Source organism: Mesorhizobium sp. RIZ17, assembly GCF_051127865.1.
Lineage (GTDB): Bacteria > Pseudomonadota > Alphaproteobacteria > Rhizobiales > Rhizobiaceae > Mesorhizobium > Mesorhizobium humile.
Window position 1 is genome coordinate 3450663 of record NZ_CP147861.1, and the last position, 57671, is coordinate 3508333.

General features: G+C 63.3%; 48 protein-coding genes and 1 tRNA gene (1 of these 49 only partly in view). 17 read left to right on the top strand and 32 right to left on the bottom strand.

Annotated elements, in window-relative coordinates:
• The 7 genes from infA to WDX12_RS16550 form a co-directional block, all read right to left on the bottom strand.
• Window positions 1–129, bottom strand: partial view of a translation initiation factor IF-1 gene (infA, locus tag WDX12_RS16520; protein ID WP_006200926.1) — the 5' portion only. The gene continues 90 nt to the left of window position 1, outside the view; only the first 129 of its 219 coding nucleotides appear in the window; it begins with the start codon at window positions 127–129; its stop codon lies off the left edge, out of view.
• Window positions 130–300: 171 nt separating this feature from the next.
• Window positions 301–711, bottom strand: coding sequence for a low molecular weight phosphatase family protein (locus WDX12_RS16525; protein ID WP_434725647.1), 411 nt, complete (start codon window positions 709–711; stop codon window positions 301–303).
• Between the two features lie 163 nt (window positions 712–874).
• Window positions 875–1360 (bottom strand): UPF0262 family protein, encoded by a 486-nt coding sequence (locus WDX12_RS16530; protein WP_320298769.1) that lies wholly within the window; start codon window positions 1358–1360, stop codon window positions 875–877.
• A 2-nt stretch (window positions 1361–1362) separates the two neighbouring features.
• The gene (gene hisD / locus WDX12_RS16535; RefSeq protein WP_434721241.1) at window positions 1363–2655 is read right to left on the bottom strand and encodes a histidinol dehydrogenase; all 1293 of its coding nucleotides are present in this window, start codon (window positions 2653–2655) and stop codon (window positions 1363–1365) included.
• A 7-nt stretch (window positions 2656–2662) separates the two neighbouring features.
• Complete coding sequence (locus tag WDX12_RS16540; protein ID WP_320298771.1) at window positions 2663–3097, bottom strand: DUF2948 family protein; 435 nt, start codon at window positions 3095–3097, stop codon at window positions 2663–2665.
• Window positions 3098–3438: 341 nt separating this feature from the next.
• Window positions 3439–4731 carry a UDP-N-acetylglucosamine 1-carboxyvinyltransferase gene (gene murA / locus WDX12_RS16545; protein ID WP_320298772.1) on the bottom strand — a complete coding sequence of 431 codons (1293 nt, stop codon included), beginning with the start codon at window positions 4729–4731 and terminating at the stop codon, window positions 3439–3441.
• Between the two features lie 153 nt (window positions 4732–4884).
• Window positions 4885–5133 (bottom strand): hypothetical protein, encoded by a 249-nt coding sequence (locus tag WDX12_RS16550; protein WP_434721242.1) that lies wholly within the window; start codon window positions 5131–5133, stop codon window positions 4885–4887.
• 224 nt (window positions 5134–5357) lie between these two features.
• Between WDX12_RS16550 and WDX12_RS16555 the strand changes: the two genes are divergently transcribed.
• Window positions 5358–5432 (top strand) — tRNA-Thr (locus tag WDX12_RS16555).
• Between the two features lie 37 nt (window positions 5433–5469).
• Here WDX12_RS16555 and WDX12_RS16560 read toward each other — a convergent pair.
• The gene (locus WDX12_RS16560) at window positions 5470–6156 is read right to left on the bottom strand and encodes a GGDEF domain-containing protein (RefSeq protein WP_434725648.1); all 687 of its coding nucleotides are present in this window, start codon (window positions 6154–6156) and stop codon (window positions 5470–5472) included.
• Between the two features lie 328 nt (window positions 6157–6484).
• Entirely contained in the window at window positions 6485–7195 is a 711-nt protein-coding gene (locus WDX12_RS16565) for a thermonuclease family protein (RefSeq protein WP_434721243.1), read from the bottom strand.
• A gap of 202 nt (window positions 7196–7397) precedes the next feature.
• On the opposite strand from WDX12_RS16565, the gene WDX12_RS16570 reads away from it, so the two are divergent.
• Window positions 7398–7934, top strand: coding sequence for a hypothetical protein (locus WDX12_RS16570; protein WP_320298776.1), 537 nt, complete (start codon window positions 7398–7400; stop codon window positions 7932–7934).
• A gap of 40 nt (window positions 7935–7974) precedes the next feature.
• Here the strand turns inward: WDX12_RS16570 and WDX12_RS16575 are convergent, their stop codons facing one another.
• From WDX12_RS16575 to WDX12_RS16625, 11 genes are all read right to left on the bottom strand, one after another.
• Window positions 7975–8535: a hypothetical protein gene (locus WDX12_RS16575; RefSeq protein ID WP_434721244.1), complete on the bottom strand. Its 561-nt coding sequence runs from the start codon at window positions 8533–8535 to the stop codon at window positions 7975–7977.
• Window positions 8532–9050, bottom strand: coding sequence for a L,D-transpeptidase (locus WDX12_RS16580; RefSeq protein ID WP_434725649.1), 519 nt, complete (start codon window positions 9048–9050; stop codon window positions 8532–8534). The genes WDX12_RS16575 and WDX12_RS16580 overlap by 4 nt, the downstream gene beginning before the upstream one ends.
• Window positions 9051–9150: 100 nt before the next feature.
• A complete protein-coding gene (locus tag WDX12_RS16585; RefSeq protein ID WP_434721245.1) occupies window positions 9151–10314 on the bottom strand; it encodes an AAA family ATPase in 1164 nt (387 codons plus the stop codon).
• Window positions 10311–10898 (bottom strand): TadE/TadG family type IV pilus assembly protein, encoded by a 588-nt coding sequence (locus WDX12_RS16590; RefSeq protein ID WP_434721246.1) that lies wholly within the window; start codon window positions 10896–10898, stop codon window positions 10311–10313. Before WDX12_RS16590 ends, WDX12_RS16585 begins: the two co-directional genes overlap by 4 nt.
• Before the next feature lie 41 nt (window positions 10899–10939).
• Window positions 10940–11437: a TadE/TadG family type IV pilus assembly protein gene (locus WDX12_RS16595; protein ID WP_320298780.1), complete on the bottom strand. Its 498-nt coding sequence runs from the start codon at window positions 11435–11437 to the stop codon at window positions 10940–10942.
• 4 nt (window positions 11438–11441) lie between these two features.
• On the bottom strand, window positions 11442–12950 hold the full coding sequence (locus tag WDX12_RS16600; RefSeq protein ID WP_320298781.1) for a TadE/TadG family type IV pilus assembly protein: 1509 nt from the start codon (window positions 12948–12950) through the stop codon (window positions 11442–11444).
• A 59-nt stretch (window positions 12951–13009) separates the two neighbouring features.
• Window positions 13010–13315 (bottom strand): hypothetical protein, encoded by a 306-nt coding sequence (locus WDX12_RS16605; RefSeq protein ID WP_320298782.1) that lies wholly within the window; start codon window positions 13313–13315, stop codon window positions 13010–13012.
• Window positions 13302–14747: a type II and III secretion system protein family protein gene (locus WDX12_RS16610; protein WP_320298783.1), complete on the bottom strand. Its 1446-nt coding sequence runs from the start codon at window positions 14745–14747 to the stop codon at window positions 13302–13304. Before WDX12_RS16610 ends, WDX12_RS16605 begins: the two co-directional genes overlap by 14 nt.
• 51 nt (window positions 14748–14798) lie before the next feature.
• Window positions 14799–15827, bottom strand: coding sequence for a Flp pilus assembly protein CpaB (cpaB, locus tag WDX12_RS16615; protein WP_320298784.1), 1029 nt, complete (start codon window positions 15825–15827; stop codon window positions 14799–14801).
• Between the two features lie 71 nt (window positions 15828–15898).
• On the bottom strand, window positions 15899–16102 hold the full coding sequence (locus WDX12_RS16620) for a Flp family type IVb pilin (RefSeq protein WP_434721247.1): 204 nt from the start codon (window positions 16100–16102) through the stop codon (window positions 15899–15901).
• A 140-nt stretch (window positions 16103–16242) separates the two neighbouring features.
• Window positions 16243–16446 (bottom strand): Flp family type IVb pilin, encoded by a 204-nt coding sequence (locus tag WDX12_RS16625; protein WP_320298786.1) that lies wholly within the window; start codon window positions 16444–16446, stop codon window positions 16243–16245.
• Window positions 16447–16944: 498 nt separating this feature from the next.
• Here WDX12_RS16625 and WDX12_RS16630 point away from each other — a divergent pair, with 498 nt between their 5' ends.
• The 6 genes from WDX12_RS16630 (at window position 16945) to WDX12_RS16655 (ending at window position 22467) form a co-directional block, all read left to right on the top strand.
• Window positions 16945–18330 carry a CpaF family protein gene (locus tag WDX12_RS16630; protein ID WP_320298787.1) on the top strand — a complete coding sequence of 462 codons (1386 nt, stop codon included), beginning with the start codon at window positions 16945–16947 and terminating at the stop codon, window positions 18328–18330.
• Window positions 18330–19301 (top strand): type II secretion system F family protein, encoded by a 972-nt coding sequence (locus WDX12_RS16635; protein WP_320298788.1) that lies wholly within the window; start codon window positions 18330–18332, stop codon window positions 19299–19301. Before WDX12_RS16630 ends, WDX12_RS16635 begins: the two co-directional genes overlap by 1 nt.
• Before the next feature lie 81 nt (window positions 19302–19382).
• Window positions 19383–20267: a type II secretion system F family protein gene (locus WDX12_RS16640; protein ID WP_430699311.1), complete on the top strand. Its 885-nt coding sequence runs from the start codon at window positions 19383–19385 to the stop codon at window positions 20265–20267.
• A gap of 52 nt (window positions 20268–20319) precedes the next feature.
• Entirely contained in the window at window positions 20320–20862 is a 543-nt protein-coding gene (locus tag WDX12_RS16645; RefSeq protein ID WP_434721248.1) for a tetratricopeptide repeat protein, read from the top strand.
• 9 nt (window positions 20863–20871) lie between these two features.
• A complete protein-coding gene (locus WDX12_RS16650; protein ID WP_320298790.1) occupies window positions 20872–21411 on the top strand; it encodes a prepilin peptidase in 540 nt (179 codons plus the stop codon).
• 6 nt (window positions 21412–21417) lie between these two features.
• Window positions 21418–22467: a phosphatase PAP2 family protein gene (locus tag WDX12_RS16655; protein WP_320298791.1), complete on the top strand. Its 1050-nt coding sequence runs from the start codon at window positions 21418–21420 to the stop codon at window positions 22465–22467.
• Between the two features lie 412 nt (window positions 22468–22879).
• On the opposite strand, the gene WDX12_RS16660 is transcribed toward WDX12_RS16655, so the two are convergent.
• From WDX12_RS16660 to WDX12_RS16670, 3 genes are all read right to left on the bottom strand, one after another.
• Entirely contained in the window at window positions 22880–24136 is a 1257-nt protein-coding gene (locus WDX12_RS16660) for a penicillin-binding protein activator (protein ID WP_434725650.1), read from the bottom strand.
• A 108-nt stretch (window positions 24137–24244) separates the two neighbouring features.
• Window positions 24245–24613, bottom strand: coding sequence for a hypothetical protein (locus WDX12_RS16665; protein WP_040989379.1), 369 nt, complete (start codon window positions 24611–24613; stop codon window positions 24245–24247).
• A 109-nt stretch (window positions 24614–24722) separates the two neighbouring features.
• Complete coding sequence (locus tag WDX12_RS16670) at window positions 24723–34058, bottom strand: Ig-like domain-containing protein (RefSeq protein ID WP_434721249.1); 9336 nt, start codon at window positions 34056–34058, stop codon at window positions 24723–24725.
• 323 nt (window positions 34059–34381) lie between these two features.
• Here WDX12_RS16670 and WDX12_RS16675 point away from each other — a divergent pair, with 323 nt between their 5' ends.
• Complete coding sequence (locus tag WDX12_RS16675; protein WP_434721250.1) at window positions 34382–35338, top strand: transglutaminase-like cysteine peptidase; 957 nt, start codon at window positions 34382–34384, stop codon at window positions 35336–35338.
• Between the two features lie 12 nt (window positions 35339–35350).
• Here WDX12_RS16675 and WDX12_RS16680 read toward each other — a convergent pair whose 3' ends face one another.
• The 4 genes from WDX12_RS16680 to WDX12_RS16695 are packed head-to-tail and all read right to left on the bottom strand — an operon-like array spanning window position 35351 to window position 40909.
• On the bottom strand, window positions 35351–35995 hold the full coding sequence (locus tag WDX12_RS16680; protein WP_434721251.1) for a ribbon-helix-helix domain-containing protein: 645 nt from the start codon (window positions 35993–35995) through the stop codon (window positions 35351–35353).
• Window positions 35985–37274 (bottom strand): HlyD family type I secretion periplasmic adaptor subunit, encoded by a 1290-nt coding sequence (locus WDX12_RS16685; protein WP_320298453.1) that lies wholly within the window; start codon window positions 37272–37274, stop codon window positions 35985–35987. Before WDX12_RS16685 ends, WDX12_RS16680 begins: the two co-directional genes overlap by 11 nt.
• Before the next feature lie 15 nt (window positions 37275–37289).
• Complete coding sequence (locus WDX12_RS16690; protein WP_434721252.1) at window positions 37290–39422, bottom strand: type I secretion system permease/ATPase; 2133 nt, start codon at window positions 39420–39422, stop codon at window positions 37290–37292.
• A 38-nt stretch (window positions 39423–39460) separates the two neighbouring features.
• Entirely contained in the window at window positions 39461–40909 is a 1449-nt protein-coding gene (locus WDX12_RS16695) for a TolC family protein (protein ID WP_320298455.1), read from the bottom strand.
• 496 nt (window positions 40910–41405) lie between these two features.
• Between WDX12_RS16695 and WDX12_RS16700 the strand changes: the two genes are divergently transcribed.
• Entirely contained in the window at window positions 41406–42740 is a 1335-nt protein-coding gene (locus WDX12_RS16700) for an NAD(P)H-dependent oxidoreductase (protein WP_434721253.1), read from the top strand.
• Here the strand turns inward: WDX12_RS16700 and proC are convergent.
• Genes proC through WDX12_RS16715 form a run of 3 tightly spaced genes read right to left on the bottom strand, consistent with a single transcriptional unit; the run spans window position 42721 to window position 45891 of the window.
• Window positions 42721–43536 (bottom strand): pyrroline-5-carboxylate reductase, encoded by an 816-nt coding sequence (proC, locus tag WDX12_RS16705; protein WP_434721254.1) that lies wholly within the window; start codon window positions 43534–43536, stop codon window positions 42721–42723. The two genes, WDX12_RS16700 and proC, sit on opposite strands and share 20 nt — an antisense overlap.
• Before the next feature lie 59 nt (window positions 43537–43595).
• Window positions 43596–44924: an O-antigen ligase family protein gene (locus WDX12_RS16710; RefSeq protein WP_434721255.1), complete on the bottom strand. Its 1329-nt coding sequence runs from the start codon at window positions 44922–44924 to the stop codon at window positions 43596–43598.
• Entirely contained in the window at window positions 44893–45891 is a 999-nt protein-coding gene (locus tag WDX12_RS16715; RefSeq protein ID WP_434721256.1) for a glycosyltransferase family 2 protein, read from the bottom strand. The genes WDX12_RS16710 and WDX12_RS16715 overlap by 32 nt, the downstream gene beginning before the upstream one ends.
• Before the next feature lie 171 nt (window positions 45892–46062).
• On the opposite strand from WDX12_RS16715, the gene WDX12_RS16720 reads away from it, so the two are divergent.
• Genes WDX12_RS16720 through WDX12_RS16730 form a run of 3 tightly spaced genes read left to right on the top strand, consistent with a single transcriptional unit; the run spans window position 46063 to window position 48949 of the window.
• The gene (locus WDX12_RS16720; protein ID WP_434721257.1) at window positions 46063–47235 is read left to right on the top strand and encodes a glycosyltransferase; all 1173 of its coding nucleotides are present in this window, start codon (window positions 46063–46065) and stop codon (window positions 47233–47235) included.
• Window positions 47232–48026: a WecB/TagA/CpsF family glycosyltransferase gene (locus tag WDX12_RS16725; protein WP_434721258.1), complete on the top strand. Its 795-nt coding sequence runs from the start codon at window positions 47232–47234 to the stop codon at window positions 48024–48026. The genes WDX12_RS16720 and WDX12_RS16725 overlap by 4 nt, the downstream gene beginning before the upstream one ends.
• Window positions 48023–48949, top strand: a complete 927-nt coding sequence (locus tag WDX12_RS16730; protein WP_434721259.1) for a DUF6492 family protein — start codon at window positions 48023–48025, stop codon at window positions 48947–48949. Before WDX12_RS16725 ends, WDX12_RS16730 begins: the two co-directional genes overlap by 4 nt.
• A gap of 3 nt (window positions 48950–48952) precedes the next feature.
• Here WDX12_RS16730 and WDX12_RS16735 read toward each other — a convergent pair whose 3' ends face one another.
• Window positions 48953–50248 carry a lipopolysaccharide biosynthesis protein gene (locus tag WDX12_RS16735; protein ID WP_434721260.1) on the bottom strand — a complete coding sequence of 432 codons (1296 nt, stop codon included), beginning with the start codon at window positions 50246–50248 and terminating at the stop codon, window positions 48953–48955.
• Between the two features lie 201 nt (window positions 50249–50449).
• Here WDX12_RS16735 and WDX12_RS16740 point away from each other — a divergent pair, with 201 nt between their 5' ends.
• The 4 genes from WDX12_RS16740 (at window position 50450) to WDX12_RS16755 (ending at window position 56874) form a co-directional block, all read left to right on the top strand.
• On the top strand, window positions 50450–52966 hold the full coding sequence (locus tag WDX12_RS16740) for a Wzz/FepE/Etk N-terminal domain-containing protein (RefSeq protein ID WP_434721261.1): 2517 nt from the start codon (window positions 50450–50452) through the stop codon (window positions 52964–52966).
• 219 nt (window positions 52967–53185) lie between these two features.
• On the top strand, window positions 53186–54085 hold the full coding sequence (gene folD / locus WDX12_RS16745) for a bifunctional methylenetetrahydrofolate dehydrogenase/methenyltetrahydrofolate cyclohydrolase FolD (RefSeq protein WP_434721262.1): 900 nt from the start codon (window positions 53186–53188) through the stop codon (window positions 54083–54085).
• A gap of 18 nt (window positions 54086–54103) precedes the next feature.
• The gene (locus WDX12_RS16750; protein WP_434725651.1) at window positions 54104–55102 is read left to right on the top strand and encodes a GlxA family transcriptional regulator; all 999 of its coding nucleotides are present in this window, start codon (window positions 54104–54106) and stop codon (window positions 55100–55102) included.
• A gap of 110 nt (window positions 55103–55212) precedes the next feature.
• Window positions 55213–56874 carry a vWA domain-containing protein gene (locus WDX12_RS16755; RefSeq protein ID WP_434721263.1) on the top strand — a complete coding sequence of 554 codons (1662 nt, stop codon included), beginning with the start codon at window positions 55213–55215 and terminating at the stop codon, window positions 56872–56874.
• Window positions 56875–56972: 98 nt separating this feature from the next.
• Here the strand turns inward: WDX12_RS16755 and WDX12_RS16760 are convergent, their stop codons facing one another.
• Window positions 56973–57254 (bottom strand): helix-turn-helix domain-containing protein, encoded by a 282-nt coding sequence (locus WDX12_RS16760; RefSeq protein WP_434721264.1) that lies wholly within the window; start codon window positions 57252–57254, stop codon window positions 56973–56975.
• Between the last annotated feature and the right edge of the window lie 417 nt (window positions 57255–57671).

Genomic DNA, 57671 nt, shown 5'->3' on the forward strand with positions numbered 1-57671 from the left:
GTTCTTGCGCATGCGGCCGGCCGTGTGGGCGATGATTTCGTGTTCGTTTTCGAGCTTCACCCGGAACATCGCATTGGGCAGCAGTTCGGTGACCACACCTGGAAACTCGAGGACTTCTTCCTTCGGCATTCGATACCTTTGCTTGGATGGGCGTTCCGGCGCCTAGAGCATGATGCCGAAAAGTGTGAAGCGGTTTTCGGACGACATCATGCTCTACTCTTGATCTGGAGTCGGATGATTTCCGACTCCAACCGGAATTTGCGCGGAACCTATATGATAATCGTCCGCTTGTGAACAAGCTTAATCCGGGGCGCTTTCAGCCCCTGGTGCCGCAAAACGTCGGCTTATGCGCGCTTTCAGCCGCTCGCGCACGTCGCGATAGGCGGCCATGATGTGCTCGCGCGTGCCGCCGGTGTCGGTCGGGTCGGGCATCGGCCAATATTCGACCTCGACTGCCAGCGATCGGGTGAACTCGAGCGCCGCGTGGTGCGCTTCAGGCGCCAGCGTGACGATCAGATCGAAATAGTCGTCTTCCAGCTCGTCCAATGTCCTGGGCTGGCGCTCGCCGAGCGACAGGCCCTCTTCGGCCAACACCGCGTCGACGAACGGGTCCCGCTCGCCGGCGCGCACGCCGGCCGAAGCGACGAAGGTGGTGGCGGGAAGCATGCGGCGCGCCAGCTGTTCCGCGATCGGCGAGCGCACGGCGTTCATGCCGCACAGGAACAGGATCGAATGCGGCAGGGCGGCCAGCACTAGAGCATGATCCCGAACCGGAGGTCAGCGCACGCAAAAAGTGGGAACCGGTTTTCGGAGAAGATCATGCTCCAACAAAGAGTTAGATCAGGATGGCGATTCAACGAAACGTCATCCTGATCTAGCCCCGCCAGTGCAGCACGCAGACCAGCGTGAACAGCCGGCGCGCCGTGTCGAAGTCGATCTCGATCTTGCCGGCGAGCCGGTCCATCAGCGTTTGCGAGCCCTCGTTGTGCAGGCCGCGCCGGCCCATGTCGATCGCCTCGATATGGCTGGGCGTCGAGGAGCGGATCGCCTCGTAATAGCTTTCGCAGATCAGGTAATAGTCCTTGACGATGCGCCGCAGCGGCGTCAGCGACAGGATGTGGGTGACCACCTCCGCGTCGTTCTCGCGGCTGACGGCGAAGACCAGGCGCTGCTCGGCCAGCGAAAGCTTCAGCCTGTATGGACCGGCGCCGCCATCATTGACCGGCCGAAAACTGTTCTCCTCGATGAGGTCGAAGATCGCCACGGCCCGCTCGTGCTCGACGTCGGGCGTCGAACGCCCGATCGATTCGTCGAGCTCGACGTCGATCAGCCTGTCACGGGTTTGGTCGTGGCCAGACATCGCTACATGTTCAACCTGATCGCGACGGAGCGGGCATGGGCATCGAGGCCTTCCGCCTTGGCGAGCGCGATCGCGGCCGGCGCCAGCGTCTTGAGCTGATCCGGCCCGAGCTTCAGGATCGAGGTGCGCTTGACGAAATCGAGCACGGACAGACCCGACGAGAAACGCGCCGAGCGTGCCGTCGGCAGGACGTGGTTGGAGCCGCCGACATAGTCGCCGATGACCTCCGGCGTATGGCGACCGATGAACACGGCGCCGGCGTTGCGCATCCTCGAAAGAAAGCCCTCGGCATCGTCGAAAGCGAGCTCGACATGCTCGGCCGCGATCCTGTCGACCAGCGGCAGCGAGGCTTCCAGCGTCGGCACCAGGATAACCGCGCCGAAATCGCGCCAGCTCGCGGCCGCCGTCTCGGCGCGCGGCAGCACCTTGAGCTGGCGTTCGACCGCCTGCTCCACCGCCTTGCCGAATTCGGCGCTGTCGGTGATCAGGATCGACTGCGCCGATATGTCGTGCTCGGCCTGCGCCAGAAGGTCGGCCGCGATCCAGTCCGGATCGTTGTTGGCGTCGGCCACCACCAGAACTTCCGACGGCCCGGCGATCATGTCGATGCCGACGGTGCCGAAAACCTGGCGCTTGGCGGCCGCGACATAGGCATTTCCCGGCCCCACGATCTTGGCGACGGGCCTGATCGTCTCGGTGCCGTAGGCAAGTGCTGCAACCGCCTGCGCGCCGCCGACGCGGTAGATCTCCGAAACGCCGGCAAGGTCGGCGGCCACCAGCACCAGCGGATTGACGCCGCCGCCCGAGGCCGGCACGACAATGGCGATGCGCTCGACGCCGGCGACTTTGGCAGGCACGGCGTTCATCAGCACCGAGCTCGGATAGCTGGCCGTGCCGCCCGGCACGTAAAGGCCGACCGCTTCGATCGCCGTCCAGCGCGAGCCGAGCTCGACCCCGGCGGCATCCGTATAGCGGTCGTCCTTGGGCTTCTGCCGCTCGTGATGCGAATGGATACGCTCACGCGCGAATTTGAGCGCCTCGACGGTCGCCGGATCGGCTGCCTCATAGGCCTTGGCGATGTCGTCCTTCGAGACGGCGATGCCGAGCGCGCTGAGATCGGCCTTGTCGAACTTCAGCGTGTAATCGATAAGCGCCTTGTCACCCTCGGCGCGCACGCGCTCGATGATGCCGCGCACGACGGCCTCGACGTCGGCCGACACCTCGCGCTTGGTGGTGAGGAAGGCCGAAAAACGCTGTTCGAAATCGGCGTCCTGCTGTCGGAGCGTAATCGCCATTGCGCTTTTAGCCTCTGTGCACGGGTCGCGAGGTGGCTTCCCAGGCGCCGCCGACATCGGCAAGCCGTGCCTCGACGCATTCGACGTCGAGCATGATGGTGCCGCCGCCCGAAAACACCAGTTCGACGATGCCTGCCGGTTTGCTGATGGCGATGAAGCTGATCGCCAGCAGCGACAGCACCTCGGCCGGCTTGTCGCGTTGAATGCCGCTGGTCTTGGCGCCGAGCACGCGATCGAAATGCAGAACGCTCTGTCGCCGTTCATTGTGCTGGCGCAACAGGCCGGACTTCGCTTCCCAGACGAAGCGGTTCATCGTCAGCACGAAGCGCTTGGCCGCCGGCAGATATTCCAGGTCGGAGACCTTCATCACGGCGTCCTGGACGTGCGCCGAGACGATGCTCAGATCCTGTTCGTCGAGCGCGATGAGCTTGAGAACTGCCATGCCGAATGCGCACCTGAAGGTTGGTTTCAGCCTCTGTTATGCGGTCTTTCCGGTCCGTGCAACCTCGGCACGGAGCCGGCCAAGGGCAATCACGTCAGGTCCGCGCCGCCCCTCATCGCCCTGCCGGGCACTTCTCCGCGTATGGTGACGGCGAGAAGGAAGGCCTTCGCCGAGGATTTCGCCAATCGCGAACGTTGCAGCAAAGGCGCCAAGGGCGCGGACAGCCCTTCTCCCCGTTTACGGGGAGAAGATGCCGGCAGGCAGATGAGGGGCGGCGCCAGCTTCAAAAAATTGGCCCCAACGCGCGCGCGACTTACTTTGGTGCACCCGCTTCGCGCGTATCAGCCCGAAATCCGCTCGATCACCGCGCCGCAGCCGGAAAGCTTTTCTTCCAGCCGCTCGAAGCCGCGGTCGAGGTGATAGACGCGGTTGACCGTGGTCTCGCCCTCGGCGGCAAGGCCGGCGATCACCAGCGACACCGAGGCGCGCAGGTCGGTCGCCATCACGGGCGCGCCCTTCAGCTTGGAAACCCCGTCGACGATCGCCGTCTGGCCGGAAAGCGTGATGTGGGCGCCGAGGCGTGCGAGCTCCTGCACATGCATGAAGCGGTTCTCGAAAATCGTCTCGGTGATGCGCGACTTGCCCTTGGCCATCGTCATCAGGCCCATGAATTGCGCCTGCAGGTCGGTCGGGAAGGCGGGGAACGGGGCGGTGGCCACGTCGACCGGCGCAATGCCGGCGCCGTTGCGCTTGACGCGGATGCCTTCATTGGTCGGCGTGATCTCGGCGCCGGTCTCGACAAGCACGTCGAGCGCGGTCTGCAACAGATCGGGCCGGGCGCCGTGCAGCATCACGTCGCCGCCCGTCATCGCCACGGCCATGGCATAGGTGCCGGTCTCGATGCGGTCCGGAATGACGCGCACGCGGGCGCCGGACAGCGCCTCGACGCCGTGGATGGTGATGGTCGAGGTGCCGGCGCCGTGTATCTTGGCGCCCATGGCGATCAGGCACTCGGCGAGATTGACGATCTCCGGCTCGCGCGCGGCATTTTCCAGCACGGTCTCGCCCTTGGCGAGCGAGGCCGCCATCATCAGCACATGGGTGGCGCCGACCGAGACTTTCGGAAATACGTAGCGATTGCCGATCAGGCGACCGTTCTTGGTCTTGGCGATCACATAGCCATTGTCGACATCGAGCTCTGCGCCCAGAACCTGCAGGCCCTCGAGGAACAGGTCGACCGGACGCGTGCCGATGGCGCAGCCGCCGGGCAGCGACACCTTGGCTTCGCCCATGCGGGCAAGCAACGGCCCGACTACCCAGAAGGAAGCGCGCATCTTCGAGACCAGCTCATAAGGCGCGGTGGTGTCGACGATGTTGCGGGCGGAAAAATTGATCGTGCGCGAATAGCCTTCCTGCTGCTTTTCGCGCCGGCCGTTGACGGAATAATCGACGCCGTGATTGCCGAGGATGCGGATCAACTGCTCGACATCTGCCAGATGCGGCACGTTTTCGAGCGTCAGCGTGTCGTCGGTGAGAAGCGAGGCGATCATCAGCGGCAATGCCGCGTTCTTGGCGCCCGAAATCGGAATGGTGCCGGCAAGCTCATTGCCGCCGACAATTCTGATGCGATCCATAAGAAAACGTCCCCTCGGCCAGAACAGGCCGGTTTCAATCGGTTGATGCGCCCCGGCTTAGACCATTGGCCGGCTTGGTTCAAGAAATAGGATTTCCCCGACTCCTTACCAACAAGCCCGGCCAACTGTGGCCGGCCAGTATGGCTGTTTTGGTCAGCCTTTGTGCATTTTTCCAGCAGCCGGCAACCCCTCCGGCCTTTCGTCGGCACTGCCGGCGCGTTGCTTGCCAATGTCGCCCGCGCGTTGCTTGTCAACGTCGCCGGCGCGTTGCTTGTCAACGTCGCCAACCCGCCGCGAGCGCGCCTGCGCCTTGCGCTTCTGCAGATTGGCGCGCAACGCCTCGGCCAGCCGGTCCTTACGCTCGCCGTCACTCTTTTTCGGTGGATTTGCCTTGTCGTTCATCGTCCATCCCTGACCGGCGGTCAGCCGGCCGCGATTCCGCAATGGCTAGCATTTTAACGCGGGCTTGTCATGAAAGCCGGCCGTCAGGCGGGTTTCACGCTGTGGATCAGCCGCGCATGCCGCTTTAAACTGCGGAATGGCGGCCAGGAATCATATGCGACGCTTTGGGTTTTTCTTGGCCTTGCGCTTGCCGGTTCGATATGGCAGAAGCGCCGCCATCGCAGGCTGCGGTAGCTCAGTGGTAGAGCACTCCCTTGGTAAGGGAGAGGTCGAGAGTTCAATCCTCTCTCGCAGCACCAGTTTTCCGAAACATCGAAGTGAGCGTGTCGAGCCGGCTCAGTTGGTGACGTGCGATAGCCGCAGGCCGGCTTCGTCCGGGGCCTCGGCCATGCCTTCCTCGGCGAAGCGGAACATGTCCTCGAAATCCAGCTCACGCTCGAAAATGACACCGCCGACACTGATCGCAAGCACGTCCTTGTCGCCTTTCGGCGCGAAATAAATCTCGCCGACCGTGCCGCGAATGCGCTCGCCAACGTCCTTGGCGTCCTCTTCGCTAGCGCCCGGCAGGAAGACGCCGAACATTGAGGTTCCGATCCGGCCGATCAGATCGTCCTTGCGCACTGCGGATCGGATGGCAGATGCGATCAGCCGCAAGGCCTCGTCGCCCCATTCGAGACCAAAACGCAGGTTGATCGAGGCCAGGTGTTCCGGATGGATGACCAGAAAGGCGCCCGAGCGCGGGCCGACCGGTCTCGCCGCCCTCCTGTCGACCATCGAGGTGAACACCTTGCCGTTAAGGCAGCCGGTCAGCTGGTCATAGGTGCCGGATTTGGTGAGTTCCTGCCGGTAGCGGCGGATCTCGATCTGTTGCCAGCCGAGCACGGCAAACAGCGGCAGACCGATGACGATCGGCACGACGATTGCCGTAACGGCCCCCCGGCCGAATGGCGTGAGGCTGTCGCTGAAAAGCATCAGGTAGTTCAGCGCGAGCGAAAGCCCGACGCAGGCGGCGGTGCCAAGCACGGCCAGCAAGATGAGGTGCCTCCACGTCTGAATAGGCGCGGTCGGTGTTTTCGCGGTCAAGGGCCGATCTCCTGTTCGACGCAATGGCTTACAGGAGGTCCGTTGCAATTTCGGTTTCACGATGCGTACAATTTGATGCAAGTCGGCATCTTCTCCATGGCAAGCGCTGGGTCCCACACAAAGGATATCGCGGCCGTTGCTTGCCCGATTTGATGGCCAGCCCGGCCGGTGGGGCCAGTCCAGGTTTTAGAATTGCTGAACAGCGCTGGCCATTCTGCTTTCACGCAGGTCCGGGACGGAACCGGCCACCGACTTTCACGCTATCGCGTTATTGCGGTGGGCCGAAAATGCCCATCCGGGCGTTTCTCGCCGCCATCTCCGCCTTGCCGTAAATGCCGGTGGGAGCGGCCATCGCCCAGCCGTTGGAAACCAGCCAGGCGCCGACATCCTGCTTGCCGAGCGCGCAGGGCGCCGCGATGGCGAAACGGTCGGCATCCGGCGGCAAGAGGCATTTCAGCGCCCGGCCGCGCAGCCAGGCGTTGAAGGCTGCCCGCGCCCGCTGGCCGCAGGGCCAGGCGGTGTTGTCGAACGTGCAGGTCCTGTCCGGGTCTATGTCGACCGTCCCGCTGATGGCGACCGTGCGTCCCATGGCTTCGAAGACCGCCGAGGAGGTCGCGACCGGACGGAAAAGCAGCGTCTCGCGCCAATCCCGCGGCATCGGTGTCTTAGGTCGCGGCGCAAGCCCGAGCTCGCCAAGCGGAGGACGCGGCTCCGTGCGCTCGATCCCGGACGGGTCGAGCGGCGGCGGCGCAATGAGATCCGCGGCGACCTTGCGCGCCGACCGGCCCGGTCGCGCGTCATGCGGAGGGGCATGGGAAGCCGCCTTCAGATGATCGGCGCCCTGAGCCGGTGCTATCGAGGGCGGGTCGGGCGGCAGCCGGCGCCCGCCCTCGGCGATCAGCACCATGCCTGCGAGCAGCCCGAGGCCGCCGAGCGCAGACGCCAGCAGCGGACGTCCAGGCGGATTCGCCTGGCTCACGCGCGGAACCTCGCGGGATAGCGGCGGCTGTCGATGCTGCCGCCCGGGCCCGACCCGTTAGCTCCTGTCGACACGGCGCCACCCCCGTTGAACCGGATCACACATTAGACATGAGCGACATTCCTTGAAAAGCAAGGCGTTGCGTTAAGTGTCGAGCAACCAATGCGGCCTAGAATCGGTCATCGGATGTCGAGGGGATGACATGATGCGCAAGCCGATACTGCTTTTTGCCTTTCCGGCCCTGATGCTGCTGCTGCTGGCGGCGGAGCGGGTGGCGGCGCTGCTGCTCGGATTCTACCCGGCCAGCCCCGCCGTGTGGCACGCCTGGCTCGAGCTGCGCCCGTTCTCGACCATGTTCTGGCAGCAGGCGCACGTCTATCTCGGCGGGTCGATGGCGCTCGATGCGGCCATTATCGTCTTCGCGGCAGGCGCCTGCTGGATGATTTGCCAGGCAAAAAGGTCCGCCGGATTCTTCCTCGCCAATCATGCCGCGCTGCTCTTTGCGGGCAAGATGATGGCGCTCAGCAGCCATGCGGAGACGGCAAGCACGATCGCCGCCTTCACCGTACCGAACGGCTGGCATTTTTCACTTATGCTCGACTTCAGCCTGCAGAACTGCCTAGTGCTGTGTCTCGGTCTCGCCGCCTGCGCCTACTGCCATGTCGCTTTCCTGCGCGAGGCCAGGGCGCGCGCCGAAGCCCGCACGGTGCGCATGCTTTCCCTGCAGCGCGATCTGTAATCCGCCGGTCTCGGCTCAAGCAGCCGGATGCTACGCGGGCTCAGTTGATCTTCTTGTAATAGACCTTGCCGTCGGGCTGTTGGATGCGCTGGTAGGACGGGTTGGGGCCTGGAGGCGCGACCTTGCGCTTGAAGGAGGGCTGTGCGTTTGCGGCATCGCCTCCGCTTGCGTCGGCCGCTGAGGCATCCGCCACCGTTGTGTTGTCGAGCAGGGCCGGCTCGACCGCCCCCGGCGCTGGCTCGCTTGCCGCGACGGGCTGGCCTTGCTCCAGCTTGGCTAGGTTGCCGTTGATCTGGCCGAAATTCGCCTGCAGCTGGCGGTCCAGCGTCTCGAACCGGCTCTGGAAGCCGTTGTTGACGGTATCGATGCGGGCGCCGATGCGTTGCTCGAACTGGCCGAGCTGTTCCAGCCGCGCCTCCATCGTCCTGAGGTCGTTGACGCCTCGATAGAGATAGACGGCGGCCGTCACATTGACGAAGGTCACGAGCACCGCCCCAACCGCGACGACACCGATCATTCTGGCCCGGCTGGGCTTTCCCGGAGCGACTTCCCTGTGACCCAGTTCGATTGCCGGAACGTCCGGCTCGCTGATCATCGTCATTCAACCACCACCTTTGCGCCCACCGCGACGCGCTTGAAGAGATCGATCACATCGGTGTTCGTCAGCCGGAAGCATCCGGACGTGCCGTCGAAACCGACGCCCTTGGGATCGTTGGTGCCATGGATGCGATAGAGCGTGTCGCGCCCGTCGCGCGACAGATAAAGCGCCCTGGCGCCGAGCGGATTGTAGGGTCCGGCCGGCACCATTGCCGGCAGTTCGGGTCGGCGCGCGCGCATTTCCTTGGGCGGGCGCCATTCCGGCCATTCGGTCTTGGAGGCGACCTTGACCGTTCCGGTCCAGCCGAAGCCGTCGCGGCCGACGCTGATCTGATAGCGCAGCGCCTGGCCCTGGCCCGTCACCAGATAGAGCGCCTTCTCGCTTTTACGGATGACGATCGTACCCGGCTGTTCGCCGGTGTGGAAGGCGACCGCCTTGCGCAGGCTGGGGCCCATCGCCGGCAGCGGCGGCAGCCCGGATCCGGCCTCCGCCAAACCGCAGGCCGATATCGACGCCATGCCGATCAGGCAAGCGGCCGCAAAATGCGTGGCGGTGCGACGCACTTGCTTTGCCGCAATTCCGGACGGAAAACCGCTTCGCACTTTTCCTGGAATTGCTCTAGCGCTGGGCATTGTCCAGCCGCTCCTTGAGCATGCGTTTCAAGTCCTTGTTGAAGCGCGCGCGCCCGTCCACCTCGGAGGGCAGGATGGCGCGGTTCAGCGCGTCGGCCAAGAGCGCGTTGTCCAGCGCCAGCGACTTGATGTTCGGCGCCTTGAAGATCTTCTCCAGCTCGCTGCGCGAGAAGTGGTTGCCGAACCATTTGCGCTTGTGCTTGTTGGCGACCAGCGTGATGCTGACCTTGTTGCCGCGCAACTCGCGGATCTTCTTGTGGAGCCGCTTGCCTTGTCTCAGCGAAGCGACGTTGAGCTCGAAGACGATGAAGATCTCGTCGCTCGTGCGCAGCACCGAATCGTGCCACGGCGTCTCGATATTGGGCAGGTCGATGACGATGTCGTCGAAGCGGTAGGCGACGAGATCGAGCAGCCTGAAGACGAAGTCGGAACCGTGCGGCTCGAACGGCAATTGCGGCCGCTCGAAGGAATAGAGCGTGAGGCCGGACGGCCGCGACAGCTTGATGACGTCCATCAGCTCGACGTCGAGCCGGTCCGGCTGGCCGATGATGCCGGAGAGGTCGAACTGGTTGAACTGGTTGAGATAGGCGCCGCAATTGGCGCTCTGGAAGTCGAGGTCGACGAGGCAGGTCGAGGCCGCCCGCTCGGCCGATTTCGAGGCAAGGTGCTCCGCCGCCGAGATCGCCAGCGTGGTGGCGCCGGCGCCGCCGCTGGCGGCGATGAAGGTGATGATACGGCTCTTGGTGCCCTGGCTGCCCGTGTCGTGGAAGGTGACGGCGTTGAGCAGCTCCTTGGCGTCGAGCGGCTTGTGCAGCCAGTCGGACGCGTTCATGCGCACCAGGACGCGCGTCTGCTCGGAGGTGAGCTCGTCGGAGATCGCGATCAGCGGCACCGACGCCCAGGCCGCGCGCGCCTCGACGATCGCCGGATTGCCGAGCAGCTCGCCATTGCCGAGATCGAGGATGATGATGCCCGGCCGGCTGTCGGCCGGCGGCCCCTTCAGGAACTCCGCCGCGTCCGAGATCCTGACGTCATAGATCGCCAGCGCGTCGAGCCGCGTGGTGACATCGCGCTTGAAATTCGCATCGGCGGAAAACAGCGCCACTTGCTTTCGCTTGGTCGGGAGAACTCTGGTGTCGATGGCGTTCATGGGAAAGTGCTCTTCATGTCTTCGCCCGTGACCGTGCTCAGCATGGAGGGCATGGTGATGTTGTTGAACCCGAGCAACCCGGCCAGGAAAAAGAATTTGAATTGATGATTGACGATGCTGACGGTTATGGTTGGGACGGGGCCGTTGGGGCGGGTCCAGTAGCCGAGGCCGGACGCCTGGTACTGGATCTGCACTTCGGATTTGGCCAGCAATGGCAGGAATGTCTGCATTCCAGGTCGGCTACTGTTGCCGTTGAAAATGAAGTCGAAGGCCGCCTGGTTTGCGGTTAGGTCCTGGCATGTAGCCCCCGATCCGCAGGTGCACGAGGCAACTCCTGCAGCGCTGGCTGTGCAGATGTAATTATAGGTATTGGCCGGGACAGGGTTGCCTACGTCCAGCGAGTTGCTGGGCGTTTTTGCCTCCAGCAAAAGCCCACTTGCGACCGGATTGGAAATCTGCGCCAGTCTTGCTCCGACCTGCACCGCCTTGTTGGCGGCATTCCATTGGTAGAAGGCATAGCCGAAATCGACGAAGCCGAGCAGCAGCGTCAGCAGCATCGGCATGGCAATGGCCATCTCGACCATCGTCGACCCTGATTGGCTCGCCCAAAATTTGTGTGGCAGCCTCACCATCCGAAGACGCGCTCCTGATGGGACACGGACAGGCTGATTTGACCAAAACCGAGATAGGACCAGAAGCCGAGATCCGGATAGGGATAGGATGTGCTGACCTCCACGACAACGACGTTGGCGGTGCTGCTGAGGTAAAGTTCAGTACCGGTAGCGGGATCGATCGCTGGAGTGGATGATACCGGGGTGATTGTAACTTGACTTGGCAGCCATCCACTCACCCGAGCGCTGGTGCCGTTGATCGCCCCGTTGGCCGCAAGCGTCTGTGCCAGCCCCTTGCATGTATCCCAATCACTGCTGCAACGCGCCATATAACGAGCCGCATCCTTGACGCCGGCGTCGAGGAGCATGCGCGTGTTCAGGATGTTGCCGAATTCGAACACGCCGCCGGCCAGCAACAACACGAACGGCGTCACGATAGCCACTTCGACCAAGGCGGCTCCGTCGACGTCGCTGTTAAAACGCTGGATGATATGTTTGAGCGCGGCCAGCATGGCTTTACCGGTAAAGCTGCGCTTCGTTGCGCTGTAGTTTTTTCAGGGTGTTCTGGCCGACCGAGGTGCTGATGTCCTCAAATTCGGCATAGATATCGGCGTTGGGCGAGCCTCCCGCTGGCTCGGTGACAAACATGCTGGCGAAGGCCTGGACGGGCAAGGTCTGTCCGCCGCCCTGCACATTGTTGGCACCGCAGTCGATGATCGCGACGTAGAGCAGCCGCCTGTCAGCACTTTGCGTGGTTGTGTTACACGCCGGGGCGGTCTGCTCAAAGCTGGTCCTCAGCGCGGCGTCGGATTGGTGCTGAACCTCATAATTATACACGCAATATCTGCTGGGGTTGTTGCCGCAAACATTCTTTACGATCTGTCCTTTGGATGTGTCTTTCGGATAATTGGTGTCCCAGTATCCTGGACTGGTCGAGGTGCCGTAGAAATTCCAAGTCCCATCTCCAAGGACGCCGGCTTGTGTGCAGCCCCCATTGTAGAAGCAGTTATCCCTAGGCAGCGCCATGTAGTTCTTCGCTTGCCCACTGCTCGGAGTGGAATAGCTGCAATTCTTCCCTGAGCCCGAGGCAACCATGCCTTTGCGAACATTGGGCGCCGGGGGGTTCACGGTCGGATCGGTCTTGTAAGGTCCGCTGTTGTCGAAAAGATCGAAACGGGTGTTGATGCCGGTGTTCACCGGAGGGATGTTGCCTGGGCGAGTTGTCACGCCGTTTTGGCTGTAGCAAGCCGGTGGGTTTGTCACGGCGAACATCTCAGTGAGTGTTGCCGTGGACTTGTCGCCTTCAGGGGAGGATAGGAAGCCATAGTTTCCCGGCCCGTACTGAGCGCTGTTGCCGCCGGTCTGCTCCTTAAGCCAGACCATCGGCTTGCTTGTTCCCGAAACGGCCGTCTGGAGGGCACCGAGGGAGGTGTACGGATTACAGATGAACATCGGCGTGAATTGGCACAGCGCGTTGGTGAAGCCTGCGACGGCTTCCGCGCCGACATTGAAGCTGTTGGCCGAACTGCCCGAGAGGTAAGAAACGGGGAACATGGCGGTGAAGCTCTCCGGTTGAGCCGTCACCTGGATGAACTTGGTTGCAGCCGCCGATGCTGCATAGTTGGCCGAAGTGATTGGAGAGGAATCACTTGCGGGAATGCTCGCAAGGAAGCACCAGGAGATCTGGCCTCTCGACCGGCATGCGGAATAGGTCGGATTGACCGTGGCGCTCCCCGTGCCTGGCAAGGTCACGACGCCTGCATCGGCGAATATGGTATTGTTGGAAACCAGGTTGCCAAGCGCTCTCTCTGCTCGCGTCCAGGCATCCGAATTGCCATCAAGCTCCGCCGCGCCGGCAAGCGCCAGCGCATCGACACCTTTTTGCAGATCGTTGTGCAGGCCGTTCGCGCGGCTCATATCGAGGGCCAGCACGGCGAAGCCGACAAGCACCGGCAGCATGATGGCGACAAGGATCATTGCTACGCCGCGCTGATCGCGCCAGAATTCACGAATGGTCCCCAACATGACCTACTCTCCATTCGTGTCGGGTGTCCTCGCGCGCCCGACGCGCTGCATCCTTCTGTTTAGTTCGTTACGATCGGCGCGCTCGACGGCCCGACATTGACTGTCATGTTCGTCGCTGGTGCTGCCGATCCGCTCGGCGGAAGCTTGTATTTTTGAACGACGCCGACAGACCGGGCGCCGTCGCCTTCGATCTTGGTGTTGTTCGAAGCCGGGTTGTACGGATCGACCGTCTGCAGCAGCTGATTGGCCTTCTGCGAGTCGCCCGATGCCAGCGTCATCGTGTCGTAATTGTTAAGATAGTCGGCCGCGCAGCCCGCAAGGAGGCTGCTGCCGAGAAGGACGAGCAGGAGCTTACTTTTTGACATAGAGCAGCTTGTCCTTCGATTTGACATCCAGCATGTGGCCATAGGGTCCGGTGACGCCTTCGCCATGCTCATACATGCGGATCATGTCCTTGCTGACTTCGAGCTGGCCGAGCAGCATGAGTTCGGGATCGTTGGCGGGCCTTGTCTTGTCGAATGGCGTCGCCAACTGCTCGCCGGGCTTCACCGGCCGCACGAGATGCGGCGTGACGATGACGACCAGCTCGGTTTCTTCCTTCGCCGTGCTCGAATTGTGGAACAGCGCGCCGACGATCGGGACCTGACCGAGCCACGGCACCTGGTTTTGCTGTATGGTGTTTTTACTCGAAAGCAGGCCGCCGACCGCGAAGCTCTGGCCGTCGCGCAGGTCGACCACCGTCGACAGTTTGCGGTTGGTGAAGATCGGGTCGCCCGCGCTGGTGAAGCCGGTCAGGTCGCTGACTTCCGGCGCCAGCTTGATGTGGATCTTGCCGTCGTCCAGCACCACCGGCGTGAAGTTCAAATTGACGCCGAACTGCTTGAAGACAATCTCGACTTCGCCTTGCGCATTGACGCTGCGAACCGGCACTTCGCCGCCGGCGTTGAAGCTGGCCGTTTCGCCGGAGACCGTGGTGAGGTTCGGTTCGGCCAGCGTACGAACGACGCCTTTCGCTTCCAGCGCCTCGATGATGAGGTCGACCTTGATGTTGCTATCGATGATGCGGGTGATGAGCGCTGCGAATGGGTTGGTGTTTGACAATAGCCCGCTGACCAGATCGCCGGTTCCAAGCACGGTACCGTCCTTGTCGACCGTGGCGTCGCCAGTCCCAACAACCGTCGTGCCCCGGCTGTTCTTGCTCCTGAACGACACGCCGAGATCGCGACCCGCATTGCGCTTGGCCTCCAGAATGCGTACCGACAGATTAACCTGCTCGCTGTCGTCGATCGTCACGGCATTGATGATGGCGTCCGGACCATATTGCTGGGTGACTTCCACGATGGATGCCAACGTCGCGGCGTCCTTGACGTGACCGCTCAGGCGAACCTTGCCGTTGATCGAGCCGATCTCGATGCGCGCCTTTGGCGCTACCTGGCGAATGGCGACCGCCATGTCGCTGACATCCTGGCCGACCTCGATCTGGATGGCGCCAAGTGAGCGCTTGTCCTCGGAAAACAGATTGACGGTGGTGGTGCCGACGCTCTTGCCGATGATGTAGAGCGTCTTGTCGGTCATCGGCTGCGCGTCGGCGATCTTCTCGTCGCCGACCACGATATCGCCCAGCGTCGCATTGACTGTGATCGTGGTCGATTGCGAGACCGGCACGAACACGCGGTGCAGCGACGGGTTCGACACATCGATAAACCGGTCAGCCGCCCTGGCCGGATGGCCAAGCATCGCCGGTGCAATCAACAAGGATAGCGCGACCGCCGCTATCCTTACGCAAAACCCGTTCATTCCCCGTCTCCCCGCTTACTGCCAATGGCAGCCCCGCCGCACCGACCCTCGTCAGTCTTGTCGCGGCACTTCGTATGTTTCCAGCTTGATACCACGGAACACACCGACTGTCGCTTGCTTCGGCGGTTCCGGCTGGACGTATTTGATCACTTCCTTCACCTGAGGCTGCGCCTGGGGAGCGGCGGCCACGACCGTAACCGGCTTTGTCTTGCTCATCTGGTCGATCTGGCTGCCGACTCGTTCCACGGCCTTGGCCAGTCCGTCTATCTTCTCGTCGGCCTGCTTGCGCGCCGCTTCCTCGGCTGCCTGCCTGTCAAGTTCAGCCTGGCGCTTGGCGACATCCTCCGGCGTGTCGCCGGTCAGGTCCGCCAGGGTGACCCTTTCATTCGTCTCACCTTTGCTGCCGGCAGCCTGGCGCAAAGCCAGCGACAACTGGCCGGCGCCCGCTGCCAGTGTCAGCTTCTGGGCGTCTTTTGTGCTCACTTCGACCGTGACTGCTTTCACGACTTGCGGGGCGTCTTTGCTCTCGTCGGCAACCTGGTCGACGGCGAGCACTTTCACGCTTTGCAACAGCACGTCGACAAAACTCTTGTCGACGCCGTCGTCGCCGCGAACGTTTCGGGTCAACAAAACATCGACTCGATCGCCTGGAAAGACAAAGCCCGCGACGCCGAGTACGTCGTTGACGCGGATGGAAACCGCTTTCATGCCTTCGCCAAGCACGGCCGACAGCGTCGCCCGCTGCCCCGGCCCGGTAATCTTGGCGGCGAGAATGGGTTCATTGGCGCTGATCGATTGCAGCGCCTGGCGCGCGCCGTTGCCGGCCATCGCTTCTTTGATAGTTCCGAAGGCCCCTGCCGGCACGGCTCCCGCCGGCCACGCAATTTCGCGCAATTTGTCGGCGCTCAGCGCATCGCCGAATTTCAGTGGCACCGCCGCGACCACGACCGAACTGATCTGCACGCCATTGGACTGCGCCAATGCGTTCCGCTGGCCAGCAAGCCAGATATTGACGAGTACAACCGCCAGTACGCCGAATATGCCGGCGAGGACGATCATGATCAATGTATTGGCACGCATGAGCCCCGATGCCCCCGAAAATGGAACAGACGATCCGGGACTGGGCGCTACCTAGCCCCGGAACAGAGTTGCTAGCAGGCGCTGATCACCGTCCCGCTATTAGCTTTCAGCGTCGTGCAGAGCGTCGCGAACTGATGAGTCACGTAGGCGCCGATGCCGACAATGGCGGTGATCGCCGCCACGGCGATAATGCCGATCAGAATGGAATATTCGACCATGGCAGCGCCGTTTTCATCGTCGCGGAACTGCCGGGTCATCGTCATGAGCTTCTTCATGCCAATTTCTCCCTTTGGAAGTTTGAACACGATGAGGCAGCGCCTGGGGCAAACCCCCGTACCCATACCACCCTTCATGTTCATTCCTTGGATATGCGAATGATAGGGGCCGAGCTCTACCCGGCCCCGTATCCAGATTATCAGCAGGTGATCGTTGCACCGTTTGGATGGGCCTTCAGCGTCGTGCAGAGGGTCGCGAACTGATGAGTCACATAGGCGCCGATGCCGACGATGGCGGTGATCGCCGCCACTGCGATAATGCCGATCAGAATAGAATATTCGACCATAGCAGCGCCGTTTTCATCGTCGCGGAACTGCCGGGTCATCGTCATGAGCTTGTTCATGCCAATTTCTCCCTTTGGAGGTTTGAACCCGACGAGACAGAGCCAAGGAATGAACCCCATACCCAAGCATCCCCCGTCACGTTCAATCCTAGGTCGCGCGAAAAAGCAGTGTCAAACGGATTAACGGAAGCTTAACCTTTCAATACTCGATCTGAGGCTTTCTCAATTGCGACAAGGGCTTGATTCGCCTCATTTTTCAAGTGATTTTAACCATTCATTCACAATTATGCCACGGTTGGATCGCGCTGTTGACGTATTAGAAATCCGACATAATTCAGTATATCTAATGCGTTGGCGGACTTAAGTGGCACTGGTCACGGCAAAGGTCTTAGGACCTTGGTCTGGGTGCGAAGGGTAAGTCAAAAATAGTTATGTTGTTTCGCAACTACTTTCTTAACTATGTCACAAGTAATGCGCGCACCTTGGCGTCAGACCGCTTGTGCCCCTTGTGGTTAACGCTTAGTTTCCGGCTTGGGGAAATCAAAAGGGGTAGGCGGCATGTTGGGTCGCTTCATCAAAGGGCCAAGTGAGCAGCGGGCGTTGCAGGCGCCGCCCGTGGTTGCGATCTCGAATGGGGCGGCCTCGGTCATCGCAACGGATGCCGAACCGCAAGATCTCGACTTCCTGACCTTGAAAGTCGAGCTGCATCGCCATCTCATCGATCGTTTCAACCTGTCGGCGCTGGAAACTGCGTCAAAGGAGGAAATCCTGAACGAGATTCGGCCGATCGTGCGCGAGTTCGTGCGAAGCCGGAACGTGCCCTTGAATGCCCGCGAGCTCGATCAACTGACCAGCGACACCGCCGACGAGATGCTCGGCCTCGGGCCGATCGAACCGCTGCTCAAGGACGAATCGATCACCGACATTATGATCAACACCCATGAGCGGGTGTTCATAGAGCGTCGCGGCCTGATCGAACAAACCTCGATTCGCTTTCGCGACGAAGCGCATCTGCTGCGCATCATCAACAAGATCGTCTCGGCCATCGGTCGCCGGGTCGATGAATCCGCGCCGATGGCGGATGCCCGCCTAGCGGACGGCTCGCGCGTCAACATTGCTGTGCGGCCGGTCTCGGTCGACGGCCCATTGGTCTCGATCCGCAAATTCTCGAAGAACCCCTATTCGCTGGAACGCCTGATGGCGTTGAATTCGATCCGCCAGCCCATGATCGATATGCTCAGGATAGCGGTGCAGGCGCGCAAGTCGATCCTGGTTTCCGGCGGCACCGGCAGCGGCAAGACGACGCTGCTCAATGCCCTGTCGAGCTACATTCCGTCAAAGGAACGTCTGGTCACCATCGAGGACGCGGCGGAACTGCAATTGCAGCAGCCGCATGTCGGACGGCTGGAGACGCGCCCGCCCAATGTCGAGGGCAGGGGCGAGATCCGCCAGCGGGAGCTGGTTAAGAACGCCCTGCGCATGCGCCCCGACCGCATCATCGTTGGCGAAGTGCGCGGCGAGGAAGCCTTCGACATGCTGCAGGCCATGAACACCGGCCATGAAGGCTCGATGACCACCATCCATGCGAATACGCCGCGTGACGCCATCTCGCGCCTGGAGCAGATGATCGGAATGGCTGGGTTGCCGATGACGCATGAATCGATCCGTGCGCAGATTGCCTCGGCCATCGACATCATCGTGCAGACGCAGCGCCTTTCTGACGGCGGACGGCGAGTCGTCTCCATTTCGGAGATCACCGGTATGGAAGGTAACGTCGTGCAGTTGCAGGAAATCTATCACTATGTCAGGCGCGATGTTGCCGCCGACGGCACGATTATCGGCGATTTCCGCGCAACCGGCGTCCGCCCGCGCTTTGCGTCCGAGGCCGCTACGCTTGGACTTCATTTTGCCAAAGACGCCTTCAATCCGCAGGTCGCCCTGTGATGCTGACGGGACAGGCGTTACTCTATTTTATCTATGTGGTTGCGGCCGCCTCGGTCATCCTTGCCGGTGAGGCTTTCTATCTCTCTCTGGCAGGCCGGCGTTCGCGTCGGGTCGCGGTCAATCATCGGCTTCGCCGTATCGCCGATGACGCACCGGCGGAACGGGCATTGCAGGGTTTGTTGCGCGAACGCGGACTGACCGATTCCGGCGACTTTATCTCCGGCTTTGTTTGGCTTAATCGGCTGTACACCCAGTCCGGCGTTACCGGAAATCCACTGACCTTCGCAACATCGTTTTTCCTGACCGGCCTGGCGCTGGCACTGCTCCTTTGGTTCTTCGTCGGCCTCGCTGCGCCGGCGGCCTTTATCGTCTTCCTTGTGGTTGGCTTTGCGCTGCCGCTTCTCATCTTGCGGCGGGCCCGCAGGAAAAGGGTGCAGAAGTTTGCAGGCCAATTGCCCGATGCACTGGATATGATCGTGCGTTCATTGCGCGCCGGTCATCCCGCCTCCGTCGCTATTGGTCTTGTCGCCCGCGAAATGCCGGATCCGCTTGGCACGGAATTCGGCATCGTCGCCGACGAAATCACCTTCGGATTGAGCATGGAGCAGGCGGTGCGGAAATTGTCGGAGCGGGTGGGTTTTGAAGGGCTTCACCTGCTTTCGGTGTCGCTGTCGATCCAATCGAAGACGGGCGGCAACCTTACCGAGATACTCTCTAACCTTTCATCCGTGCTGCGCGAGAGACAGAAGCTTAGATTGAAGATCAGGGCGCTCTCGGCTGAGGGCCGCGCATCCGCGTGGATCATCTCGCTCTTCCCGATCGCAATGTTCTTGATACTCCAGATTATTTCGCCGTCATACTACGGAAAAGTCTGGGGAAATCCTGTAATCTTGCCGGTCTTCCTGACATTCGGCTTTTGGGCGCTGCTAGGCGACTACATCATGTATCGCATGGTTGCTTTTGATTTCTAGGAGTGAGCCATAAATCTGCTTTCCAACACCGATGATTTGATTTTCCTGGTCTCAGTCGCCGTGTTCGTGGCGGCGGTTGCCATGTTCCTGTTCGGGGCGTTGGTATTCCTCCCGGCAATGCAAACGCGCAGGCTTGTAACTGACAGTTTGGTTGGCGATGCGCGTATAGACCCGCGCTCGATCCTTGGGCAAGACCAGCGCGCTAAGATCGCGGCGCAGAAGCCTGTCGACGCCTATTTCAAATCGATCGAGAAGGAGCGCAACGAGCCGAACGCTCTCGAAGCCAAGCTCTTTCGCGCCGGCTTTTATCACGCGAGCGCGCCTCTGATTTACACACTTTGCCGGCTAGGCGCCGTCGCCGCTGGCTTTCTGATCATGTATGCCCTGTTGTCGAAAATCATGCCGCCGCGGCTACCTGGCTTCTTCACCGTCGCGGGCGCGAGTTTGATCGGCCTCGGCTGCATCGTCATCCCGAGTATCATGCTCGACCGCTTCGAAAACACGCAGAAGCAGATTTACCGTCGCTCCTTTCCCGATTTCATGGACATGATGATCACCTGCGCCGATGCGGGCATGAGTCTCGAGGCCGCGGTCGAGCGTGTGAGCCAGGAGATGGCGAGCACGCACAAATGGCTGGGCATCCAGCTCTCGATCATGAATCTGCAATTGCGGGCAGGCAAGCCACTGCGCGATGCCTTGCGCGAGCTTGCCGATCGTATCGGACTGGATGAGGCAAAGGCGTTGGCGGTGCTGTTCCGGCAGTCGGAAGAGCTCGGCACCAGCCTCACCGACGCTTTACGTGTCTACAGTGCTGAGATGCGCAGCCAGCGAATCCTGCGGGCCGAAGAGCGCGCCAACGCCTTGCCGGTCAAGATGATGATACCGCTCGGCCTGTGCATTTTCCCGGTCGTCATGATGGTTGTCATGCTGCCAGTGATCATTCGCATGAAAGGCACTTTCTTCTGATCCGCCATATGATTATCTTCTAAAATAGAGTCGGGGACTCGTGGGACACAAAATGACAAAGCGCCTCGCAGTCGCGACCAGCCTGCTGCTGATCTTCTTAGCCGGTTGCCAAACGAACGACTCCACGGGCGGCGTCGTGCGCACCAACGAGCCCGCCAAAGGCGATTATACCGCCTTCGGCGACGCCTTCGACGGGCTGAAGACCGTCAGCGATGTCGACTATTACGCTTCGGACCAGGCGATCACCGAAGCCAAGACCCAGTTCCGTTCCGAAAACTACGGCAACGCCGGCGCCCTTTTCTACAAGGCGACGCGGCTGGCGCCCAATGACGGCGTCGCCTGGCTCGGCCTCGCCGCCTCGTGCGACCGCATCCGCCGCTTCGATCTGGCCGACATGGCCTATGGCCGGGCTTACCGGCTGCTCGGCGCGACGCCGGAATACTACAACAACCTCGGCTATTCCTATCTGCTGCGCGGCAAGTTGCAGGACGCGCGCAGCAACTTCCTCAAGGCCTATGAACTGGCACCAAACGATCCGACGGTCGCCAACAATCTGAAACTGCTGTCGTCCAGCGTGCAGAATATCGAGCGGTAGGGGCGACCCATGTTGGTGACCGCTTCGCTTGTCTTTCAGGGGCTGGCAATCCTGCTGCTCGGGCGCATTGCCTGGATCGATTTTTCCACACAGCGTATACCCAACCGAGACGTGCTGCTGTTGCTTTGCCTTGGCCTCGGAGTTCTGCAATTCCAGTCGCTGCAAACTCACTCATGGTTGGATATGGGCCTGAGCGCATTCGGCGGCCTCGCCCTGTTCCTGGCGCTCTTTCCATTCTGGCTCTTGCGCAAGATCGGCGCCGGCGACGTCAAGCTGATGAGCGTCACCCCATTTCTGATTGGCGGAGGCAATCTCGCCGTTTTTTCCATATTGCTGCTGGCTTTCGCAGTCGCCACAGCGGTTGTGATCAAGAATCCATTCCTGCTGCCGGCGGGGATGTTCCGCCACTATGTGCAGCATATGGACCGCAAAGGGATCGTGCCCTTCGGCGTGCCGATCTCAATGGCCGCGATCTGTGCGCTGGCAATGCAGATGTATCATGCCCTGATAGTGGCAACCAGCTCAGGGATACTGGAGCAGCTCAACTAGTCGGTCATGAACGCTATGGGATTCAATGATAGTTGGAAGAGTTGGCATTCCAACAGGCATTTCCTCTTCGTGGTTTTGCTTTACGCATTGGCTGCAGTTATCGCCTCTGCCCATTGGCATATCCCAGTTGACATCCAGATATACAGCGATGCCTTTTTACTCTTCGGGTTTGGCGTAACAGTTATCCTGTTCGCGGTCATCTCCGTTCGCGTCATGCTCGAACGACCGCCGCGTCTCTATCCCGCCATCCGTGATCGCCTGCTGGTTCACAAGCTGCCTGAGCGGCTAATCATTGGCCTGCCCGTCATGCTGGTCCTTCCGATCTTCTTTTCTTTATTTACCAGCATGAAGGATGGCATCGGTCGTATAGTTCCGTTTTATGCAGATAAATATCTTATAGAATTCGATAGAATTATTCACGGCGGAATTGATGCGTGGAGGATATTAGGCCAATTTTTTGGGACTGCGTTTATCATATTCAGTTTGAATTTTCTATATAACCTTTGGTTTATAATTATGCTTACAATTCTGTTTTGCGTAACTTTTACAATTGAAAATGAGAGAGTCCGTTCCCAATACCTCGTAGCGTTTGTCCTCATTTGGGCCGTTTTGGGTAACGTTGCTGCAGTACTTTTTTCCTCGGTGGGCCCGGCCTTTGTTATGAGCTTTTACAATGATTCCACGTTTCTGTCCTTGATGAATTCTCTCCAGGCGACAAACAAAGTCTATCCTGTTTGGGCCCTTGACGCTCAGCGTTTGCTCCTTGCCAATGCGGGATTGCATGGCCCGCGCCTGGGCAGCGGCATCTCTGCGTTTCCTTCGTTGCATGTTGCCGTGGCTACCCTGAACGCGATCTATCTCTGGCGCTTTGGCGGGTTACTGCGCTGGTTCGGCGTTGCCTTTTTGATCGCAATTCAGCTGGGCTCTGTGCATTTGGCCTGGCACTACGCCGTGGATGGCTACGCTTCGATGCTGGCGACACCGGCCATCTGGGTACTGGCCGGATGGCTGTCCGATTTACCCCGGCGGCCCGTCGCCCTGATAGCCGCAAGCTAGCAAGCCCCCCTAAACCCCGACGTCGATTTCTCCGCCAGCCTTAGCTGACCTTTTCGATCCTGAAGAAGGGCGTCGACCTCTGGCTTGACCTGTCGGCATGTAAACGGAACGGGTCTCTCCAGCCGCCGAAGCCGCTCGTGTTCTCCAGTCGGCGCTTGTCCAAGGCGATATGGCAATGTCTCCGATATCATCCATCCGAATGCGCGCTGGCTCAGAAGCCGCTTAACTAAGTCAGGCGCCATCTGCGTTGCGGTACCGGTTTTTTCTCCGGCGCGTCGCCTGAAGTAGCCGGTTTTGGCGAGTCAAACACCAAGCGTTCGATGAGGGCAACCGCCCCTGCCGCTGTCGCGCAGAGAGCAGCCAAAACGAATAGCTTCCTAAGAAAATCCAACGAGCCCCCCAAGCCTAAGAGCTAAAACCCCGACGTCGATTTCTCCACCAGCTTCAGCTGTCCCTTTTCCACCTTGAAAAACGGCATCGACCTTTGGCTCGAGCCGTCGGCGCGGAAGCGGAACAGGCCGGTCGAGCCGCGGAAGCCGGTCGTGTTCTCCAGTATCTGCTTGTTGAAGCCGTCGGGTCCGGCCGAGCTCGCTATGCCCGCGCTCAGCGCCACCATGTCGTAGGCATAGGCCACGTTGACGTCCGGCTGGTACTTATAGGTCGTCTTGAAGCGGTCGGCGATCGGTCCGGTCTCGCCCTCGTCGAGCGTCGCGATATAGGCGCCCTCATAGAGCGGATCCATCGGGCGCTCGAGCCAGCGGTCGGTGCCGATCAGCGTCACGGCCTTGCCTGGAATGCCCTTCGCCTTCAGCGCGGCGAGCACGGCGATAGGGCTGCCGTCGCCGCAGGCGACGACCACGGCGTCGGGCGCCTCGACCAGCGAGCCCATGTCGGACACCACCTTGGCGCCGCCATCCGTCGCCGAATAGGGCAGCGTCACGGCAAGCGTGGCGCCATAGATGCTGAGCGCATTGGCCACTCGGGATTCAATGGGGCTCGAATCCGCGCCCGCCGGCACCATCAGCACGAATTTCCTGGCGCCCTTGCCGGCGATCGCCGCCGCGCCCGCCGCGGCGCTGTCGGCTTCGCTGAGCCGCACGGAATAGACGCCGGGGCCGCCGGTGAAATTGTCGGCCAGCGCCAGCACCGGCGGCCGCTTGGAGCCGGAGAGCTTGGCGATGTGCTGCGCCGCCGCAAGCTCGGACGGTCCGATGACGACCTTCGCCGTGCCCGACGTGATCGCCTTCACCGCAAGCTCCTTGGCGTTGGCGCTGTCGCCGCGCGTATCCTGGATCGTCAGCGTCAAGAGCTTGTCGCCGAGATCGGCCATCGCCAGCCGCGCGCCGTCATACATCTTTCGGCCGTTCTCGCCCGTGCTTCCGGGGGCCGAAAGCGGCAGCAGCATGGCCACCTTGGTCGGCCCCGTGCCGAACGTCAGATTGGCCTTCGCGGCGGCGGCCGAGGTCGGGCGGTCCGACGTCGCGCTGGCCAATGCCGGCTGGGCGGGCGCCGCGGGAACTCCCGCCTGGCCGGCGGGCGCCGCGATCGCCGATGGATCGAGCACGTCCGATGCGCCGCTCTTGGACTGGCATCCGGACGCCGCCACCGCAACGGCAAAGACCAGGGCCAGGGCTCGCCAACGCTCGCGTCGGAGATCAGTCGCCCGCATCATGCCGGTATGCGCGGCAACCGGCGCCGTGGCCGCGCAGGCGTGCGCCTCCACCCGGGCTTGCATCGTCATCATTGCAGCCGGTCGGCGCAGCGCACGCCCGTCAGCTCAATGCATATACTCGACCATGCGGTCGTGGAAGCACTCGCATTTGTTGAGCGTGTCTTCGTCCTTGTAGTTCGTCTTGAGGTAGCCATAGGCCATGCCGCAGGCGACCTTGGCTTCCGAAGCCCAGACGAAGGCGGGGCGCGACGAGTTGATCCATTCCGGACTGTTGGCGACGGCGACCGACTCGTCCATCAACTTCACCACATGGTCCTTGAGCTCGACCATGTTGTCGGTCAGCACCAGGTCCGAGGTGCCGACGGTGCGGCAATAATTCACCGCCGGCTCACCGATGATATCGGCGGCGAAGCCCGTCGACCCGGCGAGCAGCAGCGCCGCGGCCGAAGCCAGCAATCTTGCGGAATGTCTCATGTAAGCCCCTCTCCAGATTACGAATTCACGTGTTGCTTATGCATAGCATGGGAGTGTGACCAAGCGCTACGTCAACTGAGCCATCACGTTTGTTCTATCGGTGCGTTGATCAAACAGTCACAGTTTCCGTATGCGCTGGCTGGCTGTGGTCGTAAAGGATACTAATCGTAGATCCGACACCAACCCCTGTCAGCGTTGCCACTTCGACCATGTTGCCCCCGGCAGCGGTACCGTTGTCGTCGACCATCACGTGAGCGTCGCCGTTTGAGAAGGTGACGTTGACTGAGTCGCCTACCTGCGGATCAGTAGTCGGCGCGTCGCCTCCAAGGGATTTAAGTAGCTCTGACAGGTCGATAACGTCCTGGCCGGGTGTATAGTCTGCGATGACATCGGCAACGTGGACCGTGAGCTTGGATGCATCGATCACAAACGTATCCGCGCCCGCGCCGCCGGTTAGGTGGTTAAGTCCCGACCCGCCGTAGATGATGTCGTTTCCGTCGTCGCCGTAGAGGGTATCGTCGCCGAGACCGCCAATGAGCAAATCATTTCCACCGGCGCCATGCAGGGTGTCATTTCCATTCATCCCAGCTAGGACATTGTTCGAGCCATTGCCGGTCAAGGAATCTGCAAAATCCGAGCCGATGATATTTATTACTCCTGCTGCAGCGGTCTCGGTCACGCCCGAGCCGGAACTCGAATGGTCGCTCGTTACACTGCCCGAGGAGAGCAAATCGACTGCCAGCGAACTTGTGGAAGTGTCCCCGTCCGCATCCTTCAATAGAAGGTCGAAGTTCAGTTCGACCGATGGGACGTTTGTGACGGTCGTGACAAACGCAAAGGCTCCGATATCAAACGACTCTCCGTTAAGGCTTGAGGTTCCAGGGGCGATGGCATTTTCGATTTCAATCCTGTCATAGCCGCTTCCAGAGGCCGTCACGAGAACGGTGTCGTGGAGATCTAGGCCTGTGATCAAATATCCGCCGTGTCCATCCGTCGTCAACGAAGCAAGGTTCAAACTCACGCCGTTCACTTTGATATCCGTGATCGTGGTGAGCTGAGCGTCGTTCGCAAGGGCTGCTGCATCCGCTGCGGTGTTGGTGTTTGGATCGTCATCGCCTGCGTTATAGATGCGCACCCAGGTTTCGATCGAGTCCGCTGGCGGGCTGCCATTCACCTGTACAATGGCAAACTGGAAGTCGTTGACATTATAGTGAGTCGAGTAGTCATAGGTGTTGTTGTTGCCAGTTGAGACGGTCAGATCGTTGACGAAATCGATCCGTAGATTGTCACCGTCGTTCATGGAGTTATTGCCAACACCAATCCCAGTTGTGCTCGCCGAGACCGCCGATCCTGTTGCCGCATTGCTCGTTCCGTTTGCCTGGGTTACGTAACCGGAAAACAGCAGGTCCTGGGTGGTTCCCGCCACGTCTAGGGCCTTGAATTGCTGCGAGTTCGAGCCGAGCGCCGAGAAATTGTCGATGTGCGTCTGCTCTGTGGCGCCAATCGCGGCGAACACTTCAACCTGGTAATGGTCAGAACTAGACGCCAGGCTTCCGTCTGGCTGCAGCGTGATCTGGAAGATCTCGGTTCCGGTGCCTAGGCCGCCGGTCCACCCCTGCAACTGCATCGGGGTGGCAGGATTGTTGTCATGGTCAACGAGGTACAACAGGATAGGCTGACCTCCTGACGTCAGATTGACTGTGCTTCCATTTATTACGCCGGTGGCCTGCTGGCCGTTCACGACGTTGGCAAAGCTGATGGACCCAAGCTGGTCAGCGCCGACATTGTTGTCGATGTTGGCGTCCCAATCCAGATCGAATGTCGCGATGCTGTTGACCGCGTTGATGAGAACTGCCGTCTCGGGAGACAGCGCCGTAGGCGCATCGTCGTTGAAGGTGATGGTGAGCGTACCGGGCGCCGTCGAGCCGTCGGCGTCGGTGATGGTGTAGCCGAGATTGACGGTGGCGTTGTTCTCGTCGTTCGGGCCCTGTGCCTGCAGCACGTTGTCGAGCAACGTCACCGTATAGGTGCCGGTGGCCGGGTCCGTCACATGGACGGTAAACAGGGCGCCGCGCGGGCCGGTTGCCGTCAGCGTGTCGTTGGCGGCATTCCAGCTGTAGGTGACGCTCTCTTGTCCGACGGTGCCGGAGGTGCCGTTGAGGGCGGCGAACGAGAAGCCGTTGGCGCCCGCGCCGTCGCCGCCGACGCTGCCGCCGAGCGTGCCCGAGAACGTCGCCTCGTTGTTGTCGCCATCGGTGTTGGGCACGGCGATGTCGCCAGTGGTGCTTGCCGGATTGCCGCCGGCAAGCCCGTCGTCGTCGACCGAGGCCGAGGCGGTGCCTGTGCTCGGGTGGTTGGCGTCGGTCACCGCGAAGGCGATGCCGGCCGTTGCCGTGTCGCCGTCGCCGTCGGTCACCGTGTAGGTGGCGCTGACCGCAACCGGACCGGAGCTGTTGTTGACCGATGCATCGGCCGTGAACGAGTAGGAGCCGTCCGCCTTCACCTGGATGGTGCCGGCGCCGATGTCGATCGCCTGCGAGTAGTGGGTGACGGGATCGAAGACCAGCGCGGTGCCGTTGATGTGCGTCACCGTTGCGCCGTCGGCGCCGGCGACGAAGTCCAGCGTGCCAGTCACAGTCGCGCCTTCGGTGACGTTCTGCGAGGCCTCGGCCGAAGCCGTCGGCGCATCGTCGTTGAAGGTGATGGTGAGCGTGCCGGTCGTGGACGAGTTGTCGGCGTCGGTGATGGTGTAGCCGAGATTGACGGTGGCGTTGTTCTCGTCGTTCGGACCCTGCGCCTGCAGCACGTTGTCGAGCAGCGTGACGGTGTAGGCGCCGGTTGCCGGGTCCGTCACATGGACGGTGAACAGGGCGCCGCGCGGGCCGGTTGCCGTCAGCGTGTCGTTGGCGGCATTCCAGCTGTAGGTGACGCTCTCTTGTCCGACGGTGCCGGAGGTGCCGTTGAGGGCGGCGAACGAGAAGCCGTTGGCGCCCGCGCCGTCGCCGCCGACGCTGCCGCCGAGCGTGCCCGAGAACGTCGCCTCGTTGTTGTCGCCATCGGTGTTGGGCACGGCGATGTCGCCAGTGGTGCTTGCCGGATTGCCGCCGGCAAGCCCGTCGTCGTCGACCGAGGCCGAGGCGGTGCCTGTGCTCGGGTGGTTGGCGTCGGTCACCGCGAAGGCGATGCCGGCCGTTGCCGTGTCGCCGTCGCCGTCGGTCACCGTGTAGGTGGCGCTGACCGCAACCGGACCGGAGCTGTTGTTGACCGATGCATCGGCCGTGAACGAGTAGGAGCCGTCCGCCTTCACCTGGATGGTGCCGGCGCCGATGTCGATCGCCTGCGAGTAGTGGGTGACGGGATCGAAGACCAGCGCGGTGCCGTTGATGTGCGTCACCGTTGCGCCGTCGGCGCCGGCGACGAAGTCCAGCGTGCCAGTCACAGTCGCGCCTTCGGTGACGTTCTGCGAGGCCTCGGCCGAAGCCGTCGGCGCATCGTCGTTGAAGGTGATGGTGAGCGTGCCGGTCGTGGACGAGTTGTCGGCGTCGGTGATGGTGTAGCCGAGATTGACGGTGGCGTTGTTCTCGTCGTTCGGACCCTGCGCCTGCAGCACGTTGTCGAGCAGCGTGACGGTGTAGGCGCCGGTTGCCGGGTCCGTCACATGGACGGTGAACAGGGCGCCGCGCGGGCCGGTTGCCGTCAGCGTGTCGTTGGCGGCATTCCAGCTGTAGGTGACGCTCTCTTGTCCGACGGTGCCGGAGGTGCCGTTGAGGGCGGCGAACGAGAAGCCGTTGGCGCCCGCGCCGTCGCCGCCGACGCTGCCGCCGAGCGTGCCCGAGAACGTCGCCTCGTTGTTGTCGCCATCGGTGTTGGGCACGGCGATGTCGCCAGTGGTGCTTGCCGGATTGCCGCCGGCAAGCCCGTCGTCGTCGACCGAGGCCGAGGCGGTGCCTGTGCTCGGGTGGTTGGCGTCGGTCACCGCGAAGGCGATGCCGGCCGTTGCCGTGTCGCCGTCGCCGTCGGTCACCGTGTAGGTGGCGCTGACCGCAACCGGACCGGAGCTGTTGTTGACCGATGCATCGGCCGTGAACGAGTAGGAGCCGTCCGCCTTCACCTGGATGGTGCCGGCGCCGATGTCGATCGCCTGCGAGTAGTGGGTGACGGGATCGAAGACCAGCGCGGTGCCGTTGATGTGCGTCACCGTTGCGCCGTCGGCGCCGGCGACGAAGTCCAGCGTGCCAGTCACAGTCGCGCCTTCGGTGACGTTCTGCGAGGCCTCGGCCGAAGCCGTCGGCGCATCGTCGTTGAAGGTGATGGTGAGCGTGCCGGTCGTGGACGAGTTGTCGGCGTCGGTGATGGTGTAGCCGAGATTGACGGTGGCGTTGTTCTCGTCGTTCGGACCCTGCGCCTGCAGCACGTTGTCGAGCAGCGTGACGGTGTAGGCGCCGGTTGCCGGGTCCGTCACATGGACGGTGAACAGGGCGCCGCGCGGGCCGGTTGCCGTCAGCGTGTCGTTGGCGGCATTCCAGCTGTAGGTGACGCTCTCTTGTCCGACGGTGCCGGAGGTGCCGTTGAGGGCGGCGAACGAGAAGCCGTTGGCGCCCGCGCCGTCGCCGCCGACGCTGCCGCCGAGCGTGCCCGAGAACGTCGCCTCGTTGTTGTCGCCATCGGTGTTGGGCACGGCGATGTCGCCAGTGGTGCTTGCCGGATTGCCGCCGGCAAGCCCGTCGTCGTCGACCGAGGCCGAGGCGGTGCCTGTGCTCGGGTGGTTGGCGTCGGTCACCGCGAAGGCGATGCCGGCCGTTGCCGTGTCGCCGTCGCCGTCGGTCACCGTGTAGGTGGCGCTGACCGCAACCGGACCGGAGCTGTTGTTGACCGATGCATCGGCCGTGAACGAGTAGGAGCCGTCCGCCTTCACCTGGATGGTGCCGGCGCCGATGTCGATCGCCTGCGAGTAGTGGGTGACGGGATCGAAGACCAGCGCGGTGCCGTTGATGTGCGTCACCGTTGCGCCGTCGGCGCCGGCGACGAAGTCCAGCGTGCCAGTCACAGTCGCGCCTTCGGTGACGTTCTGCGAGGCCTCGGCCGAAGCCGTCGGCGCATCGTCGTTGAAGGTGATGGTGAGCGTGCCGGTCGTGGACGAGTTGTCGGCGTCGGTGATGGTGTAGCCGAGATTGACGGTGGCGTTGTTCTCGTCGTTCGGACCCTGCGCCTGCAGCACGTTGTCGAGCAGCGTGACGGTGTAGGCGCCGGTTGCCGGGTCCGTCACATGGACGGTGAACAGGGCGCCGCGCGGGCCGGTTGCCGTCAGCGTGTCGTTGGCGGCATTCCAGCTGTAGGTGACGCTCTCTTGTCCGACGGTGCCGGAGGTGCCGTTGAGGGCGGCGAACGAGAAGCCGTTGGCGCCCGCGCCGTCGCCGCCGACGCTGCCGCCGAGCGTGCCCGAGAACGTCGCCTCGTTGTTGTCGCCATCGGTGTTGGGCACGGCGATGTCGCCAGTGGTGCTTGCCGGATTGCCGCCGGCAAGCCCGTCGTCGTCGACCGAGGCCGAGGCGGTGCCTGTGCTCGGGTGGTTGGCGTCGGTCACCGCGAAGGCGATGCCGGCCGTTGCCGTGTCGCCGTCGCCGTCGGTCACCGTGTAGGTGGCGCTGACCGCAACCGGACCGGAGCTGTTGTTGACCGATGCATCGGCCGTGAACGAGTAGGAGCCGTCCGCCTTCACCTGGATGGTGCCGGCGCCGATGTCGATCGCCTGCGAGTAGTGGGTGACGGGATCGAAGACCAGCGCGGTGCCGTTGATGTGCGTCACCGTTGCGCCGTCGGCGCCGGCGACGAAGTCCAGCGTGCCAGTCACAGTCGCGCCTTCGGTGACGTTCTGCGAGGCCTCGGCCGAAGCCGTCGGCGCATCGTCGTTGAAGGTGATGGTGAGCGTGCCGGTCGTGGACGAGTTGTCGGCGTCGGTGATGGTGTAGCCGAGATTGACGGTGGCGTTGTTCTCGTCGTTCGGACCCTGCGCCTGCAGCACGTTGTCGAGCAGCGTGACGGTGTAGGCGCCGGTTGCCGGGTCCGTCACATGGACGGTGAACAGGGCGCCGCGCGGGCCGGTTGCCGTCAGCGTGTCGTTGGCGGCATTCCAGCTGTAGGTGACGCTCTCTTGTCCGACGGTGCCGGAGGTGCCGTTGAGGGCGGCGAACGAGAAGCCGTTGGCGCCCGCGCCGTCGCCGCCGACGCTGCCGCCGAGCGTGCCCGAGAACGTCGCCTCGTTGTTGTCGCCATCGGTGTTGGGCACGGCGATGTCGCCAGTGGTGCTTGCCGGATTGCCGCCGGCAAGCCCGTCGTCGTCGACCGAGGCCGAGGCGGTGCCTGTGCTCGGGTGGTTGGCGTCGGTCACCGCGAAGGCGATGCCGGCCGTTGCCGTGTCGCCGTCGCCGTCGGTCACCGTGTAGGTGGCGCTGACCGCAACCGGACCGGAGCTGTTGTTGACCGATGCATCGGCCGTGAACGAGTAGGAGCCGTCCGCCTTCACCTGGATGGTGCCGGCGCCGATGTCGATCGCCTGCGAGTAGTGGGTGACGGGATCGAAGACCAGCGCGGTGCCGTTGATGTGCGTCACCGTTGCGCCGTCGGCGCCGGCGACGAAGTCCAGCGTGCCAGTCACAGTCGCGCCTTCGGTGACGTTCTGCGAGGCCTCGGCCGAAGCCGTCGGCGCATCGTCGTTGAAGGTGATGGTGAGCGTGCCGGTCGTGGACGAGTTGTCGGCGTCGGTGATGGTGTAGCCGAGATTGACGGTGGCGTTGTTCTCGTCGTTCGGACCCTGCGCCTGCAGCACGTTGTCGAGCAGCGTGACGGTGTAGGCGCCGGTTGCCGGGTCCGTCACATGGACGGTGAACAGGGCGCCGCGCGGGCCGGTTGCCGTCAGCGTGTCGTTGGCGGCATTCCAGCTGTAGGTGACGCTCTCTTGTCCGACGGTGCCGGAGGTGCCGTTGAGGGCGGCGAACGAGAAGCCGTTGGCGCCCGCGCCGTCGCCGCCGACGCTGCCGCCGAGCGTGCCCGAGAACGTCGCCTCGTTGTTGTCGCCATCGGTGTTGGGCACGGCGATGTCGCCAGTGGTGCTTGCCGGATTGCCGCCGGCAAGCCCGTCGTCGTCGACCGAGGCCGAGGCGGTGCCTGTGCTCGGGTGGTTGGCGTCGGTCACCGCGAAGGCGATGCCGGCCGTTGCCGTGTCGCCGTCGCCGTCGGTCACCGTGTAGGTGGCGCTGACCGCAACCGGACCGGAGCTGTTGTTGACCGATGCATCGGCCGTGAACGAGTAGGAGCCGTCCGCCTTCACCTGGATGGTGCCGGCGCCGATGTCGATCGCCTGCGAGTAGTGGGTGACGGGATCGAAGACCAGCGCGGTGCCGTTGATGTGCGTCACCGTTGCGCCGTCGGCGCCGGCGACGAAGTCCAGCGTGCCAGTCACAGTCGCGCCTTCGGTGACGTTCTGCGAGGCCTCGGCCGAAGCCGTCGGCGCATCGTCGACGATGTTGACGGAGAGCGTGCTGTTGGCACTCTGGCCGTCCATGTCGGTCAGCGTGACGTCGAAATTCTCAAACAGGCTGTTGGTGCCCTGAATCGGGTCGTGCGCCTCGTTGTCGACCAGCGTGTAGGTGTAGCTCACCTCGCCGGTGGCGGCATTGTAGGCCGTCACCGTGAGCGTGTTGCCGAGCGCCGTCGTGAAGGAACCGCCGGTAAACTGGCCATTGGTGATGAAGTCGTGTCCGCCGATGTTCAGCGAGGCGATGCCGTCGGGCGAATGGATGGTGAAGGTGCCGCCCTGGGTGGTGCTTTCCTTCGATGTGTCGGAACCGGCTGATTCGCCGGAGCCTCGGCCGGCCAAGAGGTCGTCCTCATTGACGACGACGTCGCCGCCATTGGCCTCGGGCGTGAGGTCGCTGATCTCCGGCGTCGAATTGCCGATCGAAATCGTCAGCGTGGTGTGCGAAGTGTCGCCGTCGCCGTCCTTGATCGTATAGGTGAAGACATCGTTGACACCGCCGGGCGTGTTGGCGTCGCGCACATAGGTGTAGCTGCCGTCAGCGTGGAGCGTCAGCTTGCCGTAGGCGCCTTGGACCTGCACATCGAGTGTGCTCGTGTCATCCAGATCGGCATTGGTCGTGCCCTTGGCAACGCCAACCACCTTCGCGCCGTCGGCCCCCTGGACGTCGGCGACACCGTCCGTCGTGTTGGTGTCGCCCGCATCGGTGCCGCCAAGCAGCACGTTGCCGGTAGCCGGGCCGAGCTGGCCGGCCGCTACGCTGTCGACGTCGGCGACCGCCGTCGGCACGTCGTCGATGATGGCGACGGCAAATGTGGTGCTGGCCGTGTCGCCGTCGGAATCCGTGACGGTGATGCTGAAATTGTCCGGAACCGTGTCGTTCTGGTCGTACCCGTCCGTATGTATGGGATGCGTGACCGATTCGGTGACGGTATAATTGTATTCGACGACCCCGGTGCTCGTGTTCAGCGAGACGATCGTGATATAGCCGAACTGGCCCTGGATCTGCTGTCCGACGGTAGTGACGGCAACGCCGTTGATAACGATCGATCCGATGCCGTCTGGCGCGTCGATGGTGATCGTTCCATTGCTCGACGTTTCCGCGTTGCTCGGCGCGTCGCTGCCGGGCGACTGTTGCGGCCCGCCGTTCAAGCCGGTTTCGCTGGCCGCCTCGGTCGGGCTGAGCAGCGACATCGCCACGACGGAAACGCCCCTGTCGACGAGCCCCGGGAACAGCTCCCTATTCTCCGGCTGGCCGAACGCCAGGTCCGTGGGCGGCAGCAATGCGCTCAGGCCGAAGCCGTCGCCGATGCCGCCGGCGGGATGTTCGAAATTTCCGCCCGCGCTGCCTGGCGAGCCATTGCCGCCGGCCGAGATCGAGCCGTCGGCGCCGAAGGCGACATCGACATGGCTGGCCTCGAGCGCGGCGATCAGCGCCACGCGCGGCACCTCGACATCGCCGAGGATGAAGGTCGGCACGTTCAGCGCGCCGTCCTTGATGACGATCTCGGAGCCGTCGGGTTGCACCAGCACCAGATTGTGTCCGTCGACCTTGATGTTGTCGATCGAGACATTGGCGGGCAGCTTCACGACATTGCCGGCATCGGCGTGATATTCATGCGGAACGTTCGAAGCCGCGGCGTTTGCGGCCGGCGCGTTTCCTTGGGCGGCATTCGAAGCCGGAGCGTTGGCAGGGGCGTTCGCATCGGCCGCCGGCTGGTTTGCCGCCGGCGCATTGGCCGCGCCCTGCGCCGGCGCGCCGCTGCCGACGTCGACCGGCACCGGTTCGCTTGCCGCCTGGCCGGTGGTCGCCTGCGCGACCTGGACACCCGTCGAGATATGATTTTCACCAGCGCTGGTGTGCTCGTTCCAGGAATTTGAAACGGCGTCGAATTCGATATTGTTCGTCATAGCTAAAGCCCCTCCGGCATTTCCCGGAAAGAGACATGTCAGGCCCGGACTTTGCAACAGACCTTCAATCTATTTCATATATTCGGATATGTAGAGAATCGCATTTTTTACACTTGGTAAATCGTGATGATATATCTGGATATGTATGATCTTAAGGAATGCCGGGTCGGCTGCGCCGCGCGGCATTGGCTTGGTAAATGAAAGTATAAATTTGAATAAAATTTGATGCAAAACAGAATAGCGTGATTCGCGGAAACTTACCCACCTTCCTTTCCGATAATTTGAGACAAGATTGGTAGCGTCCACAGTCAAAGGTGGGCGTTATGAAAATACAAAAAGCTGCCCTGGAGATAACGGGGATCAAGGTTTTCTTGCTGGCGGTCGGCCTTGCCGCGCTGGCGAATCCATCGTGGGCCAGCGCGAGTTCGGGCTCGGATACGGTCCTGCAAACGGTACTTGCGCCGGCGAGCCTCGGCGGCGTTTCGCTGGCCCGGCCGATGCCTTGGCAGCCGGCCGCAGCATATCGGATCGCGAATGTTTCGGCAGGCTACGCGCCGGCAGCTGCTGACGCGGCCGAAGCGCTTTCGAGCGCCAAGGCCGATCCCGGCATCGACCCGATCCAGACCGCCGCGATCATTCCCGGCGTCTTCGGCTCGGTCGCCTTGTCGATGCGCAACTTCCCGGTCGCGGCGCGCTGGGCTCCCGTCTACAAGGCCGTCGTGGACTGCACCGCGGGCAGCGCCTGCGACCGCGAGAGCCCGGCCTTCGCCGAGATCATCAAGATTGCCGCCGACAAGGGCTTTCGCGAGAAGCTGTCCTTCGTCAACTCAAGCATCAACCGCCTGATCGCCTATCGCAAGGACAGCGTCGTCTACGGCAAGCTCGACTATTGGGCGAAGCCTTCGGAAATCCTCGAACATCGCGCCGGCGATTGCGAGGATTTCGCCATACTCAAGATGGCGGCCCTGCTCAGGGCCGGCATCCCGGCACGGAGCATGTCGCTCGTGGTGCTCCAGGACCGCCGCCGCAAGTTCTTCCACGCCGTCCTGTCGGTCAGCACGGGAAGCGGCGCCTTCATCCTCGACAGCCTCGGCAACGCCGTCCTGCGCGACAGCGAGCTGCCCGATTATGTTCCGCTCTATTCCTTCAGTACCGATCGAGCTTGGATCCACGGGTCGAAATCGGGCGCGCAGATCGCCGACATCGCCGGCGGCTTTGCGACGGTGGCGCCTGGCGAAGGTTCGCCGGAACCATCGGTGGCTTCAAATCTCAGGCAGTAGCCTCGGCCGACTCTAACCGTTGAAGACGAAAGCCATCAGCAGTTCCGGCTCGGTGACGGGCGCGCGCACCGCGCTGAGCTGGCCGCGATAGCGGCGATCGCCGGCGCCGATGACGAAGCCGCTGGTGACCGGCGTTTCGCCGTTGGCGTCGAGGCGGGCGAAGATGTCGGGAACGTTGAGGTCGAGCGCCAGCTTCAGGTCCTGGCGCCCATCCTCGCCGGGCGCGCTCGGCAACTGACGCCTGACCAGTTGCTGGAACGGCGTGTTGAAGGCCAGGATCTTCTTCGACGAAGACAGCGCGAAGGCGGGCGAGGGGCAGGCGACCAGGATCGCGTTGATCGTGCGGATCGAAGCGAGCTTGCGCAGTTCCATGCTTTCCTCGGCGAGGCCGCGCATGCAGGCGACGCGGATCGCCGAGGTGAGGTTGCCCTGGTCGGGATGGTGTTCGGCGATCTCCTCGACCAGCATGCCGATCGTGCATTTGCGGCTTTCGGCCAGGTGCTTCAGCGATGCCCAGAAGGCGCGCTCCAGCCGGATGCCGCGACGCACGCCGCCGCGCGCCACGACGCGGAATTCCGGGCCGAAATCCTCGGCCGCGAGCGCCGGCAGCAGCCGCTCGCGCGAGGTCTCCGGGTGGTGGACGGCGCTATCGTTCACTCATCGCCTCCTGACGCGCCTTGTTGATGGGCTTCAAAAGATAATTGAGGATCGTCTTGTGTCCGGTCTTGATGTCGACCGAGCAGATCATGCCGGGAATGATCGAATAGGTCTTGCCGTTCCTTGTCAGCGTCGACTTCTCGGTGGCGACCCGCACCTGGTAGTAGGGCTCGCCCGTCTTCTGGTCGACAAGACTGTCGGCGGTGATGTTGGAGACCTTGCCCTCGATGCCGCCGAAGATCGAGAAATCATAGGCCGTGACCTTGATCAGCGCCTCCTGGTTCGGCTGGATGAAGGCGACGTCGCGCGGCGAAACCCGGGCTTCGACCAAAAGCGTCTCGGAAGTCGGCACGATGCCGGCCACGACCGCGCCCGGCTGGACGAAAGAGCCGAGCGTATTGACGTCGAGCGTGTTGACGATGCCGTCGACCGGCGAGCGGATGTCGGTGCGCGCGACCTTGTCCGTGGCGCCGCGGATGGTTTCGTCGACCACGGAAAGATCGGCCAGCGCCTGCGTCAGGTCGCTCAACGCTTCCTGCTGCAATTGCAGGCCCAATTCGTTCACCTGAAGCTGCGCCTCGGTGATAGCCGACTTGGTCTTCTTGATGGTTTCGCCGGCCAGGGCCAACTGCCCATGAAGGTCGGTCTGTTCCCGCTCGACGCGGAGCTGTTCGGTCTTGGCCATCAGGCCTTTCTTGACCATGGGTTCGACCAGCGCCGCTTCCTGGTCGATGACGGCAAGGCTCTTGGACAGGCGGTCGGCATTGGCGGTGGCCTCGTCCAGCTCCTTCTCGCGCTGGTCGAGGCGCGATTTGAGAACCGACAGCTTGACCTCGAAATTGTCGCGGCGCGCGACGAGCAGCTTTTGCTCGTTGTCGCAGATTTCCGGCGCGACCTTCTGGATGTCCGCAGGGCAGGGGAACGCCCCTTCCACATTGCCGCTCTGCTCGAACTGCAGCCTGGCGATACGCGCCTGCAACGCCCGCGCCTTGGCCTTCTCTTCGCCGAGGCTCGACGTGTTGCCCGAGTTGTCGAGACGGATGATGAGGTCGTTCTTCTTGACGGTCTGGCCGATCTGGACGGCGATCTCCTGCACCACGCCGGCTTCGCTGGCCTGGATGACCTGCGTCTTCGATGCGGGTATCACCTTGCCGTCGCCGCGCGCGATCTCGTCGACCTCGGCGAAGGACGCCCAGGCCGTGAAGCACACGAACAGCGCCCCGACGATGTAGACGGAGGCCGAGGCGAATAGAGGTGGCCGATCTTCCCTTGCAAGCATGTCTATACGTTCCGGTCAGGCATTTGCCTTCTGCAATGCCTGGATGACTTGTTCCTTCGGCCCGTCGGCGACGACGCGGCCCTGGTCGATGACGATGAGGCGGTCGGCAAGTTCCAGCATGCTGTAGCGATGGGTCGATACGATCAGCGTCGTGCTGCGGTCGAACGCCACCTTGAGCTGCTTGATCAACTGCCGTTCGGAAGCGAGATCCATCGAACCCGACGGCTCGTCCAGGAAGACGATCTTCGGCTTGGTCAAAAGCAGCCGTGCGATCGCCACGGCTTGCCTTTGTCCGCCCGAAAGATTGGTGCCCCGCTCGCCGACATTCATGTCGTAGCCGCGCGGATGCCGCGAGACGAAGTCGTCGACGCCGGCGGCCTTCGCCGCATCGATGATCTCCTCGTCGGTCGCTTCCGGCGCCGCCATCAGGAGGTTCTCCTTGATGGTTCCCGAAAACAGGTCGCCGGCCTGCGCGACGATGCCGACCGCGGCGCGGACCTCCGAGGGATGGTATTGCCGGATGTCGATGCCGTCGAGCAGCAGCTCCCCCGACGTCGGCAGGAACAGCCGGCCGATCAGCCGGCCCATCGTGGTCTTGCCGGAGCCGATGCGGCCGATGATGCCGACCCGCTCGCCGGGCCTGACCGCGATGTTGAGCCCGCTCAGAACCTCGTTTTCCGTGCCCGGATAGGCGAAGCCGACATTCCTGAACACCAGCGCGCCGCTGCGGATCGGCCGGTTGACGAAACCGACAGTGTCAGGGCGGTCCTCCGGCTGCGACATGATCGTGTTGATGATCCTGAGCGACAGCATGGCCTGGCGGAACCGTGCAAGCGTGATGGCGATCTGGCCGAGCGGCGCCACGGCCCGGCCGGCAAGCATGACGGTGCCGATGATGGCGCCTGTCGAGACCTGGCCTTCCGAGAACGCATAGGCGCCGGCCACCACCAGGGCGACCGTCACGAATTGCTGGATGGCGCCGGTGATGTTGCCCGCCGCCGCCGAGAGCTCCTTGATCTTTTCCGACGTGTTGGCCGCGTTCTTCGAGTGCTCGCCCCATTTGCGCAGGAGATAGGCTTCGGCGCGCAGCGACTTGATCGTCTCCAGCGTCGAAATGGATTCGACCAGCAGGGCCTGGCGCTGCGACGCCTCGTTCATCGAGGCGGCAACCCGCTTGCCGATCCGCCGCTGCGTGATCAGCCCGACAATGACGGAGATGACGAAGGCCAGCGCCGGTATGATCACCAGCCAGCCGCCGATGGCGTAGATGACAGCCAGGAAGACGAAGACGAAGATCGTATCGATGAAGACGCTGATCGTGTTCGAGGTGAAGAACTCGCGCACGAACTCGTATTGCGTGACGCGGTTTGCATATTCGCCCGTCGATCCGGGCCGTGCCGAAAGCGAGGAGTTCAGCACTTTCTCGAACAGCAGATAGGAAATCCGCAGATCCGCCTTGCGGCCGGCATAGTCGATCAGCGAGGCCCTGGCCGTCTTCAGAAGCAGGTCGAACAGGATCGCCGCGCCGATGCCGAGCGCCAGCACCCAAAGCGTCGAGATCGCCTTGTTGGGCAGGATCCGGTCGTAGACGTTCATGGTGAAGATCGGCGAGGCGATCGCCAGAAGATTGATGAACACCGCCGACAGCACCACCTTGGAGTAGGTGCGCCAGAACGCCCCCATGGTGCCGGTCAGCCAGTGGCGCCGTTCGATCCGCGCCGCTGTGCCGACCGTCATCTCTTCGGCCTGGTTGGCATAGGTGATCGAGAAGGATGTGCCGCCGCTGATATAGCTTTCGGCGAGTTCCGACCTGGCGATCGTGGTGCGGCCGTCTTCCTGCGGCGCCGTCAGATATTGCCCGCCCTCCATCTGCGCTAGGAGAGCGACCGGCAACTGGCTGACGCGGAAGACGATGGCCGGAAGATCGAAGCGGCCGCGCAGGAAATCGCGATGGCTGAAATCCTGGACCTCCAGGCCGATCCGCTCGGCCAGATGGCGGATTTCGTCCGGCTCGATGCGGGTCTCCGAAATCGGCACGCCGGCGAACAGCACGGTTTCCGCGCTCGGCCTGCCGAGATAGGCCGCGACAGCGCAGAAGCAGGCTTTGAAGGCCTCCTTGGGCGATAGGATGTTGGGTTGCTGGTTCACGATCCGCCCCGAGGGACCGAAGATCGATGCTACATCGGCTACTTTTTCCTGACCGGCGCGAGGATGTCGAACGGCAGATCGTTCTTCTGTTCCGACGGCGTCCGCGCATAGGTCTCGGTATCGGCCGTGGCCGGCACACCGAATTCCTCACGGGCGTAGGCCGCGGACTGCTTGGCCGGCTGGATGTTGAGCGTCTTCAGCAATTCCCCGGTCGCGGCCAGCAGCCGGTATTCGGCAAACAGCGATGCATAGGACGACGTGTCGGCCAGTGTCGCGGTGTTGAAGCGCGTGTTCTGGGCGTCGAGCACGTCGAGCAGCGAGCGTTGCCCGACCTTGAACTGCTCGCGATAGGAGGCGACCAGCTTTTCATTGGTGGCTGCCTGCTGCCGCAGCGTCTTTGCGAGCTCGGCCTGGCGGAAGCGGCGGTCCCATGAAGTGCGGACGGCTTCCTCGATCTCGCGCAGCACCTGGTGCAGCGCAAGCCGCTGCTCGCTGGTGCGGCGGATCTGTTCCTGCTCGTTGGCCTTGTCGATACCGCCGCGATAGAGGTTCCAGCGCAGCACCACCCGGGCCTGCAGGTCGCTGGTGTCGCCATCGGCGCCATCGATGTTATATCCACCCCGGGCGACGCCCTCGGCGGTGACCGTCGGGCCGTATTTCGCCCGCGCCGCATCGACCAGCGAAGCGGCCGCGTCGATATCGCTGTTGGCCATATGGACGCGCGGATTGTTCTGCCTGGCGAGCCCGATCGCATCGTCCAGCGACCGCGGCAGGGCGGCTGCGACATCGGCCGGCCGCGACGCGTTGGTCAGCGGCTTGCCGACATTCTTGAAGAAGCGGATCTTGGCTGCCTCGAGTTCCTCGGTCGCTTCCTGCATCCGCGCCTTGGCGGCGTAAAGGCGTTCTTCGGCCTGCTGCCGGTCGGCGTCGTTGAGCGCGCCGCCCGCGATGCCTTGCTTGATGTCGCTGAGGATGGACTGATGGAAGCCAAGGTTCTTCTTGGCCTCGGCCACGATCGAAGCCTGCAGCATGTATTCCAAATAGTCCTGGACGACCGCGAGCCCGATGAACTCGGACCGTTCCAGAACCCGGAAGGAAGCGCCATCGACGCGCGAGGCCTGGCGGTTGAGTTCCGCCCGCCTTGCGCCGCTGTCATAAAGCGTCTGCGAGACAGTGAGATCGGCCTCGTTCGGATAGAGGGCTTTGTGATCCTCGTCGAGCGCGCGCCTTGTATCATTATCCAGGCGGCGAACGCCGGTCGATGCTTCCAGATCGACGCTGGGAAGATAAAGGCCTTTCGCCTGGCGCAGCTCGAATTCGATCGCTTCGCGGTTCTCGATCGCCTGTCCAATCTCCGGATTGGATTCCACTGCGACGGCAACGGCTTCTTTGAGTGTGAGTGCGCTGGCGCTACCACAAGCCAGCATCGATACCGTAATGGCGAGCGCAACCCGCCAGCCGACGGTAATTTTACCCGTCCTGATCATTTCTACCCCGTGACTATCCCCGCGCCATTGTTTTTTTATTGGCGCTTATTTGCCCAAGCCTGCCACCAGAGCTTTCGGCCAGTATCTATCAGATTTTTCGAGGTTGTGGGCATATAATGGATTAGACACCTTCCAAAAGTACGTTTCCGGGCATTAGGGCCAAAACCTGTAGCAAAAATGGCACAGAAGCCGGTGCGGCGGGCCGGGGCTTTTCGGTCCGGACCGAGCCGCAGTCGCCTTTAAGACGGGTTGCAATGGTTAATGGTCTGGAACAAATGGCGAATCGTGCGGTCGTCGCGCGCAGGCTCCACAGCATTAGTTCTTCAGAAACTTGGCTGTTTGCCGCCCAAGTCGGAATTTTGCGGGTTTCTGGGGAAAATCTGCTGCGGCTTTACAAAGCATGCGCAAGAAATCGCCATGTCCGTCTGGTTTGGTTGGCAAACCGGGATCGTTCCCTGTATTGCGGGCCGGAGGCAAAAGCCATGGACCTTCTTGCATGACCAATGTCGCCCTGACCGGGCTAGCCCGAGACCTTGCCCGACGCGCCGCCGAGGGCAGGCCGGTCCGCATCGGCGTCATCGGCTCCGGCGAGATGGGTACCGATCTGGTGACGCAGGGCATGCTGATGCCGGGCATTTCGATTGCGGCCATTTCCACGCGGCGCCCGCACACCGCCCGCGAGGCGATCCGCATCGCCTATGGCGACGAGGCGATGGCCGTCGAGGCCGAAACCGCCTCCGGGGTCACCCGGGCGATCGAGGGCGGCAGGATCGCCATCACCTCGAACGAAATGCTGGTCACCAACCCGCTGATCGACGTCGTCATCGATGCCACGGGCAAACCTGGCGTCGCCGCCGATTTCGACCTGATGGCCATGGAACATGGCAAGCATCTGGTGATGATGAATGTCGAGGCCGACGTGACCATCGGTTGCTACCTGAAGCAGCAGGCCGACCGGCTGGGCGTCGTCTATTCGGTCGGCGCGGGCGACGAACCCTCAAGCTGCATGGAACTGATCGAGTTCGCCTCGGCGCTCGGGCTGAGTATCGTCGCGGCGGGCAAGGGCAAGAACAATCCACTCAACCATGACGCCGTTCCGGACGATTATCGGGAAGAGGCGGCGCGCCGCAACATGAACCCGCGCATGCTGGTAGAGTTCGTCGACGGCTCGAAAACCATGGTCGAGATGTGTGCCATCGCCAACGCCACCGGCCTGGTCCCGGATGTTCCAGGCATGCACGGGCCCAAGGCCGATCGCGATCAGCTGGCTAAGGTGCTGATCCCCAAAGAGGATGGCGGCCTCCTGTCGAGGAAAGGCGTCGTCGACTACACGATCGGCAAGGGCGTGGCGCCCGGCGTCTTCGTCATCGTCGAGGCGATGCACCCGCGTGTCGTCGAGCGCATGGATGATCTGCATGTCGGCAAGGGCCCCTACTACGGCCTGTTCCGGCCCTATCACCTGACCTCGCTGGAGGTGCCGCTCACCGCCGCCCGCATCATGCTCCACGGCAAGCCAGACATGGTCCCCCTGCCGCGGCCGGTGGCGGAAGTCTGCGCGGTCGCCAAGCGCGACCTTGCCGCCGGGGAGACTTTCGATGCCATCGGCGAGACCTGTTACCGTTCCTGGACCATGACGATTGCCGACGCACGGACGAGCCGCGCCCTACCGGTCGGATTGCTGGAAGGCGGCAAGGTGCTGAAGCCGGTCAGGAAGGGCGAGCTGTTGACGCAGGACAATGCCGCGCCGGACCGGACGACGAAACTCTACGCCTTGCGCCGGCTGCAGGACGACATGCTCTACGGGGCGAAGGTCACTTCCCCAGCTCTATAGATCTGAGGCGCGCAGCTTCAACTGCTTCCGTAACCAGCTTCGTCAGGCGGTCGCCGCCCATCAGCACGGCAAGCGCGGCGGCGGTTGTGCCGTTGGGGCTGGTCACCTGCTGGCGCAGCACGCCCGGCTCCTCGTCTGCCTCCGCGGCGAGCGAGGCGGCGCCGAACACGGTCTGCATGGCAAGCAGCTTAGCGGTTTCGGCGGGGAGGCCGGCCTTCTCGGCTGCGATCGTCAGCGCCTCGATGAAGTGGAAGATATAGGCCGGGCCCGAGCCGGAGACGGCCGTCACGGCGTCCATGAGGCCCTCGTCGTCGATCGTCGTCACCACGCCGCTTGCCGAAAGCAGTTCGACGACGAAACGGCGGACGTCGTCGGAGACCAACGGATTGGAGAACACCACCATCATGCCCTTGCCGATCGCCGCCGGCGTGTTCGGCATGCAGCGGATGACCGGCGCGAGCTCGCCCAGGACGTCCTCGAAAGTGGCGACCGGCGTGCCGGCGGCGATGGACAGAAAGCTGGTCCTGCCGTCGCCGAAGCGCTTGTAGTGCGCCGTCACTTCGCGGATCACCTGCGGCTTCACCGCGATGACGACGAGATCGGGCACGGCGTCGGCCGGTATGGCCGTGGCCTCGGCGGCGGCGCGGCAGCCGAGATGTTCGGCGCGCCGGCGCAGTTCCGCGTTGGGCTCGACCACGAACACCGCCTGCGGCTCGAGCTTCGCGGATTTCAGCCAACCCGAAAGCATGGCGTAACCCATATTGCCGCAACCGGCGAGAACGAGCCTGATCGTCATGGAAACCTCCGTAAGAAGCTCTCCTTAGACGGTTGCGCCGCAACGGAAAAGGGCAGTCGTCAAACCACCTGGTTTGAAAGGCGAACCGGGATCGGCCGCAGCGAGACCTGTCTCAAGCCCAGCACGCCGAGCACGAAGAACAGCCAGACGGGATCGCCGCGGTGGAAGAAGAAGCTTTCCAGGAAACCGTTCAGCGCCGTGAACAACACCACCATCATGAAGAAGTCGCCGAGGAAAATGTTTTCCTTGCGCGCCGGGATGCGCATGTAGTCGCGCAACGGGGCGATCAGGAAGGTGTAGACGGCGACGCAGAGCGCCGGGATGCCCATCAGCACGGCGATGTCGAGATAGCCGTCATGGCCATGCACGATGGTGCGGATATCCCAGGGCCGGTCGAAGGGCTGGTCCTGGTTGAGCAGCAGCGGCGTCCCCCAGAAGCTTTCGTAGCCGTAGCCGGTCCATGGCCTCTTCGCCAGCATCTCGCCCGCGAACTCCCAAAGCGTCGTACGTCCCGTATAAGTCAGGTTCGGGAAATAGATCGCCGCCAGATGCTTCACCGGCGCGATGAAGACGATGCCGAGCGTGCCGACGGCCGTGGCGACGATCGCCAGCGCGAACAGGATCGGCGTGCCGAGCCGCATGCCGATGAGGCTGGGCAGAACGACAATCATGATCGAGAACGGGACGAGCCCGGCGGTCGTCTTGGAGCCGGTGTGCAGCATGAAGATCATCGCCGCGCAGAAGATGGCTGCGCCCCACCAGCGCTGGCCGCGCCGGAACAGATAGAGCCCGGCGAAGCTGAAGCAGGCCATCACCGGACCGGCGATGTTCTTGTGCGTGAAGACGCCGCGCCACAGGCCGGCATGCTCCGGCTCCTGCGAGTCGGCCGTGTGCAACGCCTCATGCGGGAAGACGATGAGGCCGATATAGGAAAGGCCGATCACCACGACGGCGGTGAAGATGACCACCCTGGCGAAGGACTCGGCGTCGCGCGGCAGCACCAGGATCGTCGCCATGGTGATGATGCCGATCATGGTGAAGGAGGCGGCGCGCATCGCCGCGGGCGGATCGGTGGCGAGCACCACCGACAGGAAGAAGAAGCCCAGCATCAGCGCCCAGGAGGGGCTGACCAGCGAGCGCAGCACGCGCGGATCGGCGAAGGCGAGCAGCGCGAAGATCGAGACGGCGCCGAGCGAGCCGAAGCCGAGCTGGTTGACGATGTCGCCGCCGTCGCCGGTCAGTTCCGCGCCAGCCGGCTGGAAGGGCCGGAACGAGACGATGATGACGGTGAACAAGAGCGCGGCGATAGCCGTCGCCACACCTTGCCTGGTGAAGGCGGCGCTGAGCGGCGCGCGCTCAATTCTTCTCAGGCTGTCGGTACTGCTCATTGGCATATCCGAATTCGGCGAGCACGCGCCCGAGCGCGACATAGACCGGGTAGAGACCTGTCGTCAGCGAGCCGGTGCGCGCCAGCCGGACGACGCCGCGCAACGGCGAGGCCGCAAGCAGCGCCAGGCTCTTCAGGAGAACTTTCAGGCCGGCAAACGGCGTGCCGGCCCGCCTCTTCTTTTCGACAAGCGTCGAGATCACGCCGTTGCGCAAGGATCGGGCGCGGATCCAGTCGGCCTCGACGCGCCGGGCCGGCACCGTCTCGTTGACCTTTGCCTCGGCGCACCAGCCGAGCACGAAGCCTTTCTGCGCGGAACGGCTGAGGAAGTCGGAATCACCGCCACCCATGAAATTGAACCTGAGATCGAGGAAGGGCGGTCCCATGGCCTTGAGCACGTTGCGTCCGACCAAAAGGTTGCCGGACGAATAAAGCGCCGGCACGCGGCCCGTTTCACGATAGGGCGGCGCAAAGACCGGGTGTTCTGCCCATCTGGCGTGGCTCGGATCGGCAAAGACCGGCACTTGCGGGCCGCCGACAATGTCGGCGCCAAGGGTCTCGGCGGCCTTGCACATGCGCTCCAGCCAGTCCTGCTCGGCGATCTCGTCATCGTCGATGACCAAAAGGTGCTTGAAGTTGGGAAACTGCAGGATCGCCGTCTGCCAACCGGCATTGTAGGCGCTGCAGTTGCCGCGCTCATGCGCGATGATCGCAATGCCGGGCATCTCGCCGCTTTCGAACAGCGGCAGCACCGCGTCCGCGCCCTCGCGCGCCTCGGCCTCGTTTTCCATGACGATGACGGCAAAGCGCCGGTCGGTCCGCTGCGCCTTGAGCGAAGCCAGGGTTTCCAGCACCTGCTTCGGCCGCTTGAAGGTCGGCAGCGTCACGACCGCATCGACGGTCTCGGCGGCAAGCCGCGGCGACCGCCCCGCGATCGATACAGAAGCGTCGGACGGCAAAGGGATCATCCGTTTCCAGCAGCGTTGGTTTGAAACCTCGAATAGCATCGCGGTGATAACGCCCCGTTAATCAACTTCTCGTCCGCCTGTCGGAAAACTCGGATCTTCGGCCTTTGACAGGTGCCATTTAATCAAGGCTTCACCGCGTTTTGCTACCGGCTGCAGCCAAGGATAGGTGAAATGCATCTGCTGTTCGCCACATCGATCGTGCCCGATGGCGCTCTCGCCTCGGGCTACGAGATTGCCAACACCGCGATCATCGACGCGCTGCGGCGGGCCGGCGCGCGCGTGACGGTGATCGGCTTCATCTGGCCGGGCAAGGCCCCGTCCGATCCGCAAAACACCATCGTGCTCGACGCCGTCGAGGTCCGCACCGAAAGCGCTTCGCCGCTGCAAAAGCTTGCCTGGCTGGGTAAGGCGGTTGTCTCCGGCCTTACCTTCTCGTCCGTCAAGCTGCGCGTCGTTCCCGACGCCGAGCTGCGCGCTGCCATCGAGCGCGCCGGTCCCTTCGATGGCTATGTCCTGAATTCGGTGCAATTCGCCGGCGCTTTCGAAAAGGTGCTCGCCGACCGTCCATTCGTCTTCGTCGCCCACAATGTCGAGCATCGCTCAGCCGAGGAGAATGCCGCCGCGGCCGGCAGCGCGCTTCAGCGCTGGATGTTCCGCCGCGAGGCGAGACTCCTCAAGATTATGGAAGAGCGCCTCTGCGGCGCCGCGCGCTTTGTCTTCACGCTGGCCGAGGAAGACCGCGCGGCACTTGGCGTCGCCTCCGACAGACGCTCGGCGGTGCTGCCACTGGTGACCCGTACGCAGGCGCCTGCAGGCAAGGCGAAGCGCCATATCGATTGCGACGCCGCGCTGATCGGCACCTGGACCTGGCAGCCGAACCGCATCGGGCTCGACTGGTTCCTGAGCAAGGTCGTGCCGCATCTGAAGCCGGATTTCCGCATCAGGATCGCGGGCAACATGCCTTCGGGCATCGCCTCGCCGCATCCCGGCGTTTCCTTCGCCGGCAGGGTTCCTGACGCGCAGGCCTTCGTGCGCGGGGCCTCCGTCATTCCCTTGATCAGCACCGCCGGCAGCGGCGTGCAGCTGAAGACCATCGAGACCTTCGAGCTCGGCCTGCCGTCCGTCGCCACCAGCCGCTCGCTGCGCGGCATCGGCTATCGTCCCGACAATTGCGTGGTGACCGACGATCCGATCGCTTTCGCGGCCGCCCTCCAGGCGGCAGCGGCAAACGTCCACGACATGGATGGCAGCGCCTTCCATCGCCGCCAGCTCAAGGCGCTCGACGCCGCGATCGGGCTTGGCCTGGAGAGGCTCGGCGCTGTCAGGCAGGAGGTCGCCGCATGAACATGCACACTGCGCGCGCGGCCTTCGGCTTCGACGCGCTCAAGACCATTTTGGGCATTCCGGTTCTTGCCATACGCTGGGACGAGGCCATCGCCTTGCTCACCAGGCTGATCGACGAGCGTCGCTTCACCAAGGTGAGCTTCCTCAACGCCCACAATGCCAACCTCGCCTGCACCGACCCGGTCTTTGCCGAGGCGTTGGAAAACTTCCTCATCCTCCCCGACGGCGTCGGCGTCGACATGGCGGCAAAGCTGCTTTACGGCGCGCCTTTCCCCAGCAACCTCAACGGCACCGATTTCATTCCGGCCTTCCTGCAAGCGTCGTCGCACCCGCTGACGGTGGCGCTGCTCGGCACGACGCGCGCCAATGCCGAAGCCGCGTCCGCGAAGCTTTCGACGCTCGCCGTGCAGCACAAATTCGTCGTCATCCATGACGGCTTCTTCTCCGCCGCCGAGGAGCCGGCTATCCTCGAGCGCATCGCCAGGCTGCGGCCGGATGTGCTGCTCGTGGCGATGGGTGTTCCGCGCCAGGAACTGTGGATCGAGCGCCACATCGACAGCCGCCATTGCACGCTGCCGGTCGCCGTCGGCGCGCTGCTCGATTTCATGAGCGGCTCGGTGCCGCGCGCGCCGCTGTGGCTGCGCCGGCTGCGGCTCGAATGGCTGTTCCGCCTGTGGATCGAGCCCGGCCGCCTGTGGCGCCGCTACATTGTCGGCAATCCGCTGTTCCTGTGGCGCGTCGTCAGGCAGAAGCTGTCGCTCGGGCCGCCGCCGGCGGAGGCGCGCCGGTGAACAGCCGCTTCGTGCCGGATACCTCCGCCGCGGTCGAACCGTTGCCGCGCGTGCCTTCGGCCGCGATCGTCACGGCGAGCTACGCGCCCGATTTCGAACGCTGCCGGCTTCTGTGCGAAACCATCGACCACCACGTCACCGGCATGGCGCATCATTACATCCTCACCGAGCATCGCGACGTCGCGTTGTTTCGCCAACTGGAAGGCAGCCGCCGCAGCGTCATCGACGAGCGGGACCTGTTGCCGCGCTGGCTGCGCGTCATTGACGATCCGCTGAGCGGTTTCCGCCGCCGCGTCTGGCTGAGCCTGAAAACGCAGCCGCTGCGCGGATGGCATGTGCAGCAGCTGCGCCGCATCGCCATTGCCGGGCAGGCGAAGGAAGACGTGTTCGTCTTCTGCGATTCCGACGTCGCCTTCCTGAAACCGTTCGACACCGGCGCCTTCTGGCGCGACGGCCAGGCGCGGCTGTTCCGGCGCGACGGCGTGCTTGCCAATGAAGGTCATGACGAGCACCGCATCTGGTCACGCAACGCCGGCACGGCACTTGGCATCGATCCCGCCGATCGATCGGGCCACGACTACATCTCGACGCTGATCGCCTGGCGCCGCGAGACGGTCAACGCGATGTGTGAACGCATCGAGACGGTGCATGGCCGCGACTGGGTCGGCGTCGTCGGCTCGGCGCGCCAGTTCTCCGAATGCATGATCTATGGCCGCTATGTCGACGACGTGCTTGAAGGCGCCGGCCATTTCCATGGTTCGGAGGAGTTCTGCCGCGTCCACTGGAACGGCAAGCCGCTGTCGAATGACGAGTTCCGCCGCTTCGTCGACACCATGGCGCCGGAACAGGTGGCGATCGGCATGCAGTCCTTCATCGGCACCGATATCGGCCGCATCCGCCGCCTGATCGGGCTTGCCGCTTAAGGCTTAGATCGCCTTGGCCGGTCGGCGCATGGCCGAGTAGGTCAGCAGCATCGAGGCGAGATAGAGCAGCAGGAAGACGATGTTGAGCGACAGGACCAGATTGGCCGTGTCGGGGATGGTCGTCAGCACATAGGTGAGCAGAACCGCCTTCAATCCCGCGAGCAGGCCGAGATTGATCGCCCGCACCGCCGTCTGGCCGCGCGCGAAGAGCAGCTCGGCCTGGTATTCGACGAGGTTGCGCAAGCCGGGTACGCAGACCGCCAGCGCCACCAGCGGCGCTGCCTCGGCGACATTCTTGCCGAGCGCATTCGGGAAGAAGTGCAGCACGATGCCGAGCGACACGAGCGCCAGCGTCGAGACCAGGAACACCCCGCCTTCGATGCCGCTCTTCACCGCCAGCCGCGACAAAAGCTCCGGCGCCCGCATCATGCGCTGCACCAGCATCATCGAGAAGGTGCGGATTGGGATCGCGGTGAGGTCGACCAGCCGCATGATGATGGCGTAGATGCCGGCAAGATGCGGTCCGCCGATCGACAATACCAGAAGCTTGTCGAACTCCATCTGCAGATAGAACAGCACCTCGGAGCCGGCGACATAGACGGAATCGAGAAGCCGCCGGAAATAGAGTTCGGCGCGCAACCTCAGCCGCTGGCGCGGATAGAAGAAGACGAAGGCGACGATGAGCGAGGCGGCATTGGCGCCGATATAGAACAGCGACCAGACGCCGATGCTGTGCTGCGCGCCAAGCATGAACAGGATCGCGCCGACTGCCCTGAGCGCTGTGGCCAGGATGGCCAGCACGGCCGCCCGCCCGAATTTGCCGAGCCCATTGTTGACGATCAGCGCCACTTCGACCGGCCGCCACAGAAGCGCTTCGGCGAAGACGACCGCGGCGAAGGCCGGCAACGGCACGGTGCCGGCAAAGAAGATCAGGTAGACGACGTAGGACGCGGCGGCGAGGAACGGCAGCGACAAGGCGCCGAGAAGCAGGAAACCGGCGGTGAACGTGCCGATCAGGTTACGGCGGATCGTGGCGGTGCGGTAGAGCGCCGAAATGAATCCGAAGGCCAGGATGCGCGACAGCATGATGCCGGCGGCCGAAGCGGTCGCGAACATGCCGAACTCGGCGATCGAAAGCGTGTTGGCCAAGGCGATGAAATAGGCGAGCGAGAACACCAGGCGGCCGCCGGCGCCGCTGATCGCCGAGAAATAGTCGAGCACCAGTTTGCGGCGGCTGGCCACGAAGTGGCCGATCCGCGCGAAGCTCCGCCTTTGCGGCATGTCGCTGGCCTGGGTCATGTCGGGGGCGATACATAGGCTGGAAAGTTTAACGCGGCGTTCTGGCGCTCGTCCCGGCGGCGCTGAAATGCCATGAACAAGGCGAAAAACCGTGCCCGCCGAGGCGCAAAATTAACCGTTTGTTTCCTATGCCTGTTTAGCGTGGCTTAACGATTGGCCGATCCGCCGCGCCCAAGCCGCCAGAGAGCAAGTTCCAGGACAATGGTCGACAGGGATAACCGTGATGACTGGAGGCGCGAGCGTTCGCTGCTGGCGCTCGGCCAGGCCATGCGTGGCGACGACAACACGGTTTCGATCGGCGACCGGGCCAATTCCTCCTGGCGCGAGGACGCAGCCGCCCGCCATCGCGCCGCGCGTTCCGAACGCGAAGGGAAGTTCAATCCGCGCCCCGTCGATACCCACGCATCTGGCCACGATCAGCCGCAATCGGATTCGGGTCCGGCCGAAACCGAGGACGGCTGGGCTGCGGGAAACCAGCGCGCTTCATTCGGGCAGGGCTACGAGGCCCCTGCCGAAGCCAGTCAGCCACAGGCCGCTCCCGAACCGCGCCATGCAAGCCGGCCGCCTGCCCGCGACGTTTCCGAGGAGTGGAAACCGCTGATCGACCCGATGCAGGTGATTGGCGGCATCACGCGATCCAAGGCGCTGATCCTGTCGACGACCATCCTGGGCGCCGCGCTTGGCGTCGCCATCGCGTTGTCGACGCCGAAGAAGTACGAGGCCACCACCGACGTCATTGTCGACCCGCGCGACCTCAAGCTCACCGATCGCGACCTGACGCAGAACGTGGTCGCTTCGGATGCGACGCTCGCCATCGTCGAGAACCAGGTCCGCATCCTGACTTCGGGCACTGTTCTCAACAAGGTCGTCACCGACCTCAACCTCACCAACGATCCTGAATTCAACGGCCAGGGCAAGGGCGGCTTCGGCCTGATGTCGACGCTCCGCTCGATCCTGTCGCGGCAGGATGCGAGCTCCGCCGACGAAGCGCGCAAGCGCGCGCTGGCGGTCGGCAACCTGGCGGACAGCCTCGACGTCGAGCGCGGCGGCAAGACCTTCGTGGTCTCGGTCAGCGCCACAACGCAGAACGCCGAGAAATCAGCCCTGATCGCCAACACCATGGTCAAGGCCTTCAAGCAGATCTCCAGTGACATCCAGTCCAGCACGGCGGGCCGCGCCAACGACGAGCTCACCGGCAGGCTCGACGAATTGCGCAAGGGCGTCGAGACGGCCGAGCGCAACGTCGAGGACTATCGGGCGACGCACGACCTCGTCGACGCGCAGGGCCACCTGATCAGCGACGACCAGATGCTGAAGCTCAACGAGCAGCTCTCGGTCGCCCGCGCCCGCACGCTCGAACTCAACGCCCGCGCCGCTTCGGCGCGCTCGCTGAACGTCAATTCGGTCCTCAGCGGCACCTTGCCCGAGGAAATCAACTCCAACATGATGAACGAGCTGCGCTCGCAATATGCGGCGCTGAAGCAGGAAGCCGATCGCGCCGAGGTCAAGCTCGGCCCGCGCCATCCGGAGATCGAGGCGCTCAACGCCCAGCTCGCCGGGGCGCGCGAGCGCATCAGCGCCGAGCTGCAGCGCATCGCGTCCTCCCTGCAAGTCGACCTGAAGCGCTCCGTCCAGCTCGAGCAGGACCTGTCCTCGCGCCTGGCGCAGGCCAAGGTGCAGAGCGGCGACGTCAACAACAACCTGGTCTCGCTGCGCGAGCTGGAGCGCGAAGCCGCCGCCAAGCGTTCCGTCTACGAGCAGTTCCTGCTGCGCGCCAAGGAAACCGGCGAGCAGAAGGACATCAACACCGCCAACATCAGCGTCATTTCGGATGCCTATGCGCCGCTGCAGGCCAAGGGGCCGTCGCGCGCGGTGATGGCGCTGGCCGGCCTGTTCGCCGGCCTGTTTGCCGGCATCGGCCTCGGCGGGCTGCGCGGCATCCTTGCCAGCCTGCGCGAGACGGCCGATCGCCGCTCGCGCCGCAGCGTCGATGAGCGTGTTCCGTTGGTGGAGAACACTTCCAACCGCGCCGCTCCGCCAGCGCCGCCGCCGCTGGTAACACCGCCGCCGGTTCCGCCTGTCGCTCCGCCACCGGCTCCATCTTTCACGCCGCCTCCGGCCAGGTCATTCACACCACCCCCAGCCGCATCTCACACACCCCCGGCAGCTGCGTCCTTCACACCGTCGCCTGCTCCGGTCCCACCGCCTGTGTCGGCGGCCGCGCCGGCTCCGGTCCAACCCGTGGCGCCACCGCCGCAACCCGCCAACGATGCCGGCCGCCCCGGGCTTTTCGGCTCGCTCGCGTCAGCGGTTCGCTATTTCGTGCGGCGCGAGCCGGCCGAGACGGTGGATATGGACACTGTTCCGCCCGAAAGCGCCTGGCGCGCACCTACCCTGGAAGAACGCTATCCCCGGGCTCAGACATCGGCGCGGGAGAACTTCCAGCCGCCATACGAGCAGGGCTATTCCTATTCGTACCGGCCGGACCATGGCCGGACCGATCCCTACGAGGATCATCATTCGGCATCGGCGGCACAATATCATCCGCGCTCGCCTGCCGCCGGCGAGGCCGGCCAGCTCTCCGCCGGCCAGCCCCCCACCGACCAGCCCCCCACCGACCAACAGGGTGAGATCGACGATATCCGCGCCAGCCTGCGCGAATTCCGCGAGGCGGTGCGCGAACTGACCGAAAGCCGCACGCGCCGCCGCTATTTCTAAGGCGCCCGTATTTCTAAGCCACTCGCGGTTGGATAAAAGCGGCCGGTTTCGGGTTTACGGCATCCGACGACGTTTTGACGGGATTGCCCTGTCGAATTTTCGTGAAAATGCCGCGCTGCATTTCGGCCGCAAGCGTCCCGCTTTGGTGGATCGACAATGCCGATCGAGGAATGAGGCCATGCATCGATGCGGGCCTCGAAGCGAAGCTGAGGGTTGGTGATGGCCGAAGTGATTGATGGAAAGAGTGTCGCCGCGGACGTGGTTTCGAAGGTCAAGGCTCTGACCGCGGAGCTATCGGCAAAGGGAGCCACCAAGCCTGGCCTTGCGGTGGTGATTGTCGGTGAAGACCCGGCAAGCCAGGTCTATGTCGCCTCGAAATCGCGCACCGCCAAGGAATGCGGTTTCCACTCGCTCCAGCATACGCTGCCGGCCGACACCACCGAAGAGCAATTGCTGAAGATCATCGGCGATCTCAACGCCGATAAGTCGATCCACGGCATCCTGGTGCAACTGCCGCTTCCCGGCCATATCGATGCCGGCAAGGTCATTCAGACGATCGCCCCGGAAAAGGATGTCGACGGCTTCCACTTCATCAATGTCGGCAAGCTCGGCACGGGCGAGCTCGAGACGGCCTTCGTGCCTTGCACGCCGGCGGGCTCGATGCTGTTGATCGAGCGGGTGCGCGGCAAGGACCTTTCCGGCCTCAACGCCGTCGTCGTCGGCCGTTCCAACATCGTCGGCAAGCCGATGGCTAACCTGCTGCTCGCCGCCAACTGCACGGTCACCATTGCCCACAGCCGCACCAAAGACCTGCCGGCGCTGGCCCGCACCGCCGATATCCTGGTCGCCGCCGTCGGCCGCCCGGAAATGGTCAAGGGCGATTGGGTGAAGCCCGGCGCGACCGTCATCGACGTCGGCATCAACCGTATCCCCGCGCCCGAAAAGGGCGAAGGCAAGAGCCGCCTGGTCGGCGACGTCGCCTATGCCGAAGCGGCCAAGAATGCCGGAGCCATCACGCCGGTCCCCGGCGGCGTAGGGCCGATGACCATTGCCATGCTGATGGCGAACACTGTAGCTTCCGCCTACCTCGCGGCCGGGTTGAAGCGGCCGTCCTTCTGACTTGAGAAAGCCTTGGCATTGCCGAACCTGACTGTTCCCGTCGAACGGCCGATCACGAACGATCCCGTTCAGGGCGGCCGTCAGTTCGGCTTCCTCTTGGTCGACAAATTCTCGATGTTCTCGCTGGCGGCGGCCATCGACTGCTTCCGCTCGGCGAACCGCCTGCTCGGCCGCGACTTCTACGGCTGGACGACGATTTCGGCCGACGGCGACGCGGTCATGGCCTCGAACGGCCTGCCGCTGAAGATCGACTATTCGGTCGCCGACATGCCGCCGGTCGACATCCTGTTCGTCTCGGTCGGGCTCACCACCGAGTTTCCGGGCAAGAGCAAGGTGCTGGCGGCGCTGCGCAGCTGGGGCCGGCGCGGCAACGCGCTGGGCGCCTTGTCGGTCGGTTCCTATCTCTTGGCGGAGGCCGGACAGCTCGACGGCTATCGCTGCACGATCCATTGGGAGAACCGCGCCGGCTTCATGGAGCGCTTTCCCGACATCAACTGCACCGGCAATGTCTTCGAGATCGACCGCAAGCGCTACACCTGCGCCGGCGGCACCACCTCGATCGACCTGATGCTCGAGATCGTGCGCCGCGATTTCGGCTCCAACCTCGCCAATGGCGTCGCCAACCAGTTCCAGCACGAGCGCATCCGCTCGGCCGGCGACCGCCAGCGCGTCGGGCCGGAGCGTGACCTCACCGGCAAGTCGGAGAAGCTCAGGCGCATCGTAGAATTGATGGCCGACCATCTCGATGAGCCGCTGTCGGCGGTGCAACTCGCCAAGTCGGCGGGCCTGTCGGTGCGCCAGGTCGAGCGCCTCTTCCTGCGCCACCTCAGCGTGACGCCCGGCCGCTACTACATGCGGCTCCGGCTCGAACGGGCGCGTGAATTGCTGCGCCAGACCAACATGCCGATCCTCGACGTGGCGATCGCCACCGGCTTCACCTCGCATTCCTACTTCGCGCAGAGCTATCGGCTGCAGTTCGGCCGCCCGCCATCGGAAGAGCGACGCACAACCTACTGATATTCAGGCCCGCAAGCGAGTACCGAGCAGGGGCGCCCTGCAGGCTTGTATCCTGACGCCGCGTCAAATAGCTTTCCCGGCGCGGACGAGGGATCAATCAGGAGACATTCATGGCGGGACTGATGCGGAGCGTCGCTGCGGCGGCCATCTTTTTGTCGATGACCAGTTTCGGCTTTGCCGCCAACAAGGTCATCATCATTCTGGACGCTTCGGGTTCGATGTGGGCCCAGATCGACGGCAAGCCGAAACTGGAGATCGCGCGTGAATCGCTGCGGACGGTGCTGCAGTCGGTTCCGGCCGACGACGAGATCGGCTTCATGGCCTACGGCCATCGCACCAAGGGCAGCTGCGACGACATCGAGCTGATCGTGCCGCCGCAGGCGGGTTCGGCCAGCGCGATCTCAGCCGCCGCCGACAGCATGAAATTTTTGGGCAAGACGCCGCTGACGGCCGCCGTCAAGCAGGCCGCCGAGGCGCTGAAATATACCGAGGACAAGGCAACGGTGGTGCTGATCACCGATGGCCTGGAAACTTGCGGCGGCGATCCTTGCGCGCTCGGCAAGGAACTCAAGGCTTCCGGCGTCGACTTCACCGCCGATGTCGTCGGCTTCGGCCTGACCGCCGACGAAGGCAAGCAGATCGCCTGCCTCGCCGAAAACACCGGCGGCAAATACATCCAGGCCTCCGACGAGAAGGCGCTGCAGGACGCCCTGGTGGAAACCGTCGCGGCGCCGGCGCCTGCTCCGGCCCCCGCGCCAGCGCCGGCACCCGAGCCCGCGCCGAAAGCAGCCGAGGTCGACTACAATCTCACCCCGCAGGCCTTCCTGAAGGAGGGCGGGGAGGTGCCGAAGTCCGACGTCTATTATGAAATCTTCAAGGACGATGCCCAGGGGGCCGGCGGCAAGAACGTCGACTATGGCTATAACACGGTCAAGTTCCACCTTGCGGCCGGCAACTACATCGTCGTCGCCACCAGTGGCGGAGCCAGAGCCGAGCAGAAGGTCTCGCTGACGGCCGAAAAGGCAACGGAGGTGGCGCTGAACCTGAACGCCGCCGAGCTCTTCATCCACGCGCGGCCGGCGCCCGGCGCCGAGGTCGACCGCAACGCGCAGATCATCATCGCCTATCCCGGCGGCACGTCCGACGCCAACTATGGCGAGATCAAGTTCGTCGTCCCGGCCGGCGAGACCAAGCTCACCGCGAAGCTGGGAGCCGGCGAGGCGAGCGAGACGCTGCAGCTTGCCGCCGGCCAGGTCGTCGACAAGGATATGATCGTCGGCGTCGGCAAGGCCAAGGCCAACGCCTTCTACACCCAGGGCGGTGAAAAGGCCGGAACGGATGTCGGTTGGAAAGTATATAAGGCCGCCAAGAAGCTCGACGGCACCCGCGACCAGGTGACCTATGCCTATGGTCCCGACAGCCAGTTCGACCTGCCGCCCGGCGACTATGTGATGGGCGTCGACGTGCAGGCCGTGTCCACCGAGCAGCCTTTCAGCGTGACGGTCGGGCAGATGACCGATGTCAACGTGACGCTGAATGCCGGTGTCCTGGCGGTCGACGCGCCAGGCGCGGACGGCTTCAAGATCTATGAGGCCAAGAAGAACATCCAGGGCGAGCGCAAAGAGGTGACCTACGCCTATGGCGAGAAGATGCAGACCACGCTTGCCGCGGGCGACTACCTGCTCGTGACCAATTTCACCACCGACAAGGCCGACAAGGAAACGCCCTTCACGGTCAAGGCCGGCGAGCGCAACGAGCTTACCGTTCAGTAGCAACCGCAGCCTACCTGCCTTCCGGTCGGGCTGCCCGGGCATTCTGCGAATGGTCGCGGAATGCCATCTCGGCAACGCAGTGAACTTGGCTCCGCCGATCAGGCAGCGTCCGAGACGCGCACCTCAACATGAAGCCCGGCCGCGACGGCCATATTGACGAGGGTGTCGAGGGCGAAGAGGTTAATCTTCCCGCGCAGGAGATCGGATACGCGCGGTTGCGTCACGCCAAGCCGGTGCGCGGCTTCGGCCTGCGTCCAGCCCTTTGCTCGAATGTGCTTCTCCAGCGCCATCATGAGCGTGGAGCGGAGCTTCATGTTCTCTGTTTCGGCGGGAGTGTCTTCGATGGCGTCCCACACACTTGCAAAAGTTTCGTTGCTCACTGGCCTAGACCTTAACAGAGAAGTTTTGACCGGTTGGGTAGTGTGCGTTGGCGGATCCCATGCCTTGGCGATTGGTCGAGACGCCTATCGGTCGTCATCCACGGGCGGAGCAAGGAGCGAAGCGACGCGCGCAGACCCGAGGATCCATGCCGTGACTTGGAAGCGCCGCGGCGGTCCAGAAATTCTGCACCGTTGCACACTTCGGTCCAGGTAACGGCATGGATTCCAGGGTCTGCGCGCGTCGCTACGCTCCTTGCTCCGCCCTAGAATGACGAGGTTCGGAGCCTTCAACTCATCGCCAGCGTTTGCCCTGAATACCCCAGCGGACGTTGATAGCCTTGCCCGACAAGCCTGCAATCTTTCCAAATCACCGTGTAGAGGAATTAGCTCCCTCATGAGATCGCTGTAGCCGCAACG

Excerpts from the sequence above, each read along its gene's own strand:
- WDX12_RS16525 (WP_434725647.1), bottom strand. The coding sequence starts at position 711 with ATGAACGCCGTGCGCTCGCCGATCGCGGAACAGCTGGCGCGCCGCATG.
- WDX12_RS16530 (WP_320298769.1), bottom strand. The coding sequence starts at position 1,360 with ATGTCTGGCCACGACCAAACCCGTGACAGGCTGATCGACGTCGAGCTC.
- hisD (WP_434721241.1), bottom strand. The coding sequence starts at position 2,655 with ATGGCGATTACGCTCCGACAGCAGGACGCCGATTTCGAACAGCGTTTT.
- WDX12_RS16540 (WP_320298771.1), bottom strand. The coding sequence starts at position 3,097 with ATGGCAGTTCTCAAGCTCATCGCGCTCGACGAACAGGATCTGAGCATC.
- murA (WP_320298772.1), bottom strand. The coding sequence starts at position 4,731 with ATGGATCGCATCAGAATTGTCGGCGGCAATGAGCTTGCCGGCACCATT.
- WDX12_RS16550 (WP_434721242.1), bottom strand. The coding sequence starts at position 5,133 with ATGAACGACAAGGCAAATCCACCGAAAAAGAGTGACGGCGAGCGTAAG.
- WDX12_RS16570 (WP_320298776.1), top strand. The coding sequence starts at position 7,398 with ATGATGCGCAAGCCGATACTGCTTTTTGCCTTTCCGGCCCTGATGCTG.
- WDX12_RS16575 (WP_434721244.1), bottom strand. The coding sequence starts at position 8,535 with ATGACGATGATCAGCGAGCCGGACGTTCCGGCAATCGAACTGGGTCAC.
- WDX12_RS16580 (WP_434725649.1), bottom strand. The coding sequence starts at position 9,050 with ATGGCGTCGATATCGGCCTGCGGTTTGGCGGAGGCCGGATCCGGGCTG.
- WDX12_RS16585 (WP_434721245.1), bottom strand. The coding sequence starts at position 10,314 with ATGAACGCCATCGACACCAGAGTTCTCCCGACCAAGCGAAAGCAAGTG.
- WDX12_RS16590 (WP_434721246.1), bottom strand. The coding sequence starts at position 10,898 with ATGGTCGAGATGGCCATTGCCATGCCGATGCTGCTGACGCTGCTGCTC.
- WDX12_RS16595 (WP_320298780.1), bottom strand. The coding sequence starts at position 11,437 with ATGCTGGCCGCGCTCAAACATATCATCCAGCGTTTTAACAGCGACGTC.
- WDX12_RS16600 (WP_320298781.1), bottom strand. The coding sequence starts at position 12,950 with ATGTTGGGGACCATTCGTGAATTCTGGCGCGATCAGCGCGGCGTAGCA.
- WDX12_RS16605 (WP_320298782.1), bottom strand. The coding sequence starts at position 13,315 with ATGTCAAAAAGTAAGCTCCTGCTCGTCCTTCTCGGCAGCAGCCTCCTT.
- WDX12_RS16610 (WP_320298783.1), bottom strand. The coding sequence starts at position 14,747 with ATGAACGGGTTTTGCGTAAGGATAGCGGCGGTCGCGCTATCCTTGTTG.
- cpaB (WP_320298784.1), bottom strand. The coding sequence starts at position 15,827 with ATGCGTGCCAATACATTGATCATGATCGTCCTCGCCGGCATATTCGGC.
- WDX12_RS16620 (WP_434721247.1), bottom strand. The coding sequence starts at position 16,102 with ATGAAGAAGCTCATGACGATGACCCGGCAGTTCCGCGACGATGAAAAC.
- WDX12_RS16625 (WP_320298786.1), bottom strand. The coding sequence starts at position 16,446 with ATGAACAAGCTCATGACGATGACCCGGCAGTTCCGCGACGATGAAAAC.
- WDX12_RS16630 (WP_320298787.1), top strand. The coding sequence starts at position 16,945 with ATGTTGGGTCGCTTCATCAAAGGGCCAAGTGAGCAGCGGGCGTTGCAG.
- WDX12_RS16635 (WP_320298788.1), top strand. The coding sequence starts at position 18,330 with ATGCTGACGGGACAGGCGTTACTCTATTTTATCTATGTGGTTGCGGCC.
- WDX12_RS16640 (WP_430699311.1), top strand. The coding sequence starts at position 19,383 with ATGTTCCTGTTCGGGGCGTTGGTATTCCTCCCGGCAATGCAAACGCGC.
- WDX12_RS16645 (WP_434721248.1), top strand. The coding sequence starts at position 20,320 with ATGACAAAGCGCCTCGCAGTCGCGACCAGCCTGCTGCTGATCTTCTTA.
- WDX12_RS16650 (WP_320298790.1), top strand. The coding sequence starts at position 20,872 with ATGTTGGTGACCGCTTCGCTTGTCTTTCAGGGGCTGGCAATCCTGCTG.
- WDX12_RS16655 (WP_320298791.1), top strand. The coding sequence starts at position 21,418 with ATGAACGCTATGGGATTCAATGATAGTTGGAAGAGTTGGCATTCCAAC.
- WDX12_RS16660 (WP_434725650.1), bottom strand. The coding sequence starts at position 24,136 with ATGCGGGCGACTGATCTCCGACGCGAGCGTTGGCGAGCCCTGGCCCTG.
- WDX12_RS16665 (WP_040989379.1), bottom strand. The coding sequence starts at position 24,613 with ATGAGACATTCCGCAAGATTGCTGGCTTCGGCCGCGGCGCTGCTGCTC.
- WDX12_RS16670 (WP_434721249.1), bottom strand. The coding sequence starts at position 34,058 with ATGACGAACAATATCGAATTCGACGCCGTTTCAAATTCCTGGAACGAG.
- WDX12_RS16675 (WP_434721250.1), top strand. The coding sequence starts at position 34,382 with ATGAAAATACAAAAAGCTGCCCTGGAGATAACGGGGATCAAGGTTTTC.
- WDX12_RS16685 (WP_320298453.1), bottom strand. The coding sequence starts at position 37,274 with ATGCTTGCAAGGGAAGATCGGCCACCTCTATTCGCCTCGGCCTCCGTC.
- WDX12_RS16695 (WP_320298455.1), bottom strand. The coding sequence starts at position 40,909 with ATGATCAGGACGGGTAAAATTACCGTCGGCTGGCGGGTTGCGCTCGCC.
- WDX12_RS16700 (WP_434721253.1), top strand. The coding sequence starts at position 41,406 with ATGACCAATGTCGCCCTGACCGGGCTAGCCCGAGACCTTGCCCGACGC.
- proC (WP_434721254.1), bottom strand. The coding sequence starts at position 43,536 with ATGACGATCAGGCTCGTTCTCGCCGGTTGCGGCAATATGGGTTACGCC.
- WDX12_RS16710 (WP_434721255.1), bottom strand. The coding sequence starts at position 44,924 with ATGAGCAGTACCGACAGCCTGAGAAGAATTGAGCGCGCGCCGCTCAGC.
- WDX12_RS16715 (WP_434721256.1), bottom strand. The coding sequence starts at position 45,891 with ATGATCCCTTTGCCGTCCGACGCTTCTGTATCGATCGCGGGGCGGTCG.
- WDX12_RS16720 (WP_434721257.1), top strand. The coding sequence starts at position 46,063 with ATGCATCTGCTGTTCGCCACATCGATCGTGCCCGATGGCGCTCTCGCC.
- WDX12_RS16725 (WP_434721258.1), top strand. The coding sequence starts at position 47,232 with ATGAACATGCACACTGCGCGCGCGGCCTTCGGCTTCGACGCGCTCAAG.
- WDX12_RS16735 (WP_434721260.1), bottom strand. The coding sequence starts at position 50,248 with ATGACCCAGGCCAGCGACATGCCGCAAAGGCGGAGCTTCGCGCGGATC.
- WDX12_RS16740 (WP_434721261.1), top strand. The coding sequence starts at position 50,450 with ATGGTCGACAGGGATAACCGTGATGACTGGAGGCGCGAGCGTTCGCTG.
- folD (WP_434721262.1), top strand. The coding sequence starts at position 53,186 with ATGGCCGAAGTGATTGATGGAAAGAGTGTCGCCGCGGACGTGGTTTCG.
- WDX12_RS16755 (WP_434721263.1), top strand. The coding sequence starts at position 55,213 with ATGGCGGGACTGATGCGGAGCGTCGCTGCGGCGGCCATCTTTTTGTCG.